Annotated in this window: 55 protein-coding genes and 1 pseudogene (1 of these 56 cut by a window edge); 35 read left to right on the top strand and 21 right to left on the bottom strand. The window is 70.3% G+C overall.

Features of this window, described 5'->3' with window-relative positions:
• The 6 genes from ACFWV8_RS14220 to ACFWV8_RS14195 form a co-directional block, all read left to right on the top strand.
• Positions 1-95, top strand: partial view of a DUF1778 domain-containing protein gene (locus ACFWV8_RS14220; RefSeq protein ID WP_384200859.1) — the 3' end only. Its footprint begins 208 nt before the window's first position; 95 of the gene's 303 nt are visible here — the last part of the coding sequence; its start codon lies off the left edge, out of view; the stop codon is at positions 93-95.
• Positions 92-478 carry a fic family toxin-antitoxin system, toxin component gene (locus ACFWV8_RS14215; RefSeq protein WP_384200857.1) on the top strand — a complete coding sequence of 129 codons (387 nt, stop codon included), beginning with the start codon at positions 92-94 and terminating at the stop codon, positions 476-478. Before ACFWV8_RS14220 ends, ACFWV8_RS14215 begins: the two co-directional genes overlap by 4 nt.
• A gap of 125 nt (positions 479-603) precedes the next feature.
• The gene (locus tag ACFWV8_RS14210) at positions 604-1,080 is read left to right on the top strand and encodes a DUF5709 domain-containing protein (RefSeq protein WP_384200855.1); all 477 of its coding nucleotides are present in this window, start codon (positions 604-606) and stop codon (positions 1,078-1,080) included.
• Positions 1,080-1,778 carry a DNA polymerase ligase N-terminal domain-containing protein gene (locus ACFWV8_RS14205; protein ID WP_384200853.1) on the top strand — a complete coding sequence of 233 codons (699 nt, stop codon included), beginning with the start codon at positions 1,080-1,082 and terminating at the stop codon, positions 1,776-1,778. Before ACFWV8_RS14210 ends, ACFWV8_RS14205 begins: the two co-directional genes overlap by 1 nt.
• Positions 1,771-2,136, top strand: coding sequence for an MmcQ/YjbR family DNA-binding protein (locus ACFWV8_RS14200; RefSeq protein WP_384200851.1), 366 nt, complete (start codon positions 1,771-1,773; stop codon positions 2,134-2,136). Before ACFWV8_RS14205 ends, ACFWV8_RS14200 begins: the two co-directional genes overlap by 8 nt.
• A 98-nt stretch (positions 2,137-2,234) precedes the next feature.
• On the top strand, positions 2,235-3,134 hold the full coding sequence (locus tag ACFWV8_RS14195; RefSeq protein WP_384200849.1) for an alpha/beta fold hydrolase: 900 nt from the start codon (positions 2,235-2,237) through the stop codon (positions 3,132-3,134).
• A 36-nt stretch (positions 3,135-3,170) separates the two neighbouring features.
• Here the strand turns inward: ACFWV8_RS14195 and ACFWV8_RS14190 are convergent, their stop codons facing one another.
• Together ACFWV8_RS14190 and ACFWV8_RS14185 are read right to left on the bottom strand one after the other, a co-directional pair.
• Complete coding sequence (locus ACFWV8_RS14190; RefSeq protein WP_384200847.1) at positions 3,171-3,776, bottom strand: DJ-1/PfpI family protein; 606 nt, start codon at positions 3,774-3,776, stop codon at positions 3,171-3,173.
• Between the two features lie 55 nt (positions 3,777-3,831).
• Positions 3,832-4,809 (bottom strand): GlxA family transcriptional regulator, encoded by a 978-nt coding sequence (locus ACFWV8_RS14185; protein WP_384200845.1) that lies wholly within the window; start codon positions 4,807-4,809, stop codon positions 3,832-3,834.
• Between the two features lie 142 nt (positions 4,810-4,951).
• Between ACFWV8_RS14185 and ACFWV8_RS14180 the strand changes: the two genes are divergently transcribed.
• Together ACFWV8_RS14180 and ACFWV8_RS14175 are read left to right on the top strand one after the other, a co-directional pair.
• Positions 4,952-6,142, top strand: coding sequence for a S8 family peptidase (locus tag ACFWV8_RS14180; RefSeq protein WP_384200843.1), 1,191 nt, complete (start codon positions 4,952-4,954; stop codon positions 6,140-6,142).
• A gap of 196 nt (positions 6,143-6,338) precedes the next feature.
• Complete coding sequence (locus ACFWV8_RS14175; RefSeq protein WP_384200841.1) at positions 6,339-6,683, top strand: hypothetical protein; 345 nt, start codon at positions 6,339-6,341, stop codon at positions 6,681-6,683.
• Between the two features lie 150 nt (positions 6,684-6,833).
• Here the strand turns inward: ACFWV8_RS14175 and ACFWV8_RS14170 are convergent, their stop codons facing one another.
• Complete coding sequence (locus tag ACFWV8_RS14170) at positions 6,834-7,706, bottom strand: FkbM family methyltransferase (RefSeq protein ID WP_384200839.1); 873 nt, start codon at positions 7,704-7,706, stop codon at positions 6,834-6,836.
• A 263-nt stretch (positions 7,707-7,969) separates the two neighbouring features.
• Here ACFWV8_RS14170 and ACFWV8_RS14165 point away from each other — a divergent pair, with 263 nt between their 5' ends.
• Entirely contained in the window at positions 7,970-8,857 is an 888-nt protein-coding gene (locus ACFWV8_RS14165; RefSeq protein ID WP_384200837.1) for an LLM class F420-dependent oxidoreductase, read from the top strand.
• A 109-nt stretch (positions 8,858-8,966) separates the two neighbouring features.
• Here the strand turns inward: ACFWV8_RS14165 and ACFWV8_RS14160 are convergent, their stop codons facing one another.
• Both ACFWV8_RS14160 and ACFWV8_RS14155 read right to left on the bottom strand, forming a co-directional pair.
• Positions 8,967-9,371 carry a nitroreductase family deazaflavin-dependent oxidoreductase gene (locus tag ACFWV8_RS14160; RefSeq protein ID WP_384200835.1) on the bottom strand — a complete coding sequence of 135 codons (405 nt, stop codon included), beginning with the start codon at positions 9,369-9,371 and terminating at the stop codon, positions 8,967-8,969.
• A gap of 402 nt (positions 9,372-9,773) precedes the next feature.
• Positions 9,774-10,169: pseudogene (locus tag ACFWV8_RS14155) on the bottom strand (hypothetical protein); the annotation flags it as partial.
• Positions 10,170-10,519: 350 nt separating this feature from the next.
• On the opposite strand from ACFWV8_RS14155, the gene ACFWV8_RS14150 reads away from it, so the two are divergent.
• From ACFWV8_RS14150 to ACFWV8_RS14135, 4 genes are all read left to right on the top strand, one after another.
• Complete coding sequence (locus ACFWV8_RS14150) at positions 10,520-12,364, top strand: hypothetical protein (protein ID WP_384200833.1); 1,845 nt, start codon at positions 10,520-10,522, stop codon at positions 12,362-12,364.
• 136 nt (positions 12,365-12,500) lie between these two features.
• The gene (locus ACFWV8_RS14145; RefSeq protein WP_384200831.1) at positions 12,501-13,328 is read left to right on the top strand and encodes a nucleotidyltransferase domain-containing protein; all 828 of its coding nucleotides are present in this window, start codon (positions 12,501-12,503) and stop codon (positions 13,326-13,328) included.
• 151 nt (positions 13,329-13,479) lie between these two features.
• Positions 13,480-15,537 carry a bifunctional aldolase/short-chain dehydrogenase gene (locus tag ACFWV8_RS14140; RefSeq protein WP_384200829.1) on the top strand — a complete coding sequence of 686 codons (2,058 nt, stop codon included), beginning with the start codon at positions 13,480-13,482 and terminating at the stop codon, positions 15,535-15,537.
• Between the two features lie 153 nt (positions 15,538-15,690).
• On the top strand, positions 15,691-17,139 hold the full coding sequence (locus ACFWV8_RS14135; RefSeq protein ID WP_384200988.1) for a rhamnulokinase family protein: 1,449 nt from the start codon (positions 15,691-15,693) through the stop codon (positions 17,137-17,139).
• Between the two features lie 50 nt (positions 17,140-17,189).
• Here ACFWV8_RS14135 and ACFWV8_RS14130 read toward each other — a convergent pair whose 3' ends face one another.
• Positions 17,190-17,927: a TetR/AcrR family transcriptional regulator gene (locus ACFWV8_RS14130; protein ID WP_384200827.1), complete on the bottom strand. Its 738-nt coding sequence runs from the start codon at positions 17,925-17,927 to the stop codon at positions 17,190-17,192.
• A 97-nt stretch (positions 17,928-18,024) separates the two neighbouring features.
• Between ACFWV8_RS14130 and ACFWV8_RS14125 the strand changes: the two genes are divergently transcribed.
• Positions 18,025-18,888: an NAD(P)H-binding protein gene (locus ACFWV8_RS14125; protein WP_384200825.1), complete on the top strand. Its 864-nt coding sequence runs from the start codon at positions 18,025-18,027 to the stop codon at positions 18,886-18,888.
• 21 nt (positions 18,889-18,909) lie between these two features.
• On the opposite strand, the gene ACFWV8_RS14120 is transcribed toward ACFWV8_RS14125, so the two are convergent.
• Positions 18,910-19,713: a metallophosphoesterase gene (locus tag ACFWV8_RS14120; protein WP_384200823.1), complete on the bottom strand. Its 804-nt coding sequence runs from the start codon at positions 19,711-19,713 to the stop codon at positions 18,910-18,912.
• Positions 19,714-20,218: 505 nt separating this feature from the next.
• On the opposite strand from ACFWV8_RS14120, the gene ACFWV8_RS14115 reads away from it, so the two are divergent.
• Complete coding sequence (locus ACFWV8_RS14115) at positions 20,219-21,163, top strand: TauD/TfdA dioxygenase family protein (RefSeq protein ID WP_384200986.1); 945 nt, start codon at positions 20,219-20,221, stop codon at positions 21,161-21,163.
• A gap of 73 nt (positions 21,164-21,236) precedes the next feature.
• On the opposite strand, the gene ACFWV8_RS14110 is transcribed toward ACFWV8_RS14115, so the two are convergent.
• Positions 21,237-21,521, bottom strand: a complete 285-nt coding sequence (locus ACFWV8_RS14110) for a hypothetical protein (protein WP_329391761.1) — start codon at positions 21,519-21,521, stop codon at positions 21,237-21,239.
• A 160-nt stretch (positions 21,522-21,681) separates the two neighbouring features.
• Here ACFWV8_RS14110 and ACFWV8_RS14105 point away from each other — a divergent pair, with 160 nt between their 5' ends.
• On the top strand, positions 21,682-22,878 hold the full coding sequence (locus ACFWV8_RS14105; protein WP_384200820.1) for a PP2C family protein-serine/threonine phosphatase: 1,197 nt from the start codon (positions 21,682-21,684) through the stop codon (positions 22,876-22,878).
• Positions 22,879-22,976: 98 nt separating this feature from the next.
• Here ACFWV8_RS14105 and ACFWV8_RS14100 read toward each other — a convergent pair whose 3' ends face one another.
• The 4 genes from ACFWV8_RS14100 to ACFWV8_RS14085 all read right to left on the bottom strand — a co-directional run bounded on the left by ACFWV8_RS14100 (position 22,977) and on the right by ACFWV8_RS14085 (position 27,337).
• Positions 22,977-23,897 (bottom strand): PRC and DUF2382 domain-containing protein, encoded by a 921-nt coding sequence (locus ACFWV8_RS14100; protein ID WP_384200818.1) that lies wholly within the window; start codon positions 23,895-23,897, stop codon positions 22,977-22,979.
• Positions 23,898-24,198: 301 nt separating this feature from the next.
• The gene (locus ACFWV8_RS14095; RefSeq protein WP_384200816.1) at positions 24,199-25,869 is read right to left on the bottom strand and encodes a glycoside hydrolase family 13 protein; all 1,671 of its coding nucleotides are present in this window, start codon (positions 25,867-25,869) and stop codon (positions 24,199-24,201) included.
• 350 nt (positions 25,870-26,219) lie between these two features.
• Entirely contained in the window at positions 26,220-26,864 is a 645-nt protein-coding gene (locus ACFWV8_RS14090) for a GntR family transcriptional regulator (protein ID WP_384200984.1), read from the bottom strand.
• A 149-nt stretch (positions 26,865-27,013) separates the two neighbouring features.
• Positions 27,014-27,337 (bottom strand): L-rhamnose mutarotase, encoded by a 324-nt coding sequence (locus ACFWV8_RS14085; RefSeq protein ID WP_384200815.1) that lies wholly within the window; start codon positions 27,335-27,337, stop codon positions 27,014-27,016.
• A 281-nt stretch (positions 27,338-27,618) separates the two neighbouring features.
• Between ACFWV8_RS14085 and ACFWV8_RS14080 the strand changes: the two genes are divergently transcribed.
• The gene (locus ACFWV8_RS14080; RefSeq protein WP_384200813.1) at positions 27,619-28,707 is read left to right on the top strand and encodes a mandelate racemase/muconate lactonizing enzyme family protein; all 1,089 of its coding nucleotides are present in this window, start codon (positions 27,619-27,621) and stop codon (positions 28,705-28,707) included.
• Here the strand turns inward: ACFWV8_RS14080 and ACFWV8_RS14075 are convergent, their stop codons facing one another.
• Entirely contained in the window at positions 28,708-29,205 is a 498-nt protein-coding gene (locus ACFWV8_RS14075; RefSeq protein ID WP_384200810.1) for a hypothetical protein, read from the bottom strand.
• 210 nt (positions 29,206-29,415) lie between these two features.
• Here ACFWV8_RS14075 and ACFWV8_RS14070 point away from each other — a divergent pair, with 210 nt between their 5' ends.
• Complete coding sequence (locus ACFWV8_RS14070) at positions 29,416-29,760, top strand: PRC-barrel domain containing protein (protein WP_384200808.1); 345 nt, start codon at positions 29,416-29,418, stop codon at positions 29,758-29,760.
• An 82-nt stretch (positions 29,761-29,842) separates the two neighbouring features.
• Here the strand turns inward: ACFWV8_RS14070 and ACFWV8_RS14065 are convergent, their stop codons facing one another.
• On the bottom strand, positions 29,843-30,046 hold the full coding sequence (locus ACFWV8_RS14065; protein ID WP_023543681.1) for a cold-shock protein: 204 nt from the start codon (positions 30,044-30,046) through the stop codon (positions 29,843-29,845).
• A 325-nt stretch (positions 30,047-30,371) separates the two neighbouring features.
• Here ACFWV8_RS14065 and ACFWV8_RS14060 point away from each other — a divergent pair, with 325 nt between their 5' ends.
• Positions 30,372-31,136: a class I SAM-dependent methyltransferase gene (locus ACFWV8_RS14060; RefSeq protein WP_384200806.1), complete on the top strand. Its 765-nt coding sequence runs from the start codon at positions 30,372-30,374 to the stop codon at positions 31,134-31,136.
• 10 nt (positions 31,137-31,146) lie between these two features.
• On the opposite strand, the gene ACFWV8_RS14055 is transcribed toward ACFWV8_RS14060, so the two are convergent.
• On the bottom strand, positions 31,147-31,776 hold the full coding sequence (locus ACFWV8_RS14055) for a DUF6629 family protein (RefSeq protein ID WP_384200804.1): 630 nt from the start codon (positions 31,774-31,776) through the stop codon (positions 31,147-31,149).
• Positions 31,777-31,944: 168 nt separating this feature from the next.
• Positions 31,945-32,391 (bottom strand): hypothetical protein, encoded by a 447-nt coding sequence (locus ACFWV8_RS14050; RefSeq protein WP_384200802.1) that lies wholly within the window; start codon positions 32,389-32,391, stop codon positions 31,945-31,947.
• Between the two features lie 129 nt (positions 32,392-32,520).
• Between ACFWV8_RS14050 and ACFWV8_RS14045 the strand changes: the two genes are divergently transcribed.
• The 4 genes from ACFWV8_RS14045 to ACFWV8_RS14030 all read left to right on the top strand — a co-directional run bounded on the left by ACFWV8_RS14045 (position 32,521) and on the right by ACFWV8_RS14030 (position 34,430).
• The gene (locus ACFWV8_RS14045; protein WP_329391736.1) at positions 32,521-32,712 is read left to right on the top strand and encodes a DUF1059 domain-containing protein; all 192 of its coding nucleotides are present in this window, start codon (positions 32,521-32,523) and stop codon (positions 32,710-32,712) included.
• Between the two features lie 17 nt (positions 32,713-32,729).
• On the top strand, positions 32,730-32,921 hold the full coding sequence (locus ACFWV8_RS14040; protein WP_384200799.1) for a DUF1918 domain-containing protein: 192 nt from the start codon (positions 32,730-32,732) through the stop codon (positions 32,919-32,921).
• A gap of 107 nt (positions 32,922-33,028) precedes the next feature.
• The gene (locus ACFWV8_RS14035) at positions 33,029-33,865 is read left to right on the top strand and encodes an alpha/beta fold hydrolase (protein WP_384200797.1); all 837 of its coding nucleotides are present in this window, start codon (positions 33,029-33,031) and stop codon (positions 33,863-33,865) included.
• Between the two features lie 22 nt (positions 33,866-33,887).
• Positions 33,888-34,430: a TetR/AcrR family transcriptional regulator gene (locus tag ACFWV8_RS14030; RefSeq protein ID WP_384200982.1), complete on the top strand. Its 543-nt coding sequence runs from the start codon at positions 33,888-33,890 to the stop codon at positions 34,428-34,430.
• Between the two features lie 43 nt (positions 34,431-34,473).
• Here ACFWV8_RS14030 and ACFWV8_RS14025 read toward each other — a convergent pair whose 3' ends face one another.
• Positions 34,474-36,612 (bottom strand): alpha-galactosidase, encoded by a 2,139-nt coding sequence (locus ACFWV8_RS14025; protein WP_384200795.1) that lies wholly within the window; start codon positions 36,610-36,612, stop codon positions 34,474-34,476.
• Between the two features lie 181 nt (positions 36,613-36,793).
• Here ACFWV8_RS14025 and ACFWV8_RS14020 point away from each other — a divergent pair, with 181 nt between their 5' ends.
• The 7 genes from ACFWV8_RS14020 (at position 36,794) to ACFWV8_RS13990 (ending at position 46,992) form a co-directional block, all read left to right on the top strand.
• Positions 36,794-37,969 carry an ROK family protein gene (locus ACFWV8_RS14020; RefSeq protein WP_384200793.1) on the top strand — a complete coding sequence of 392 codons (1,176 nt, stop codon included), beginning with the start codon at positions 36,794-36,796 and terminating at the stop codon, positions 37,967-37,969.
• Positions 37,970-37,977: 8 nt separating this feature from the next.
• Positions 37,978-39,291 (top strand): ABC transporter substrate-binding protein, encoded by a 1,314-nt coding sequence (locus ACFWV8_RS14015; RefSeq protein ID WP_384200791.1) that lies wholly within the window; start codon positions 37,978-37,980, stop codon positions 39,289-39,291.
• 57 nt (positions 39,292-39,348) lie between these two features.
• A complete protein-coding gene (locus ACFWV8_RS14010) occupies positions 39,349-40,323 on the top strand; it encodes a carbohydrate ABC transporter permease (protein ID WP_384200789.1) in 975 nt (324 codons plus the stop codon).
• On the top strand, positions 40,320-41,240 hold the full coding sequence (locus tag ACFWV8_RS14005; RefSeq protein ID WP_384200787.1) for a carbohydrate ABC transporter permease: 921 nt from the start codon (positions 40,320-40,322) through the stop codon (positions 41,238-41,240). The genes ACFWV8_RS14010 and ACFWV8_RS14005 overlap by 4 nt, the downstream gene beginning before the upstream one ends.
• 76 nt (positions 41,241-41,316) lie before the next feature.
• Complete coding sequence (locus tag ACFWV8_RS14000; protein WP_384200785.1) at positions 41,317-43,170, top strand: alpha-galactosidase D; 1,854 nt, start codon at positions 41,317-41,319, stop codon at positions 43,168-43,170.
• Positions 43,171-43,351: 181 nt separating this feature from the next.
• Positions 43,352-45,718, top strand: coding sequence for a glycoside hydrolase N-terminal domain-containing protein (locus ACFWV8_RS13995; RefSeq protein WP_384200980.1), 2,367 nt, complete (start codon positions 43,352-43,354; stop codon positions 45,716-45,718).
• The gene (locus tag ACFWV8_RS13990) at positions 45,715-46,992 is read left to right on the top strand and encodes an SGNH/GDSL hydrolase family protein (protein ID WP_384200784.1); all 1,278 of its coding nucleotides are present in this window, start codon (positions 45,715-45,717) and stop codon (positions 46,990-46,992) included. Before ACFWV8_RS13995 ends, ACFWV8_RS13990 begins: the two co-directional genes overlap by 4 nt.
• Here the strand turns inward: ACFWV8_RS13990 and ACFWV8_RS13985 are convergent.
• The 4 genes from ACFWV8_RS13985 to ACFWV8_RS13970 all read right to left on the bottom strand — a co-directional run bounded on the left by ACFWV8_RS13985 (position 46,982) and on the right by ACFWV8_RS13970 (position 49,597).
• Positions 46,982-47,206, bottom strand: coding sequence for a hypothetical protein (locus ACFWV8_RS13985; RefSeq protein ID WP_384200782.1), 225 nt, complete (start codon positions 47,204-47,206; stop codon positions 46,982-46,984). The genes ACFWV8_RS13990 and ACFWV8_RS13985 overlap by 11 nt on opposite strands.
• Before the next feature lie 44 nt (positions 47,207-47,250).
• Positions 47,251-48,234 (bottom strand): aldo/keto reductase, encoded by a 984-nt coding sequence (locus ACFWV8_RS13980; protein WP_384200780.1) that lies wholly within the window; start codon positions 48,232-48,234, stop codon positions 47,251-47,253.
• A gap of 115 nt (positions 48,235-48,349) precedes the next feature.
• The gene (locus ACFWV8_RS13975; RefSeq protein ID WP_384200778.1) at positions 48,350-48,712 is read right to left on the bottom strand and encodes a VOC family protein; all 363 of its coding nucleotides are present in this window, start codon (positions 48,710-48,712) and stop codon (positions 48,350-48,352) included.
• A gap of 129 nt (positions 48,713-48,841) precedes the next feature.
• Positions 48,842-49,597 carry a VOC family protein gene (locus tag ACFWV8_RS13970; RefSeq protein ID WP_384200776.1) on the bottom strand — a complete coding sequence of 252 codons (756 nt, stop codon included), beginning with the start codon at positions 49,595-49,597 and terminating at the stop codon, positions 48,842-48,844.
• A 125-nt stretch (positions 49,598-49,722) separates the two neighbouring features.
• Here ACFWV8_RS13970 and ACFWV8_RS13965 point away from each other — a divergent pair, with 125 nt between their 5' ends.
• The 5 genes from ACFWV8_RS13965 (at position 49,723) to ACFWV8_RS13945 (ending at position 55,055) form a co-directional block, all read left to right on the top strand.
• Positions 49,723-50,352, top strand: a complete 630-nt coding sequence (locus ACFWV8_RS13965) for a hypothetical protein (RefSeq protein ID WP_384200774.1) — start codon at positions 49,723-49,725, stop codon at positions 50,350-50,352.
• Between the two features lie 298 nt (positions 50,353-50,650).
• Complete coding sequence (locus ACFWV8_RS13960) at positions 50,651-51,139, top strand: hypothetical protein (RefSeq protein WP_384200772.1); 489 nt, start codon at positions 50,651-50,653, stop codon at positions 51,137-51,139.
• A gap of 270 nt (positions 51,140-51,409) precedes the next feature.
• The gene (locus ACFWV8_RS13955) at positions 51,410-53,008 is read left to right on the top strand and encodes an aminotransferase class V-fold PLP-dependent enzyme (RefSeq protein ID WP_384200770.1); all 1,599 of its coding nucleotides are present in this window, start codon (positions 51,410-51,412) and stop codon (positions 53,006-53,008) included.
• A gap of 129 nt (positions 53,009-53,137) precedes the next feature.
• Positions 53,138-53,608: a RidA family protein gene (locus tag ACFWV8_RS13950; protein ID WP_329391702.1), complete on the top strand. Its 471-nt coding sequence runs from the start codon at positions 53,138-53,140 to the stop codon at positions 53,606-53,608.
• A 103-nt stretch (positions 53,609-53,711) separates the two neighbouring features.
• The gene (locus ACFWV8_RS13945; RefSeq protein ID WP_384200768.1) at positions 53,712-55,055 is read left to right on the top strand and encodes an amidohydrolase/deacetylase family metallohydrolase; all 1,344 of its coding nucleotides are present in this window, start codon (positions 53,712-53,714) and stop codon (positions 55,053-55,055) included.
• Positions 55,056-55,181 lie beyond the last annotated feature (126 nt).

Genomic DNA, 55,181 nt, shown 5'->3' with positions numbered 1-55,181 from the left:
AGCCGAGCGCGATCGACCCCACGCCCGAGCAGCGCGCCGCCGACCGGCGGGCCCGGCGGGAACTCGGCGAGCGCGACCGGGGCCACGCCGCGTGAGCGCGAGCGAGCCCGAGCCGAAGATCGATGTGTCCTACCTGCTGCACGCGGCCGAACTGCTGCCCCGCGACCCCCAGGTCGACGACTACGGTCCTCTCCACGCGGGCGTGGCCCGCGTCTACGCACGCGCCATGGACCGGGACATCTACGGCTCCCCGCACCTCAAGGCCGCCGCGCTGCTCCAGACCCTGAGCCGGCTGCCCTGTCTGGAGCACTCCAACGAGGCCTTCGCCTGGCACTCCTGCGAGGCGTTTCTCTCACTGCACGGGCACCGGCTGGAGTACCCCGCGAAGTCGGCGGTCGCTCTGGTGCGCGACGCCGCGTCGGGGACGGTCGGCGTCGCCGGAATCGCGCGCCTGCTGCACGGCTGGACAACCGGCTGACCCGACCCAGCGGACATTTCGGGCGTATTCTGAAGACCTCTCGTCATGTTCCTGGTGGCCCCGATTTCTCACCCTCCAGGTTCCCGAGAGCCCGGCCGGGCACCCGCGCTGGAAAGGATCGAGTCATGGCCGACGAGTCACGAGGCGACGATGTCTACCAGCCCGAGAACTCGGACGTGCAGAACGGCCCCTCCGACGATCTCGATCTGGAGAACGTGATAGACGAACGCGGACTGGACGACATGATGACGGAGGGGTACTCCCCGCCCGAGCGTCCTCTCGGCGTCAACAAGTACGGGGTCACCGGCGACGAGCAGCAGGAGGGCGAGACCCTGGAGCAGCGGCTCGCGCAGGAGGTTCCGGACGTACGGCCGGAGGCGGGCGACGGCGTCGGTGACCTGCCCGGCGGTGAGGGCGAGCCCAGGGACACGGAGACCGGCGAGGAGCGGGCGGGGCGGCTGCAGCCGGTGAACGACATCGCTCCGCGCCGGCATTCGGACGTCTCGGCGCGCGATGTCGGTATCGACGGCGGCGCGGCGACGGCCGAGGAGGCCGCGATGCACATCTCTCCGGACGAGGAGGGCGAGGAGGACGAGAGCTAGTGGCCCGGGACCCGCTGGCGCGCTACCACGGGAAGCGCCGGTTCGACACCACCGACGAGCCGCGCGGCGAGAGCGCGGGCCCCTCCGAGGAGTTGTCCTTCGTCGTCCAGATCCATGACGCGCGCCGTATGCACTTCGACTTCCGGCTGGAGGTGGACGGCGTACTGAAGTCCTGGGCCGTGCCGAGGGGTCCGTCCACCGACCCCGGCGACAAGCGTCTGGCGGTGCCCACCGAGGACCACCCGCTGGAGTACCGGGAGTACGAGGGCGTCATCGCCTCCGGTGAGTACGGGGCGGGCCCGGTCATCGTGTGGGACCATGGGACGTACTCGCCGATGGGCGCCGGGGGCCTGACGGCCTTCGCCGCCGCGCTGGACAGGGGCCATGCCTCGTTCCGGCTGAACGGGCGGAAGCTGCGCGGCGCGTACGCGCTGACCCGCTTCCGTGACGGCAGGGACGGCTCGGGCGAGGCGTGGCTGCTGGTGAAGAAGACCGGTTCCGGCAGTACGCACGGCGTCCGCGCCACCCCCGACCCACGGCGGGCCCGGTCCGCCCGCACCGGCCGGACACTGAGCCAGGTCGTCCGGAGCGCGCGGGACGACGGAGGTACGCGGGACGACCGGGGTACGCGAGGCCGGACGATGCCGGATCATGGGACCAGCCGCGTCCATCGATCCGAAGGCAACGACCATGCTTGACGCAGACCTTGACCACACAGGTCTTGACGCCGACGACGTCCGCCGTATCGCGATGTCCCTGCCGCGCACGGTGGAGAAGGAACTCTGGTCCATCCCCACCTTCCATGTCGCGGGCCGGATGTTCGTCACGGTGCCCGACGACGGGACGTCGTTCGCCGTCCGCTGCCCCAAGTTGGAGCGTACGGAGCTGATCGCGGCGGAGCCCGAGAAGTTCTGGGTCCCGCCGCACGAGGCCAACTCCTCTTGGGTACGGGCCCGGTTGGGCGCGCTGGAGGACGAGACCGAGCTGTACGACATCCTGGTCGACTCCTGGAAGCAGGCCGCCCCGACGGATCTCGCGGAGTCCTTCGGGCGCTGACCGCCGATGAGTTCCGGGGCGCCGACCGGTCGTCACACCGACGGAAGCGACAACACGAGAGCGGCCACGGCCGACACCCGAGAACAGTGGAGCCCCGCATGATTCCGAACGACGCCGGGTCCGGCAGCGACCTTCCCCGGGGCACCGAGCGCCTGGTCGTGGCCAACGGCGTACGCCTGTGCGTCCAGACCTTCGGCGATCCCGCCGACCCGACCGTCCTGCTGATCAGCGGCGCCGCGAGCTCGATGGACGGCTGGGACGAAGGGTTCTGCGCCCGGCTCGCGGCCGGCCGCCGCCATGTCGTGCGCTACGACCAGCGCGACACGGGCCGGTCCGTCGCCTCTCCGCCGGGCGCCCCGGACTACGCCTTCTCGGACCTGATCGCGGACGCCGTCGGTCTGCTGGACACACTGGGCGTGGACCGGGCGCATCTGGTGGGCATCTCCATGGGTGGCGGGGTCGCGCAGTGCCTGGCCTTCGCGCATCCGGAGCGGGTCGCGACGCTCACCCTGGTCTCCACCAGCCCGGCGGGCCCTACCGGATCGGAGCTGCCGCCCCCATCGGAGAGCATGCGCGCGGCGTTCGCCGATCCGGCGCCCGAACCGGACTGGTCGGACCGCGCGGCGGTGATCGCGTATCTGGTCGCGGGCGAGCGGCTCTTCACCGGTCCGGCGCCTTTCGACGAGGAAGCGGTACGGGAGTTGTCGGGCCGGATCGTCGACCGCACCACGGACATCGAGGCGGCCATGAAGAACCACTGGGCGCTCAAGGACGACGAGAACCCCATCACCGTCCGGCCGGCGGAGGTGACCGCGCCCACGCTCGTCCTGCACGGCACCGATGACCCGCTCTTCCCGCTCGGCCACGCGCGGGCGCTGGCCGAGGGGATTCCCGACGCCCGTCTGATCACCCTGGACGGGGTCGGTCATCAGGCGCCTCCGGCGCGTGTGTGGGACACGGTGATTCCCGCCGTGCTGCGCCACACGGACCGGGGCTGACGACCGGCGCGGTCAGTGGCGGGCGCGCCGGTGGGTTCAGTACGCCACCGGCTCGTCGGCCAGATAGGGCGGCGCGGGGTCGTACTGGATGTAGCGGCGGACCGCGCGGGCGTGGTCGCGTCCGTTCAGCCGGCCGACCAGCCACAGGGCCATGTCGATCCCGGCCGAGACGCCCTGACTGGTGACCAGGTTCCCGTCCACGACATAGCGGGCGTCCCGGACGACGGTGACATCGCCGCGGGCCTGGAGGTCGTCCTCGAAGCCGTGATGGGTGGCCACGCGTCGCCCACGGGCGGGACCGGCCTCGTGCAGCAGAAGGGCTCCCGTGCACACGCTGGTGACCCAGTCGGCGGCGCCGGCGGTCCTGCCGATCCATTCGATCAGCGCGGGGTTGTCGACCTCGCGCCGGGTTCCCCGGCCTCCGGGGACGAGCAGCACGTCCAGCCGCGGGCTCTCGGCGAGCGTGTGGTCGGGTACGACCCGCATGCCTTTGCCGCACACGACCGGATCGGGCCCCTCGGCCACCAGGACAGCCGTGTCGGCCTGGTCGCGCAGCATGGAGGAGACGGTGAACACCTCCCAGGGGCCGACGAAGTCCAGTTCCTCGGCGCCGTCGAAGATCAGCAGTCCGTACGTGGTCATGGGCGGTCCTTGCTCGTCATAAGTGATCCTTCGTGGTCAACCGCACCGTCGGGCATCAGGTGTCGGTGTCGCCTTCGGTGGTCCGGAAACGGTTCCGGTAGTCGGTCGGTGTCACGCCGCAGTGGCGGTGGAACGCGCGCCGCAGTGATTCCGAGCTGCCGAGCCCGCAGCGGCGCGCGATCGCGGCCACCGGCTCGTCACCACCGGTCAGTTCCCGCTGGGCGGCCTCCACCCGTACGCGCTCGACGTACTCGCCGGGTCCCACCCCAAGCTCGGCGGTGAACCGGCGCTGGAGGTGACGCGGGCTCAGCCCGGCGCGGGCGGCCAGACCGGCGAGGGTGTGCGGCGAGCCGGGATCGGCGTGGACCGCCGATACGGCGGCCCGGACCGGGTCGGTGGCGGGCTGCGCGGACCACAGCGGCACACTGAACTGCGCCTGGCTGCCTGGCCTGCGCAGGAAAAGCACAAGGTGCTGGGCGACGGTGTGGGCGACCTCGCGGCCGAGGTCGTCCTCGACCAGGGCGAGCGCCAGGTCCATGCCCGCGGTCACCCCGGCGGACGTCCAGACCCGTCCGTCACGCACGAAGATCGGCCTGGTGTCCACGGTTAGCCCGGGATGCTCACGCCGCAGCTGACCGTCGCGGCTCCAGTGGGTGGTGACGCGCCGTCCGTCGAGCAGCCCGGCGGCGGCGAGCAGAAACACCCCGCTGCACACCGAGGTGACCCGGCGGGCGGTGGCGCCCGCCCCGGCGATCCACCCGACGAGGTCGGCGTTCCGCGCCGCCTCGTCGACTCCTCCCCCGCCGGCGAGCACCAAGGTGTCGATCCCGGCGGGATCCAGGTCCGCGATCCCGTGGTCGGCGTGCACCCGCAGTCCGCCGGCCGAACGCACCGGGCCCGCGACGGGGGCCACGATCCGGCAGTCGTAGCCGGGCGCTGCCCGGTCCGCCTGCTGGAACACCTCGAAGGGACCCGAGAGGTCGAGCGACTGGAACCCCTCGAAGATCACGAAAACAACTCGTCTGTGCTGCACACCGTCCAGCCTGCGCGTCCGCCGATCGTGTCGTCAACGACGTACCGCCCACACATCACGCCATGGACCGGGCCCATCTGGTCGGGTGAACGGCCCGCCAGCCTGCGGATCAAAGTAATTTGATCATGTTTGAGTACTTTTCATGAGAAATCGCCTGAAACTCAGCATGTTCCTCGTCGCCACAAGCGCGGTGGTGGTGGCCGCCGGTCCGCTCCCCACCACGGTCCAGCCGGCCTCCGCCGAGACCCACTCCGCGCCGCTGCACCGCTCGGCCGCGCCGCTTCTCAACCGTTACATCGTCTCCGTCGACACCGCCTTCGACGCGAGCAAACTGCTCAACAGGGCAGGGGTGAAGCCCCTGTTCACGTACACGAGCGTGCTGCGCGGATTCGCCGCCGAGCTGACGCCCACCCAGCTCAAGACCATCCGGGCGACTCCCGGCGTCACCGCCGTTGAGGAGGACTCCGAGATCGAGGCGCTGGAGACCGCTCCGGCGAAGAGCCTGGTGCCCGCCTCGTCCTGGGGGCTGGACCGGATCGACCAGCAGGAACTGCCGCTGGACGGCCGGTACGACGCGAAGAGCACCGGCAAGGGTGTCACCGCATATGTCATCGACACGGGCATCGACTTCGGCCACGAGGAGTTCGAAGGGCGCGCCAAGCCCGGTTACGACGCCATCGGCGACGGCCGGCAGGGCAAGGACTGCCAGGGCCACGGCACACATGTGGCGGGCACGGTCGCCGGCCGTACGTACGGTGTGGCTCCCGAGGCCGATCTGGTCAGCGTCCGGGTCCTGGACTGCAAGGGCAAGGGCACCTGGTCGGGGATCCTCGCCGGCCTCGACTGGGTCGCCGCCAACGCCAAGCAGCCGGCCGTGCTCAACGGTTCGCTCGGCGGCCCGAAGTCGGTCGCGGTGAACGACGCGGCGACGGCGCTCTCGCGGCAGGGCGTCCTGCCGGTCCTCGCGGCGGGCAACGACGGGGTGGACGCCTGCTCCGTCTCACCGGCCTCCGCGGAGGGTGTCGTGACGGTCGGCTCGACCGACCGGAGCGACAAGCAGTCCAGCTTCTCCAACCACGGGAAGTGCCTGTCGCTGTACGCGCCGGGGGCCGCCATCGTGTCCGCCAAGCTGGGCGGCGGCGACGTCTCGCTGAACGGTACGTCGATGGCCTCGCCGCATGTCGCGGGTGTCGCGGCGCTCTACATGGCGGAGCACCCGGACGCGAGTCCGGAGGACCTGGCGGAGTGGCTGGGCGGTTCGGCCACCGAGAACAGGCTGTCGGCCGTGACCCAGGGCTCGCCGAACCGGCTTCTGTTCACCGACGGGCTCTGACAGAGGGGCTCCGACGGGCAGGAAGTCGGGCCGATGATCGGGTGAGCGACCGGCCCGGGACCCACATGGCTCACGAAGAATCGTTTCTGCACCCCGCCGTTGGGAGGACGAACCGGGATGTTCGGAGAACATCCGCACAGGCCGGGACAGTCTTTCGGCGACCCGTTCCACCCCCACCGCACCAATGGAGTGTCCTGTGCGACTTCGTACCAGTGTGGCTGCCGCCGTCGGCGCCCTCGCCCTTGTCATCGCCCTTCCGGCCTCGGCCGGCGCGGCCCAGGGTGACTTCACCTACCAGCACGGCACCGAGGCCGGCGTCTCCGAGACCTCGGCCCTGACGGACCCGCAGAGCGGCGAGTGCATCACGCTGCCCGAGGTCGAGAACGAGACGTCGGAGCCGGCGCACAGCCCCCGCAACAACACGGACGCCACGGCGATCGTCTTCGAGGGCGCCGAGTGCGAAGGCCCCCAGTTCACCCTTCGGCCGGGCGGCGGCCACGCCTCCGAGCGGCTGCTGGTCCGTTCGGTCGTCTTCAGCTGACCACCGGCCGACCGACCGGACAACTGAACCGGCGGACCCGGCAGGCCGACCGGGCCGACCGGATCCGCCAACCAGCCGCCCCGGCACGAGCGTCACCGCCCGTGCCGGGGCGGCGCCATGTCCGGCGGGTGCGGCGGGCGGAGAGGCGGGTCAGGAGTACTCCCGCTCCCTCGGCGCGAAGATCAGGTTGCGGCTCTTCTCCGGGCGGTCCCCGGTGATGGGGACGAGCCGGCCGTCCGCCTCCGAGATCCAGCGGAAGGTGTAGTCGAGACCTTCGAAGGGCTCGGTGAGCTTGCCGAGCAAAGTCTTGTGCAGGGCTTCGAGAATGATGACCGGGCGGTCGCGCTTGATGACGCCCCGCGCTCCGGCGAGGACGCTCGGCTCATGGCCCTCGACGTCGATCTTGATCAGGTCGACCCGGGTGTCGCCCACGGTCTCGTCCACGGTGAGCAGATGGACGCGAGTGGTGAACGCGCTGGCCGGCGGCTTGGTGAAGTCCTCCAGCGACGAGCCGGTGGAGAGCAGGTTCGACAGCGGGAAGCGGATGTTGATGTCCGCGGTGCCGCCGTGGGCCGAGACGCCGTTCTGGTGCAGCACCAGGTTCTTGAGGTTGTTCGCCCGGTGGTTGACAGCCAGCCTCGCGTGGATCGGCGGCACCGGCTCGAACGCGTGCACCGTGGCCTTGGGGGCGGAGAGCGCCGCGATCATGGCGTAGTAACCGACGTGCGCGCCGACGTCCAGGATCGTACGGCTGGTGGCGGCGAGCCGGCTCCAGTGGCGCAGGCTCGACGACTCGTAACCGAAGCGGCCGTTCCAGACGGTGTCGAGGGCGACGGCCTCGTCGTTCGCGCAGAACATGACGAACGGCGGACAGTGCTCGGAGTCGATCTCGACCCAGCCGTGGTGCGGGAAGCCCTTGCGGTGCTTGGTGAGGATGTCGGAGGTGGTGACGGGCCTCACCCGCGCCGCCTCCTGCGCCGTCCGCCCGTTCGCCTCCTCCAGATCGCGAATCCGAGTGCCCACTCGCGCACCGGCCGGCCGGCCCGGCCGCGGCCTCCCGGTGCTCGCGCCTGATGAGAACTTACGGAGGATCTTCACGGGGCTCCTATATGTCGTTCAGCCGGCCGGGGGGTAGGGCGATGTTGTCGACACCGAGTGAGCGGCGGATGTTGGTTTGATGAACGGGCGGGGAACCATCCCGTCACGACGGAGGGGCCCGCCGGCGGCGGGAGAGCGCGGTGGCGGGGCGGCGGGGCACCCGAGAGCCGCTGAGTTACGTTTTCGGTATGCCCTCTGTGAATCACGCACGTTTCGGCAGGATCGGTATCTGGAGTTCGGCCCTGCACCCCTCCGACCCCGACGGCCTCGCCGCCGTCCCGGCGGCCGTAGCCGAGCTCGACGCGCTCGGCTACGGAACGATCTGGATGGGCGGCAGCCCGTCGCTGGACCAGGTCGCTCCCGTCGTCGAAGCGACCCGGCACATCACCGTCGCGACCGGCATCCTCAGTATCTGGGAACACCGCGCCCAGGCCGTCGCCGAGCAGTCGGCGCGGCTCCAGCAGGACGCCGCGGGCCGCTTCGTCCTCGGTCTCGGCGTCAGCCACAGCAGTCTCACCCCCAACTACGCGCGGCCCTATTCGGCCATGGTCGAGTACCTCGACGCACTCGACGCCGCGGCGGCCCCCGTCCCCGCGTCGGGGCGGGTACTCGCCGCGCTCGGCCCGAAGATGCTGAAGCTCGCCGCCGGGCGGGCGGCGGGCGCGCACCCCTATCTCGTCACCGCGGAGCACACGGCGGAGGCCCGCGCAGCGCTGGGTCCGGACGCTCTGCTCGCGCCGGAACTCACCGTCGTACTCGACACGGACATCGACGCGGCCCGCGGCGTCGCGCGGGGGATGCTGTCGATGTATCTCCAGCTGCCCAACTACACCAACAACCTGCTCCGGCTCGGCTTCACCGAGGGCGACCTCGCGGACGGCGGCAGCGACCGGCTCCTGGCCGCGCTCTTCGCGCTGGGCGATGCCGATACGGTGCGTGCGCGGGTCGAGGAGTACGAGAACGCGGGCGCCGACCATCTGGCGCTTCAGGTGCTGGCCGGCGACCGGAGCAAGCATCTGCCGCTCGCCGAGTGGCGCACGCTGGCCGAGGCGCTTGAGCTGACACCACGGAGCTGACGGGGCGGCCGTCACAGACGAACGCCCGCCCGCGGTGCGGGCGGGCGGCTTCACGGAAGCGAAGAACGCGCCGGCTGCCATCGGCGGCCGGCGCGCACGGCCGGACAGGTCAGACGCGTTCCAGGACGACCACGGGGATCTCCCGGTCCGTCTTGGTCTCGTACTCGTCGTACGCGGGCCAGACCTCGGCCATCCGGCGCCACAGCTCCGGCCGCTCCTCGGCGGTCGCGGTGCGCGCGCGAGCGATGAAGCGGTCGCCCTTCACCTGTACCCGGACCTCGGGGTCGGCCTGGATGTTGCGGTACCACTGCGGATCCAGGTCGGCGCCGCCGTGGGAGGCGACGACCATCACGTCGTCACCGTGGTCACGGTAGATGAGGGGGGTACTGCGCTGCTCGCCGCTCTTGCGGCCGGTGGTGGTGAGGATCAGCGTGGTCGTGCCGTTCTCCCAGATGTGTCCCACCTCGCCGTCCGTCTCCTGGTAGCGCTTCACATGCTCTTTGCCGAACAGCATCTGCCGTCTCCTTCCGAGGATCGCCTCGCCCGTGGCATCCCGCGTGGGGAGGGCCCCGGGCCCGTGCGAATCCGACCGTAGCAACGGCCGCGCGAGAGCGGCCGTTGTGCGGCGCGCGCCGCGCGCCACGTGTTCCGAGACGGGGAACGACGGCGCGGAAGAAGTTATTCCGAGACGCCCGTCCCGCGATTAGCGGGGCAGCCTGCCCAGTCGCAACGTGTCGGCGAAGGAGTCGTCGGACCTGCGCCATTTCCCGGCACCTTCCGATGGCTTTACATATGCGTACGCGTAACGGTACTCACTCTCCTGCGCGCGCCCGTACTCGTACTCCTGCTCACCGGCAACGGAAGTCCGCCGGTACGCGACGTCGTCGGCGTACGCGTCCTGGATTTCCGTCTCGTCGATCAGCGAGGGGCCGGCACGGTCCATCCGAAGCGCGTCAACGGATTCCGCGAGCAGTTCGTATTCCGTGGTTTCGTCGCGTGTGGCCACTCGAATGAGATGTCCCGCCGCCAGATGTTCCGCGACCCGGTCCTGATGGGCCCGATTGTCGCGCCAGGCCCGCAACATCTGTGGTACGTCAGGGACGTTGTCCGCCAGCGGGGCGAGTGCCTCGGCGGGAAAATTGTCGTTGTCGGGGCTCGGATCGAGACGTTCCGCAATCCATGTCGCCCGGTCCCGTAACCACCACAGTGCAAGTGACAGAGTGGGTGCGCGATACGTTCCCAGGGGTACGCCTATACGCTGACCGCCACTGACTCCGTAGGCGGTGACATGGCACAGGAATTCATCATGCACGGCCGCTCTCCTCGCGCCGTTCATTGGTGGCCCGGTGGCCTGGGACATATTGCAGGATACTGACGGTGCACGGCGGCAAGGGCGATTCCCGGAGAGCAGAATAAATTGATCTTTGGGAGCGCCCCAACGTATTATTATGTAGTTCGCAGACTCACTGTCACGGCATCATTCTGGCCAGATTTCATGTGCGCCAATCCCTCTTCATGGCCGAATTTCGGTTCGACCACGGGAGTCGGGCCGCGCGGGGCGGATACCGCGATCGTTCCCAACTGCCTTGCACGGCACCGACCTTGACGTTCACTGTATGAAGTAGCAGTGGGAGACTGCGGCACAACACCACAGGGGGGCACATGGCCACGGGCAGAGACAGTGACGAGAGAGGTACGGGCGGGGGCTCGGGCTCCGAAGCGGGCAACGACCCGGATACCTCGGCCACGGGTGCCGGCGAACCCAGCGACGCCGTACCGCCGTCGGAACCGGCGCAGCCGCTGACACCACCACCGCCGGCCTCACCGCCCCCGACGCGACCCGACCAGCCCCCGGTGACACCGCCGCCACCGGCCCAGCCGCCCACCTTCGGCTTTCCGCCGCCCGCCGCTCCTCCCCAGCCGGTCGGGCCGCCACCCGCTTCCGGTCATGTCGCCGCCGTCGCGCTCCTCAACCTGACCGGCCTCGGGCTCGGTTACGTCCTGATCCGCGACTGGCTCCGGGTCGGACTCAGCCTGGCCGCGACCGCGCTGTTCCTGCTGCTCGTGCTGCCCGCCGACACCAACGGCGCACCCGGACCGCTTGTCGCGCTGTACGCCCTGGTGCTGATCGCCGCGGCCGTCGACGGCGCGCGGCGCGCCCGAGTCCCCGTCGCACGGCCCCCGTTGGTGCTCCCCGCTCTGCGACCCGCCGTGGCCGTCGCCGTGGCCCTGGTCCTGCTCGTCATACCCGTGGGCGGGGCCGTCGCCTACGACGCGGCGCAGGACGAGGCCGTCGAGCGGATGCTGCTCGACCGGCTCGCCGTGGCCGACAAGAAGGTCGAGGCGACGCGCGAGGGCAGCGGCACCAGCAAGGACAAGAGCGTGGGCTTCACCGCCGCCCTCACGGTCTACCGCGAACTCGGCGAGAACGAGGGGGATTCGAGGGCGGGCAAGCTCGTGCCGAAGCGGCTCACCACCTTCTACAACGCCGTGTCCGTCCCCTACACGGAGAAGAACTACTGCGACGCCGTCGACGCCCTCAACTACCTGCGTGAGGTGCCCGATTCGATCGACGCCGACCTGCTCGGCGAGCTGGCCAAATGGCCCGACCAGCCGCTGGCCACCTCGCTCCTGGAGTGCGGGAAGCTGGGACTGGCGTCGAGCAAGCCGGTCTCCGACCGGGGTGACCTGGCCGAACTCATCTCGCTCTTCCCTGAGTCGGAGCAGGCGGCGGCGGTGAAGCCGGCCGTGACCGCCGCGATCAAGGACCGCTCCGGGAAGCTGGGCGGAACCGAACCCTGCTCGACCACCACCGAGTTGGAGAGCATCTCCACGATGGTCGGCACCTTCGAGACGGACACGGCAGCGCTCAAGAAGACCGCGGCGTCGGCCGTGGAGTCGGGGACGTACGCCTGCGGTGTCGACCAGTTCAAGGACAAGGACTTCGAACTCGCCCTGGAGACGCTGACCTCGTTCAGGTCCACCTACAAGGACAGTTCACGCAGGGACAGGGCGCGGGACATCGCCATCGCCGCCGAGATCGCCACGGAACGCGGCGCGGCGGGAGACCGTCTGCCGCCCGCGAACGCGCCGGGCGGTCCCCGGCTCGAAGTGGTGATCAGCAACGACGCGTCGGACGCGGTGGAGATCCTCTACACGGGGCCCGTGACGGGCACGGTCAAGATCAAGGCGTGCGGCGGCTGTGTGAACTACTCCAGCTACGACGCCGTGGACAGCGCCTGCAAGGACTCCGGCAAGAACTACCCGAGGAAGACGCTGCGACTGCCCGTGGGTGACTACCACTTCCTCCTGAAGCACTCCGGGGACGCGGCGGACGACGTCACGAGCACGACGGACGGGATGTCGATCGATCCCGGCTACTCGTACACGTACTGCAGCTATGTCGTCGAGACCGACCCGTTGGGCTCCATCCCGCCGCTCGTCCCCGACCTCCCCGACCTGCCGGACATTCCGCTGCCGCCGCTGGAGCCGCTGCTGTCCAGGTAGGACGTGCTCGCCTAGGATCTCCGGCATGGGTATGACCTGAGCACACGAACGTGGTCCGAGACCACGCCCCGGCCGCCCGGCAGCCGCCGGGCCGCGTTCGTGTGCCGTCACCCGGACCCAGGAGAGACCTTCCCTCATGCGTTACGTATCGCCCTCCCCCGTCCTGAACCACCGCGTAGAGCTGCTGCGTGAACTCGCCGAGGCCGAACCGCGCCTGGAGGGTGTGCTGTTGTACGGGTCGTGGACCCTCGGGGAGTCGGACGCGCACTCCGACATCGACGCGTATCTGTTCGTACGGGACGCGGACGCGGAGACCTTCGACGGACGGGAGTTCGTCGGGCGGCTGGCCCCGCTGAAGCTGGCCCACACCAATATGCACGGCATCCTCGCCGTTGTCTTCAAGGACCTGATGCGCGGGGAGTTCCATGTCGACGCGGCGGGGACCGGCATCGATCTGATCTCCTCCTGGGAGGGGGCGGTGCATCTTCCCGACCCCGAGTCCGCCGTCCTGCTCGACCGCGGCGGGCGGCTGACCGCCGCGGCCCGGCGGCTCGCCGAATTCCGCCCGCCGGAGCCGGTGGCCACGGCGCAGGAGCTCTGCGACGAGCTCGCCAACTGGACGCTGATGCTGGCGCATGTGGCCGCGCGGGGCGAGACCGCCCGCGCGTACAACCTGCTGCATGCCGTCGTCTCACCGCTCCAGCTGAAGCTGTGCCGGCTGCTGCGCGGCTCCACGGCGCACTGGCTGACGCCGAGCCGCGCGCTGGAGCGGGACCTGCCGGAGGCCGACCGCGCACGTCATCTCCGCACGACCGGCGCGGCGCGACCGGCCGAACTGCGGTCGGCGGCGGTGGAGAGCTGGCGGTGGAGCCGAGACCTGGCGTCCGAGGCCTCGGCGCGCTGGGGGACCGTGCTGCCGCTTCAACTGCACGACGAGATCGCGGAGTTGCTGGCCAAGGGCTGACGGAAGCGGGCGGCGTCTGACCTGGAACGGTTCAGTCCGCGCGGCAGGGGTTCTCTGAGGACTCACCCCACCTTGACATGCGTCGGCGGCGCCGCCTACCTTCTCAATGAATCGATTCATTCATCGATCTGGGATCGAAGGAAGCCTCTTGATGACGCCCTCCCCCGAAGCCGGTCAGCCCCTGCCCGCCGCCGAACTCCTGGCGCGTTCCCACCGTCTGGGCGCGGACCCGCGCAACACCAACTACGCGGGCGGCAACACCTCCGCCAAGGGCCTGGCCCCCGATCCGGTGAGCGGCGCCGACACGGAACTGATGTGGGTGAAGGGCTCCGGCGGGGATCTGGGCACCCTCACCGGGCCGGGGCTCGCGGTGCTCCGGCTCGACCGGCTGCGCGCGCTCGCCGAGGTGTATCCGGGCGTGGAGCGCGAGGACGAGATGGTCGCAGCCCTCGACTACTGCCTTCACGGCAAGGGCGGCGCGGCTCCCTCCATCGACACCGCCATGCACGGTCTGGTGGACGCCGCACATGTCGATCATCTGCACCCCGACTCCGGCATCGCGCTCGCCTGCGCGGCCGACGGCGAGGCTCTGACGGCGGAGTGCTTCGGCGACCGGGTGGTGTGGGTGCCCTGGCGCCGTCCCGGCTTCCAACTCGGCCTGGACATAGCCGAGATGAAGCGGGCCAACCCGCGGGCGATCGGCTGTGTGCTCGGCGGCCACGGCATTACCGCGTGGGGCGACACCTCGCGGGAGTGCGAGGAGAACTCGCTGAGCATCATCCGCGAGGCCGAGGAGTTCCTCGTGAAGCGAGCGGGGCCGGAGCCGTTCGGCCCCCTCCTGGAGGGATACGGGGCGTTGCCCGACGACGAACGGCGGGCCCGCGCTGCGGAGTTGGCCCCGCTGCTGCGCGGACTGGCCTCCATGGACCGGGCCCAGGTGGGTCACTTCACCGACAGCGCGCCGGTGCTGGACTTCCTGGCCCGCGCGGAACACCCGCGGCTCGCGGCCCTCGGCACCTCCTGCCCGGACCACTTCCTGCGGACGAAGGTCCGGCCGCTGGTTCTCGATCTGCCGGCTTCCGCGCCGCTCGACGAGGTGACGGCCCGGTTCGCGCGGCTGCACGAGGAGTACCGCGCGGAGTATGCCGCCTACTACGACCGGCACGCCGACGCCGACTCGCCGGCGATGCGGGGCGCCGACCCGGCGATTGTGCTGGTGCCGGGCGTAGGGATGTTCTCGTACGGCAAGGACAAGCAGACGGCGCGGGTGGCCGGCGAGTTCTATCTCAACGCGATCAATGTGATGCGGGGTGCCGAGGGCGTCTCCTCGTACGCGCCGATCGACGAGGCGGAGAAGTTCCGTATCGAGTACTGGGCGCTGGAGGAGGCGAAACTCCGGCGGATGCCGGCTCCGAAGCCGCTGGCGGCCCGGGTCGCGCTGGTGACCGGCGGCGGGTCGGGCATCGGGAAGGCCATCGCGCACCGGCTGGTGGCGGAGGGCGCGTGCGTCGTGGTCGCCGACGTGAACGCGGCGGGCGCGGCGGAGGTCGCAGGCGAACTGGGCGGCCCGGACCGGGCGTTGGCGGTCACCGTCGACGTGACGGACGAGGAGGCCATCGCCGCCGCCTTCCGCGAGGCCGCGCTCGCCTTCGGCGGGGTGGACCTGGTCGTCAACAACGCCGGCATCTCGATCTCGAAGCCGCTTCTGGAGACGACCGCCCGGGACTGGGACCTCCAGCACGACATCATGGCGCGCGGCTCGTTCCTGGTCTCACGGGAGGCGGCGCGCGTGATGACCCGTCAGGGGCTCGGCGGGGACATCGTCTACATCGCCTCGAAGAACGCGGTGTTCGCGGGTCCCAACAACATCGCCTACTCGGCGACGAAGGCCGACCAGGCTCATCAAGTGCGGCTGCTCGCGGCGGAGTTGGGTGAGCACGGGATCCGGGTCAACGGGGTGAACCCGGACGGGGTGGTGCGCGGGTCCGGGATCTTCGCGGCGGGCTGGGGGGCGCGGCGGGCCGCCGTGTACGGGGTGCCGGAGGAGAAGCTGGGCGAGTTCTACGCCGGGCGGACGCTGCTCAAGCGTGAGGTGCTGCCGGAGCATGTGGCGAACGCGGTGTTCGCCCTGACGGGCGGCGACCTGACGCATACGACCGGGCTGCACATTCCCGTCGACGCGGGTGTCGCCGCGGCGTTCCTGCGGTGAGGCGCTGAGAGGGAGTTGGAGGGCACCGCCGTGTCGTACGGCAGCGAAGCACAGGGGCCGGAAGGGCGGGCGGCGGAGGAGCGGGCCGCCGCCCCGGGCGCGGACGACCCGGTCTTCGTCGCCGTCGACCTCGGCGCCACCAGTGGGCGGGTGATGGCGGGGCGCGTGGGTGGGTCCGGCGGGTCCGGCCGGCCTGGCAGGTCCGATCGGGGGGCGGTGGACCTCATCGAGGTCCACCGCTTCCCGAACCGGCCGGTGCGGCTGCCGGGCAGCCTGCGGTGGGACGTGCTCTCGCTCTTCCAGGGAGTGCTCGACGGTCTCGGCCGCGCGGCCCGTACATACGGCGGCATCGCCTCGGTCGGTATCGACAGCTGGGCGGTGGACTACGGACTGCTGGACGCGGACGGCCAGTTGCTCGGCAATCCGTACCACTACCGGGACACCCGTACCGAGGGGGTCGGTGAGCGGGTCTGGGAGACGGTCCCTGCACGGGAGCTGTACCGGATCACCGGGTTGCAGCATCTGCCGTTCAACACGGTGTTCCAGCTCGCCGCGGCCTCCGGGAGCGCTCAACTGGCGGCGGCCAGAAAGCTGTTGATGATTCCCGATCTGCTGACGCACTGGCTCACGGGCAGTGTCGGGTCGGAGGCCACGAACGCGTCCACCACGGGCCTGTTCGACGCGCGCGCGGGTGACTGGTCGCACGAGCTGATGGGCCGGCTGGGCATCGACCGGAGCCTGTTCCCGGCCATCCGGCGGCCGGGGGACGCGGCGGGGACGCTGCTGCCCTATGTGGCGGCCGAGACCGGGCTGCCGGAGTCAACTCCGGTCACGGCCGTGGCCTCGCACGACACGGCTTCGGCCGTGGCCGCCGTCCCCGCGACCGGGCCTGGCTTCGCGTACGTGTCGTGCGGTACGTGGTCACTGGCCGGTCTTGAACTGACCGAGCCGGTGGTCACGGAGGCTTCCAGGGCCGCGAACTTCACCAACGAGCTGGGGCTGGACGGCAGTTACCGATTCCTGCGCAATGTGATGGGGCTGTGGCTGCTGTCGGAGAGCCTGCGTACCTGGGGGGAGCGTGGGCTGCCCGCCGATCTGGCGCCGCTGATGGAGGGGGCGGCCCGGTCGCGGCCGTTCGCCGCGCTGGTCGACCCGGACGATCCGTCGTTCCTCACCCCGGGTGACATGCCGGCGCGTATCGCCGCGTACTGCGCCCGCACGGGCCAGCAGCCGCCCACCGACCGGGCGGCGACGGTCCGTTGTGTCCTGGAGAGTCTCGCGCTGGCGCACCGCGCGACGCTGCGCGCGGCGGCCGATCTCTCGGGCACCGACATCCGCGTGGTGCATCTGGTGGGTGGCGGCAGCCGTAACGAACTGCTCTGCCAACTGACCTCGGACGCGACGGGGTTGCCGGTGGTGGCGGGCCCGGCCGAGGCCACCGCGCTCGGCAACGTCCTCGTCCAGGCACGCGCCCAGGGCCTCGTCGGAGACCGCGCGGACATGCGCCGCCTGGTGGCCCGAACGCAACGGCTGCGCCGGTACGAGCCACGCGGCGACGCGCGGGCGTGGTCGGCGGCTGCGGCGCGGATCGGACTCGACTGAGCGGACCCGGCTGAAAGGGCCCGGTTGAACGGGCCCGGCCGGGTGCGGGATCAGCTTTCGACGGCCCGGTCCAGCCACTCGGACAGCAGCGCGCGCTCGATGTCGGTCAGCTTCGGCAGCCGGGGCACGACGGTCCGGAACGCGACGGCGGCCGCCGTCGTGCTGTCCCCGGTGGACGCGGGAGCAGGCTCGGCGGCCGGCTCGGGCCCGGCGGGCCGGGTGAGGATCGACCGCGTCACCATGTCGTACATCGCGTCGGCGAGGCCGGGGTCCCGCTCCTGCGGCGGCATGGCGAGCAGGGTCAGTACGGCGCCGGTGCCCGCGGCGTGGACGAGTTCCACGGCGCGGTGCTCGGCGACGCGGAGCCGGCCGGTCGCCGCGACTCGGCGTACTCGTGCGCGCAGGACCTCCAGCCCCGCGGACGTCGCCGGTGAGCGGGAGGCGCGGCCGGGAGCGACGAGCAGGCCGAACAGTGCGGCGTTGGCCAGGCCGAAGCCGATGTGCACGTCCCACCCCGCCCGCAGATCCGCGACGGGGTCGTCGCTGTCGTCGGCGAGCGCCTTCCCCGCGACGTAGGCGGCGAAGACATGCTCGGCGACGGCATCGAGCAGGCCGTCCTTGTCGCCGAACAGCCGGTAGATCGTCGGCGCCTGTACGCCGGCGGCCTGGGCGACACCACGGGTGGTGACGGCGGCCGGACCCTGTTCGCGCAGGAGCCGCGCCGCGACCTCCACGAGGTTCGCGCGCGTCTCGCTTCTGCCGGTCCCGCCCTGCTTCGTCTCCACCATGTGTTCAACGATAACGCATACACGTTATCGATGTACTATCGTCGGAATCACCATCCCGATTCCATCGATAACAATGGCGACGACGTAAGGACACATCATGATCATCATCACCGGCGCCACCGGCCGACTCGGCTCCAAGGTCGTCCAGCGGCTGCTCGACCGGATCCCCGGGGAGGAGGTCGGCGTCAGCGTGCGCGAGCCGGACCGCGCCGCCGGCCTCGTCGCACATGGTGTTCGCGTGCGACGCGGCGACTTCACCGACCCCGGCTCTCTCGCCGACGCGTTCGAGGGCGCCACACAGGTGCTCATCGTCTCGGCGGGCGTGACCGGCGACGCGGCCATCGCCCGGCACACCGCGGCGATCGACGCCGCCCGCGCGGCCGGGGCGAAGCGCGTCCTGTACACCAGCCACCAGGGTGCCGCCCCCGATTCGCTGTTCGCGCCGATGCCCGACCACGCCGCGACCGAGCGGTACCTGGCGGCGACGGGCACGCCTTTCACGTCGCTGCGGAACGGGTATTACGCGAGCACCGTCCCGCTCCTCCTGGGCCAGGCACTCGAAACGGGCGAACTCGTCGCACCCGCCGACGGGCCGGTGTCATGGACCACGCACGACGACCTCGCCGAGGCGACGGCGGCCATCCTCACGGACGAAGGCCGGTTCGACGGCGCGACCCCGCCACTGACCGCGCCGGAGGCACTCGACCTCGAAGACATCGCCGGCGTCCTCACCGAACTCACCGGCCGCACCGTCCGCCGTGTCGTCGCTGACGACGAGGAATGGATGGCGGGCCTGATCGGGCACGGCGTACCCGAGGACCGGGCGAACCTGCTGCTGGGCATGTTCCACGCGTCGCGGCGCGGTGAATTCGCCACCACCGGGCCGGTGTTGACGGACCTGCTCGGTCGCGACGCCACGCCGATGCGCTCCTTCCTCGCGGAAACCGTCACCCCGCGCTGAGCGTCGCGGCGGGACACGCTCTCAGTAGCCGGCGAGCGGGGCCGCCGCGTGGCTGACGGGCACGGTGTGGGTGACCCATGACGTGCCCGCGAGCAGGTGAAGGAGGAAGGACGTCGGCTCGGGCAGGTAGCCGGGAACGCCTTCGCGCAGGGCCAGTCCGCTCTGGAGATGGGTGCTCGGGGCGACAGCGAGGGTGCTGTTGGCGTACGCGGTCGTGACCGGGCGGTGGACATGGCCCGCGAGCACGCGAGCCACGTTCGCGTGCCGTACGAGCACCTCGGCGAGCGCGTCGCCGTCGGCCAGCCGCATCGCGTCCAGGAAGGGAATGCCGACCGGCACCGGCGGGTGGTGCAGACACACGAACGCCGGAACGTCCGGCCTGCGGGCCAGGACCTCGTCGAGCCAGGCGAGTTGGCCCGCGCCGAGACGTCCGCCGCCTTCGCCATGCACGGAGGAGTCGAGGGCCGCGACGGTGAGCCGGGGCAACTCGGCCGCGTAGTACGCCTGGTGGGCCCCGCCCATCAGCGCGGTCCCGCCGAACTCGTCGAGCAGTGCGGCGGGTTCGTCGTGATTGCCCGTCACCAGGAAGAGCGGCAGCGGGAAGCGTCCGATCACCTCGCGCAGGACCGCGTACTCGTCCGGCGCTCCGCGCTCCACCAGATCCCCGGTGATCACCACACAGTCCGGCCGTGGGTCGAGTACGAGCACCCGGCCGAGTGCCCGGCTCAGCCCCTCGGCCGGTGCACCACCCCGCGGGCCGGTCCTGAGGTGCGGGTCACTTAGGGTCTGTCGTTCGGATCTTGCCGGGCTCGCGAGCCCTGGCACGCACGCCCGCCGCGTTGTCGTCGGTCGCCAACGCTCCGCGTTGACTCCCTCCTCCGCCTTGCGACCGCACGCACCAGACCCCGCTCCCTCATCCGGCCTGATCCAAACGACAGACCCTGGCTGTGCGACGGAGAGGGCCATACCCACACCCTGCCCGTGCCCGGCGGAGCCCACCGGCCGTTCCGCTTATGTCGCCGGGACAATGGCTGAGGTACGGTGCCTGTCATGGGTCCGTACTCGAACTACCGTGCAGTGGAGCCGCGTCACAGCGGTCCCCGCGGTGAGTGCGCGCCTCGCGGCCTCAGCTTTCTGCTGCGCCGCGGCCGGGTGGGATCCCCGCCCGCCTGTCGCTGTCGCTGTCGCTGACCTTCGGTAGCGCCCGCCCCCGTACCGTCACGGTCCTGACGGCCGCTGCCCGGACGGACCCGCCACCCGCGCCCCCGCGCCGCCGCGGGCCGTCCTCCCTCCCCACCGGTTCGTACTCCCGAGGAGCCTCGTGACCACTATCGCCCCCGTATCCGCGTCCAACGCTTCGGTCGTTCCCGCCCTCCGGCATCCCCATGTCCCCGCCGGCGGACTGTACGAGGGGCACCGGGAGCTGCGCCGTGTTCCCGAGGGCTGGGAGGACCGGCCGTACGGACTCTTCGAGCTCGTCCCGCAGTCCGCGACGATCGGCGCCGAGATCCGGGGCCTTGATCTGTCGGTCCCGCCGTCGCCCGCGCTGCGGGGCGAGCTCAACCGGGCCCTCCTGGAGTGGAAGGTCCTCTTCTTCCGCGGGCAGCGTCTGACCTCCGACGCGCAGCGCGCTTTCGCCCTCGCCTGGGGCGAGTTGGAGACCAATCCGCTGGTGGCGACGGCCGGGGGCGCGAAGGACGTGGCGCGCTTCGACCGTACGGCCGTCCCGAGCTTCGAGAACGTGTGGCACACGGACGTCACGTTCCGGGAGCGGCCCGCGATGGGCGCCGTCCTGCAGCTGCGTGAGGTGCCGCCCGCCGGGGGAGACACCCTGTGGGCCGACATGGCGGTGGCGTACGACAATCTGCCGCGCGACGTGAGGGACCGTATCGACGGCGCCCGTGCCGTTCACGACTTCGTGCCGGGCTTCGCGCGGTACTCCCCCGCCGAGCATCTGGCCCGGTTCCAGGACGTCTTCCCGCCGGTGGAGCACCCGGTGGTGCGTACGCATCCGGAGACGGGCCGGCGGATGCTGTTCGTCAACACGTCGTTCACCACCCGGATCGTGGGGCTCCCGCAGGAGGAGAGCGACCGTCTGCTGCGGCTGCTCTTCCAGCAGGCGCATGTGCCGGAGTACCAGGTCAGGTTCCGCTGGCAGGCGGGCGACATCGCCTTCTGGGACAACCGCGCCACCCAGCACTACGCGGTCGCCGACTACGGCACGCACCGGCGGATCGCCGAACGGGTCGCCATCGCGGGCGACCGCCCGTACTGATCCGCCTCGCGTCCGATCGCTGCCCACCGCCCGCCGCGCGCCGCCCGAGGTGTTCCGCCGGCTACGGCGACCGCTACGGCTTCTCCGTGAGACCGGCGATGCGCTCGCGGTAGGCGGCGATCTCGCGATCGGTGAGGGCGAGGCGGCCGGGCCCGGCTTCGTTGGCGGCCAGGAAGGGCGCCTGCTCCATCGCGCGGTACAGCGGGCCCGGCAGATTGAGCAGGAGCTGGCCCTGCTCGGCCGTCTCGATCACCATCCACGAGTTGCGGTCGGCGGCGCCTTCGCCGACGACGTTCGGCTCGATGGTGCTGGCGGCGATGACGGTCAGGACAGGGGGAATCGGTGTCTCTTCGCTCATGCCCCCTCCCTATCAGGGCGGCTCCGGCGCTGCCCAGCGATCGTGGCGCGTCCCCCCTGACACAGCCCGTCCGGCCGTCCGGCCGTGGGTACGGCCGCATGCACCGACCGGGTCCGATTTGCGATGCTGGTAGGAGCCTGCCGATGAGGAGGCGGTCGCCATGCCGAGTGAGAACACGGGCCGGGACCCCGGTGAGCAGCTCTTCGAAGAGTTTCTCGCCGAGACGCACGCCGCGGCCCCGACGGAACTGCCGGAACTGGTGAACCGCTGTGCCACGGCGCTGGGAATCGACCGGATCGTGGTCTATCTGGTCGACATCCAGCAGCGGCACCTCGTCCCGCTCACCGAGGGGATGCCCAGTCTCGACGTGGACTCCACGCTGGGCGGGCAGACGTATCGCTCCCTCGACCTGCGGATGGAGGAGTCGGACGGCCGGGGTCTCACCGCCTGGCTGCCCCTGATCGACGGGGCGGAACGCCTCGGCGTGCTCGGTGTGAGCGCGCCCGCCATCGACGCGGTACGCCTGCGCCGCTGCCGGATGATCGCGGCCGTGCTGGCCATGGCGATCACGTCGAAGCGGTCGTACAGCGACAGCCTGGTGCGGCGGTCCCGCACCGAGCGGATGGAGCTGCCGGCCGAGATGCTGCGCGCCTTCCTGCCCCCGCGGACCATCGGCAACGCCGACGCGTTGTCGACGGCGGTGCTGGAACCCGCGTACGAGGTCGGCGGCGACGCCTACGACCACTCGCTGACCCGGACGAGCCTGCATGTCGACATCTTCGACTCGATGGGCCACGACCTGGCGGCGGGCCTGACCACGGCCGTCGCGCTGGCGGGCTGCCGGGCCGCCCGGAGGGACGGCGGGGATCTGCTGGAACTAGTGGACACCGTCGATCAGGCGCTCGCGCGCTGGCTGCCCGACCAGTACTGCACCGGGATCGTCACCCAGCTGGATCTCGCGGGCGGTCTGTTCCGGTGGTGCAACTGCGGGCATCCTTCCCCGCTGCTGATCCGGGGACGCCGGGTGCTCCATGGTGAGCTGGACCGTGCCCCCCAGCCGCCGATGGGACTGCGGGTGAGGTTCTGCGAGACCCTCCGGACGATCCACGAAATGCAACTGGAGCCCGGGGACCGGGTGTTGCTCTACACGGACGGCGTCGTGGAGTCGCGGCTGAGCGACCGTACGGAGTTCGGACTCGAGCGTTTCACGGACTCCATCATCCGGGCGACGGCGGCCGGCGAGCTGGCTCCCGAGGCGCTGCGGCGGCTCATCCACTCGATTCTGGACGCGAGTGACAACCGGCTGCGTGACGACGCGACGCTGCTGCTGGTCGAATGGCGCCCGCCGGGCGCCTGAGAGCCCCTTCGCGGGGCAGAACGCGGCGCGGGTCCACCCGGACAACCGGTGGGCCCACGCCGTGCGGTTCTTCCTGTGGCGGTCCTGGGGTCTGCCGCTCAGTGGCTGGGGCCCCGGCCGCCGCCGCGTCCCCGCTCGTCCTGCCCGGGGGCGTCGAACTCGACCTGCTCCTTGCGGACGTCGGCCGACACTTCCTTCTGCTCGGTGACCTTCTCGGTCTCCATCCGCACGCGCTCCACCGGCACGGCCTCCTTGCGGACGATCGCCTCCTCGGCGTGCAGGATCACCTCGGCCTCGGCGTTGCCCATGGGCGAGCGGCCGATGTTGCGGTCGCCCGGGTTGATGGGCTCGCGCACGATACGGACCTCCTCGTGGGTGACCGGCACGGTGGTGGTGACGTTCTCGGTCACCACGACCTTCCGGAGCCGCGCCCGGCCCGACTCGTGCTCCTCGGTACCGACCCGCAGACGCTCCTCCGAACGCACCATTTCGTCTTCGCCGCCACCGGTGGCACCGGCGGTGGCGGCCTCGGAGGTCTCCGTACGACCGGTGGTCCCGGCCTGGGGGGTGGGCTCGGTGCGGCCCTGGTCCGCTTCGCTCCTGGATTCGCCACTCATGGTGTCCTCCCCGCCCCTGCCTTCCGTGGCCGCGGTTCCGGGTGCCTGGGTCATGCCCGGAGTCCCGCTGCGCCCGCTGGGACGGGCGAGGCCGTAGTGGTCGTACAGCTCCTGCTCCTGGGCGACGTCGAGATGCTCGTCGGCGTCCATCCGGGGGGCGTCCTTGACCAGTTCCTTCGCGTGCGGGATCTGGAGACCGCTCTCGTCACGGGTCGCGCCGGCCAGCGGCACGAAGGACTCCTTCATGCCGAACATGCCGGTCTTGACGGTCACCCACTCGGCGCGGCCCGTCTGGTTGTCGAGGTACGCCTGCTCGACACTGCCTATCTTCTCCCCGGTGGCGTCGTAGGCCGTCAGACCCGTGAGTTCACCCACGTGGTGGAAGACATCGTCGGCTGCCATCAGTGATCACTCCTTGGCGGCGAGCCGGCGGGGTCCGGTATCCCCGCGCGTCGGCTGACTCGCGTATTTCCATGCGGCACCTGCTGACGGCGGGCGGCAACCAGGGAAAACGCCCCTCTGACCCGTCCGGGGGACAAAGGGGCGTCGGACGCGCCCTGCTGGGCTCGAAGCAGATCGCCGCGCGGGTTCAGCCATTCGGGTGACACCCGCCGGGGAGCGCCCGGATGTGCTCACGCGTTGTACGGATACGACGACGGAAAGGAGCCGGATGATACCGACGGGGACGATACCGACGAATTGATCAGCCGCCTGTCGCCGCTGTCCACACGGCGGTGTCCGGGGCGATCACGCCCTCCTCCAGGCTGTCGCTGGCGAGCAGCACCTCGCCGTCCGGCAGCGGGAGAGAGCGTGCGGAGAGGTTGATCCGGCATTCGAACCGGCCCTTGCGGAAGGCCAGTTCGCCCTCGCGTGCGGGCAGCCAGCCGAACGACTCGTCGCCACGGAAGCGGGTGCGTATGGACAGTGCCGTGCGGTACAGCTCAAGGAAGGAGTCGGGCCGCCCGGTCTGGGCCTCAACGGCGTGGTCGCCCCAGCCCTCCGGCTGGGGGAGCCAGCTGCCGCCGGGCCCGAAGCCGTGGCTGCTGCCCGTGCGGGTCCACGGGATGGGGATACGGCAGCCGTCGCGGCCCTTGGTGGTGCGTCCGGTCCGCTCCCACATGGGGTCGCGCAGCGCGTCGAGGGGCAGGTCGGAGACCTCGGGGAGGCCGAGTTCCTCGCCCTGGTAGAGGTAGGCGCTGCCCGGGAGGGCGAGGGTCAGGAGCGCGGCGGCCCTGGCCCTGCGGTGGCCGAGCGCGTCGTCCGGGGCGGGGTCGTTGCCGCCGCCGGACAGCCAGGCGCGGTAGTCGATGCCCTGGGGAAGGGAGTAGCGGGTGCGGTGGCGTACGACATCGTGGTTGGAGAGCACCCAGGTGGGCAGGGTGCCGACCGCGCGGGCGCCGGTGAGGGAGGTGTCGATGACCGTCCTGAACTCCTCGGCGTCCCAGGGACAGCGCAGATGGAAGAAGTTGAACGCCTGATGGAGCTCGTCGGGGCGGGTGTAGAGGGGCAGCCGGGACGCGCTGACTCCCGCTTCGGCGACGGTGATACGGGGAGGTGCGTAGGAGTCGATGATCTTGCGCCAGGTCCGGTATATGTCGTGGACCTCGTCACGGTCCCAGAAGGGATGGTTCTCACCTTCGGGCGGGGAGTTCAGGGAGGCCGAGTCGCGTCCGCCGGTGTCCCGCAGGGGTTCCACGAGGTCCTTGCGCAGGCCGTGGGCCACGTCGATACGGAAGCCGTCCGCGCCGAGGTCGAGCCAGAAGCGGAGGATGCCCTCGAAGTCGGCGAGGACGTCGGGGTTCTCCCAGTTCAGGTCGGGCTGCTCGGCGGAGAAGATGTGCATGTACCACTGGCCGTCCGGTACCCGTGTCCAGGCGCCGCCGCCGAACTTCGACTTCCAGTCGGCGGGCGGCAGGCTCCCGTCCGGGCCCCGCCCCTCGCGGAAGATGAAGCGGTCCCTCGCCGGTGAGCCCGGGGGTGACGCGAGCGCCTCCACGAACCAGGGGTGCTGGTCGGAGCAGTGGTTGGGCACGACATCGACGATGACCTTGAGACCGAGGCCGTGGGCGCGCCGCACGAGGCCGCGGAAGTCGTCGAGGGTGCCGTGGCGCGGGTCGACGCCCCGGTAGTCGGAGACGTCGTAGCCCGCGTCGGTCCAGGGCGAGGGGTAGAACGGGGTGAGCCAGAGGGCGTCGACGCCGAGACCGGCGAGGTGGTCGAGCCGGTCCGTGATCCCGCGGAGGTCGCCGATCCCGTCGCCGTCCGCGTCGGCGAAGCTCGGGACGTACACCTGGTAGACGACGGCTTCGCGCCACCAGTCGGGGGCGGGCCGGGACAGATGGCCGCCAGGGGTGTCGAGGGTGTTCGGGATCACGGGTGCCTCTCGTGCATGTCTTCGGGCCGGTGGTGCCAGTGGCGCGGGCGGTGCCGGTGGTGCCTGGTGCGTAAGTGATGCGTGCGACGGGTGGTGTCTCGTACGGGGACAGCCTGTCACCGGCGGGCGTCAGGCTGAAGGGCGGACTTTCGATGGTTACGGAAGGGACGTCCGGCGGAGCTCACGGACGTCGTCCCGGGGATCCGGGCCCGCCACCGGGCCGGCCGCGACCTCGGGGAGTTCCGGCGGATGGCCGAGCGTGCGGGCGACGCTGCCCCGGCTCCGCCGTACAGAGCGAGCGTACACACCGGCTTCCGCCAGTCCCTCTCGGTGCGGTCCGGGGCGGGCCGTCAGGCGTCCGGGCCCCGGCGGGTGCGCTGACGCTCCAGGCTGCGGCGCAGGTGATCCGTCATGGCCTCCGCCGCCCGGTCCGGGTTGCGGCGCAGGATCGCGCGCAGGATGCGGTCGTGCTCCGCGAGGGTCAGCGGGCCGGCGCCCGGGATGCCGCTGAGGCGGAAGATGTGCAGATGCGAGTGGAGCCGTTCCACCGCGTCGGCCAGCAGTGAGCGGCCCGCCGCGCGCGCGATCGTGTCGTGGAAGCGCTGGTCGGCGGCGGCGAACTCGCGGTAGACGACATACCGATCGCCGGATCCCGGCCGGCCCCGCATCTCCTCCACCAGATTCTCGATGGCGTCGAGCTGCTCCTCGTCCGCGTTCACGGCGGCCAGGGCGGTCGCTCTCGGCTCCAGCAGCAGACGCATCTCGAACAGTTCCTCAAGGCCCTGCGGGGTGAGGAGCTCGGTCGCCCGGTAGCCGGCGAGCGAGCGCTTCGTGACGAGCCCGTCGGACTCCAGTCGCGCCAGCGCCTCGCGTACGGGTGTGGGTGACACCTCCAGCGTCCGGGCCAGGGATTCGATGCCGACACGGGCACCCGGCTCGATCTCGTGGTCCATGACCATCGCCTTGATGGCCTCGTACACGCTGTCGGCCAGCACCTGGCGCGGCGGTCGCGGGGCACCGGTGTCCTCCGTGCCCTCTGTCCGGCCGGAAATCGTGTCCGACAAGGTCAGGTCTCCTCATGCCGCGCGAGCTGTCCCCCATATCCTATAGGGCTGGCCTCCACCGGGTCCGGAGTTCGACAGGGCTACTCCATGAGGAAGACCTGCTCCATGCGGGTCCACCAGTCGTCCGGCCCCGCCTCGGGGACCGGCTCCTGGCAGGGATCGGTCAGCTTCCACCACTCCTGTGTCGCCTCGTCGGCGGCCATCGCCGCGAGATCGGCCGCCAGATCGTCACCGTGGTACTCGAAGTAGGCGAAGAGCCGGTCGCCCAGCAGGTGGATCGAGTAGTTGGCGATCCGGCAGGCCCGCAGCCTGGCGAGTACGGGCTCCGGCACCGCCAGGTGAAGCTCCCGGTACTCCTCCAGCTTCTCCGGCCGCACCCTGATCACCTGTGCGATGCGCTGCATCAGCCCTCCACCACCGTCCGCCGCGGGAATCTCTGCCAGCGAGAACCTATAGGAACACCCTCACGCAGAGAAGCCCAGGAACCCGGGAAATTCCCGCTGCACAACGGTTGACGTGCGGCCGCGGCACATGACTAACCTCCAGATGCTTCAGATTTCCTATAGGAAAATTCGGCTGCCTCTGGAGGCGTCATGGCCGCTCCCCCGCCCGTCGCGACCGCTTCCTGAAGACCAGACGCGGCCACGCGCGACCACGCGCGACCGATGACGAAAGAAGCATCTCCATGAGCAGGATCAAGAGCGTCGACTGCGCGCTCGTCTTCATCGAGCCCGAGACGCTGCGTACGGACGCCAGCCAGACGTTCGTACGCCAGGAGACCGTCCTCGTCACGATCGAGACGGACGACGGTCTGCGCGGCACCGGCTACTCCTACACGATCGGCACCGGCGGCAGCTCCGTCCTCGCCCTGCTGCGCGACCACCTCGCCGGCACGTTGCCGGGCACCGACGCCCGTAACGTCGAGGCGGTCTGGGCGCGCATGCTCGCCTCGACCCGCGCGACCGCGTTCGGCGCGCTGACCTCACTGGCGCTGGCCGCAGTCGACACGGCCCTGTGGGATCTGCGGTGTCTGCGCGCGGGTGAACCGCTGTGGCGCCTGGCCGGTGGCGCGCACGAGCGGCTGCCCGTGTACGACACCGAGGGCGGCTGGCTCCATCTGCCCGCCGGGGAACTGGTCGAGAACGCCAAGGCCGCCCAGGCCGCCGGGCTGCGCGGTGTGAAGCTCAAGGTCGGCAGGCCGAGCGCCGTCGAGGACGCCGAACGGCTCGCCGCCGTACGGGAGGCGACCGGGCCCGCCTTCGAGATCATGGTCGACGCCAACCGCTCACTGACCGGGGCCGACGCGATCCGCCGGGCGCGTACCTTCGAACCGCTGGACATCGTCTGGTTCGAGGAGCCGCTGCCCGCAGAGGACGTCGCCGGCCATGTACGGCTCGCCCGCTCGACCACCGTCCCCGTCGCCGTGGGCGAATCGATCTACAGCGTGGGCCACTTCGCCGAGTACCTGTCGGCCGGGGCGGCGGGCATCGTGCAGGTCGATGTCGCCAGGGTCGGCGGCATCACGCCCTGGCTGAAGGTCGCGCACGCCGCCGAGGCATTCAACATCCCGGTCGCCCCGCACTTTCTGATGGAGCTTCACACGAGCCTGGCGTGTGCCGTTCCCGCCGGGATGTATGTGGAGCACATACCGCAGCTCGGCGCCATCACCCGTAGCGCGATGGTGATCGAGGACGGCTGCGTCGTGCCGCCCGAGACCCCCGGTCTCGGCATCGAGTGGGACGAGGACGCGATCGAGGATCTGCGCGTCGCCTGATCAGTCCGCCGCCGGGGCCGGGGCATCGGCGGCGTCCGGTCCCGCGTGGGAGTAGAAGACGGACTTCTTCTGCTTGGTGCGGTGGGCCCCTGACTTGGCGACGAGCTGTTCCAGCGCGTTCCGTACGACATTGATGTCGGAGTTGCGCGCCGGGTGGTCCGCGGCCAGTTCGGCGGCGACCTCCGCGGCCGAGCGCGGCTCACCGTGCGCGGCCAGCAGTGTGCCCACCAACTGGGCGAGACTGGGCTGCTTCGCCGTACGCGGCCCCGGCACTCTCACGCTCGGCGCGGCGTCGGGGCTTGCGCCGTCGGTGAACACCCGGCGCACGCCGAGCAGCAGGACGCGGTCCCGCTCCAGTGTCTCCAACTGGCCCTGAAGCGACTCGATCTCACCACGGAGGCGTTCCCGCTCCGCCACATTGCTTTCCAGGTCGGCGGCGACCTGGGCCTCGTACCGCGACTGGACGCTCGTGAACTCGGTGACGGCAGTGCCGGACATGAATGGCTCACTTCCTCTGTATGACGTCTGGGTGGCGCCCCCGGTTGCCCGTGATGGTACTTCTGCCGGCGTGTCCGCGCCGGAGCCGACCGTCAGGTAACACCTTGCTGAACCATGCGTGGTTGCTGGGTGGGCACGAGGGGCAAGTGCACTTTGAGCGGTGATCCCGCCGCGACAGTCGAAACGAGAGTGAGGGCCGGGATGGGTGACATGTGGGTATTCGCTGTCGAGTCGGGCCATGTGCCGGGTATGGACCTCACCGGTTACAGCGTCCATGCGACCGACGGAACGGTGGGCAGTGTGGACAGACAGTCCGAGGGCTCACCGTTCGAGCACCTGGTGGTGGACACCGGGATGTGGGTCTTCGGAAAGAGTCTGGTCATTCCCGCGGGGCTGGTGACCTCGATCGATCCGGCCGCGCGGGTGGTTCGCGTCGGCTGTACGAAGGCGACCGTCAAGGGGGCTCCGGTGTTCGAGCGCGATCACGACACCAGAGACCCGGCGTATCTCGGTGGCCTGAGCACCTATTACACCTCGCTGGTCACCACTTCCTGACACCTCGTCACGCACCGGTGCCCCGGCAGGACGCTGCCGGGGCACCGGCGGACACGGAGGTGTGTCCTTGGGCGAGGTGTCCTCAGGCGGGGACGATGTTCTCCGCCTGGGGGCCCTTCTGACCCTGCGTGACCTCGAAGGTCACCTTCTGGCCCTCCTGGAGCTCACGGAAGCCCTGGGTGGCGATGTTGGAGTAGTGGGCGAAGACGTCGGGGCCTCCACCGTCCTGCTCGATGAATCCGAAGCCTTTTTCCGAGTTGAACCACTTGACGGTACCGCTGGCCATGTGTCCTCCAAAGGACTCATAACGGTCCCCGCACCGTGCGGGAACCGGAGGTGATCGCCCTGGTCCTCAGAGACGTTGAACAGCCGAATCGCCCGCGACTGTGATCACGGGCGACAAAGTACTTCGGAACCACGACAGCTAAAACTGACGCTACACGTCTCCTCGCTTCCAGACCACAGAAACGATCAAGCGTGACGTCCGACAACACCCGCACAGGGCAGTGACGGCACGCCGCGAGCCGCATTATGTCCTCCGGGAGAGGGAAGCGTCCGTGAATGTCCCCTCCCCGCGGGGCGTGTCGAAACTGTCGGTAGGGTGAGAGGTGATGTTCACCCCACAGGGCCCGACCCTTCGCGAACTGACCGTGCAGGCGCTCTCGTCGACCGAGCGTGGCTACGACCTGCTCGCGCCGAAGTTCGACCTGACCCCGTTCCGTACCCCGGACGGCGTGCTGGACGCCGTGGCCGACGCCCTCGGGCCCCTCGGCCCCTTCCGCGCCGGGCTGGACATCTGCTGCGGCACCGGAGCCGGTGTGGACGTCCTGCGGGAGGTGTGCGTCGAGCGGGTCACCGGTGTCGACTTCAGCGCCGGCATGCTGGCCACCGCCAGGTCCGCCGTACTGCCCAACGGCGGGGCGGGCGGAGGCGGTTCGAGCGGGGGCGGTACCGGCGGGCCGGTCGTCGACTTCGTACGGGCCGACGCCCGCGCGCTCCCCTTCCGCGCCGCCTTCGACGTGGCGGTGAGTTTCGGCGCGTTCGGCCACTTCCTGCCGTCGGAGCGCCCCGCGCTCTTCACGCGGGTGCGTGAAGTCCTGCGGCCCGGGGGCGTCTTCGTCTTTCCGGTGCCCGCGCCGCCGCGCGTCGGTTCGCGGCTGTACTGGACGCTCTGGGGCTTCGACGCGGCGATGCGGGCGCGCAACGCGATGTGGCATCCGCCGTTCGTCATGTACTACCGCACCTTCCGGCTCGCCGACGTGGTGGACGAGTTGACCCGTACGGGCTTCGAGGTGGATCTCGTCGCGCTCGACCGCCTGGGGCGGCGGCCTGACGGCGGCCCGCGCTGTCGCATGGTGGTCGCGCACCGGCCGTGAGCCCCCGGCGTCACACCGCCGGGCCCGGGGCTGCCGGGCGCCGCCAGGCCCAGCGGAGCATGACGAGGGAGGCGAGCGCGGCGAAGGCGCACCAGGTCGAGACGAACTCCATCCGCCAGATCACCGCGCAGATCACCGCTCCGGCGGCGACGAGGACGCCGAGCAGCCGCACCGTCCGGTCGGCCGCCAGCAGCAGCGCTCCGATGGTCGCGAGAAGGTAGCCGGCCACGGCGATCTCCGGCTGCGGCAGATGGACGGCGTATCCGATGGTGTGGCCGCGGATGTCGGCCGTCACCTCCCGGGTGGCCAGGTAGTAGGAGAGCGCGCCCGAGGTGGCGACCCCGGAGGCGACGGGCACGGCCAGCCTGCGGCGGGAGCCCCGCGGCGAGGCGACCAGTACGGCCAGGGGGATCCAGATGGCCAGCAGGGGCATCGCGATGACGGCCCAGGCGGTGGTGGCGGGCCCCGCGCCGCCGCCGGAGTCCCATACGACGGACTCGACGATCTGGTGAGCGCCCAGGAGCAGGGGCAGCGCGGCGAGCGGCAGATCGCGGACCCGGCGTACGCGGGCGACGCAGACCGCTCCGATCGCGCTGATGAAGACACCCGCGGTGAGGTCGGCGGTCGCGCTCCAGCACATCGTGGCATCCAGGGACCGAAAGGGGCGGCGATGGTGTGATCACCGCATAACGGGTCCGATCGTACGGTTCCGGGGAGCGCCCGAGCGGGTGACACGGCTGTCAGGACCGGGCACGGAGGACCGGCGGCGGTCCGTCGGTTCTCCGTGGTGAAGCGGTGCCGCTGTGGGTCAGATCCGGCCTCCGGTGAGTTTGGAGAGGGGGCCTCGCGGTTTGGCGGTCCGCCGCCCGAGGGCGAACGCTCCGCCGGCCAGGCCGGCGACACCGGCGGCGGCTCCCGCCGCGATCGCCTTGCGGTGCTTGACGGCCGTCCACGCGGTGGTGGCTGTGGAGACCGCCTTGCCCGCCGTCGACACGACGGCCCGACGGCTGCTTTCCCAGCCGGCGGTGGCCGCGCGTTTCGTCGCATCGCCCGCCGACCGCACACCCGCTTCGGCGGACTTCTCGGCTGCCCGCACGGATGACTTGGCCTTCGAGGCCGCGAGCGCCGATTCGGTCCTGGCACGGCCGGCGGCGTCGCTGGTGGCCCGCCGCGCCTTGGCGGTGGCGGTCCTGCCCGCGCCGAGCTTCGCCGCCGTATCGTTCGCGTTCCTTTTCGCTTCGCTGTCCTCAGTCATGAGGTTCGTGTTGCCGCTCGACGCGGCCCGAAACACCGGGCCCGACCACGCGGTCCGTCCGCGCAGGCGCCGCCGCGACAGTCGCGTATGTCCGGCGAGAGGCGGACACTAGAAGGGAGGAGGCGTGTCATGCGCAAAGTAGCCGACTGCAGGGATTTCCCGAGCGAGACCAACTGCACGCTCACGATCTCCGGCGAGGAAGAGGAAGTGGTCCGCGCCGCGGGCGATCACGCGGTGAGCGTGCACGGACATGAGGACAGGCCCGAACTGCGGGAGCAGATCCGGTCCACGCTGAAGGACGAGGTCCCTCAGCACGCCTGAAGCCGAAGGGCGGATTCATGGAAGCGGACAAGGGTGACCGGCTCGTGGTGCACGGGCGGGTCGTCGGCGAGCACGACCGCGTGATGGAGGTCGTCGAGGTACTGGGACCTCCTCATTCACCGCCGTTCCGGGTGCGTGACGAGCGCGGTCATGAACTGATCATGGTGCCGGGTCCTGATTCCCAGGTGGAGCATCCTGACGAACGGTAGCTACGCCGTCGCGACCTGGCGCCGTGGCCCGGGTTCCGGGCTCGTATTGACAGCTTCGGCTAATGCGATTAGCTTTTAGCTAACCGCATTAGCCATTTGGAGATGTCATGACCGAGTACCTCGCCGTCGACGGCGGCACCCTCGCTTACGAGGTGGCCGGCTCCGGCCCACTGATCGTTCTCGCGCACGGCATGGGTGACAGCCGTGCCGCCTACCGCACCGTGATCCCGCGCCTGGTGGCGGCCGGCCACCGGGTCGCCGCCGTCGATCTGCGCGGCTGCGGCGAGTCCAGCGCCGGCTGGCCGGCCTGGAGCCGCACCGCCATCGCCGGTGATCTGCTTGCCCTGGTCCGCCACCTGGGCGGCCCGGCCGTGCTCGTCGGCCACTCGATCTCCGGCGGCGCCGCCACCGTCGCGGCGGCACAGGGGCCCTCGCTGATCACCGCGGTCGTCGAGCTGGCGCCGTTCACCCGCAAGCAGTCGATCCGCGTCGGCGACCTGCGGGTGAGGCGTTTCCGGCAGGGCATGCTTCGGCTGCTCGGCACCGGGGCGTTCGGCAGCGTGCCGCTCTGGCGCTCGTACCTCGACGTGGCCTACCCCGGTACGAAGCCGGCCGACTGGCCCGAGCGGCTCGGCCGCATCGAGTCCCTGCTGCGCGAACCGGGCAGGATGAAGGCCCTCCAGGGCATGGGCCGCAGCGCCCCGACCGACGCGGGCGCACAGCTCGGCAATGTCCGCTGTCCCGTTCTGGTCGTGATGGGCACGCTCGATCCCGACTGGGCCGACCCGCACGCCGAGGGTTCGGCGATCGTCGACGCCCTGCCGTCCGGCCTCGGCCGCCTGGAGATGATCGAGGGCGCCGGGCACTACCCGCACGATCAGTTCCCCGACCAGGTCGTCTCGCTCACGCTCGACTTCCTCCGCTCGGACGCCGCGCGTGCCTAGGGCGGGTCTTGACCCGGCGGCCGTGGTCGCGGCCGGCGCCGCCCTCGCCGACGAGGTGGGCCTCGCCCACCTGACGATGGGGCTGCTGGCCGAGCGGCTGGGCGTACGTACCCCGTCCCTCTACAAGCACGTGGGCGGCCAGGAGGACCTCAACCGGCGCATCGCGGTACTGGCGTCGAGCGAGGCCGCCGACGCCGTGGGCATCGCGGTCCAGGGGTACGCCGGCCGCGACGCCCTCGCCGCCGCGGCGCGCGCCTTCCGCGCCTTCGTACTGGAACACCACGGCCGGTACGCGGCGACGGTCGGCGTGGAACCGACCGGCCCCGACGATCCGATGGCCGCCGCGAGTGAACGGCTGCTCGGCTCGTTCATGGCGGTCCTGCGCGGCTACGACATAGCGGAGTCGGACGTGAACCACGCGCTGCGTATGCTCCGCAGCCTCTGCCACGGCTTCGCCACCCTCCAGGCGGCCAACGGCTTCCAGTGGAGCACCGACATCGACGAGAGCTTCGACTGGCTGATCTCCTTCGCCGACCGGGGCCTGCGCGCCATGTCGAAGTCCTGATACGCGACGGCGAGGCGCGGTGCGTATCAGGACCCCGACGGCGTCAGGACGACACGCGCATCAGATGGATCGCGGTGCTGGCCCAGTCACCGGCCGGCAGCTCCAGCGGCAGTCCGTGCTCGATGAGCACCGTCGCGTGGTGGCGCACCCCCGTCGCCACGTCCCGGTAGACCGCGCCCGGTTCGAGCCCGGCGAGATGGACGGGCAGCTCGGGGCGCCCCCGGCGCGGCGCCCGCTGCCAGGCGAGCACCAGGGCCTCGGCCCGGTCGGGCGACGTGTACTGCACGACTGCCGGGCCGTCGTCGACCGGTCCCCGCAGCCGGTGCTGGACACCGTGCTGGACCAGATGGCGGACCTGTTTGTACGCGCCCACGAACCCGGCCGCCTCCGCGATCTCCTCGTCCGGCCAGCGGGTCAGATCCCCGCCGACGGCCAGCACCCCGGCCATCGCGACATGGAAGCGGAAGGCCAACGGCACGGTCCGCGCGGTGAGTTCGTTGGGTACGTCGGTGACCCAGGCGGCCATGGTCGACGCCGGGTAGAGCTGGCTGTAGCCGTGCTGGATGCCGACGCGGTCGGCCGCGTCGGTGTTGTCGGACGGCCATGCCTGGTCGGTACGGGACAGAATGCCGAGGTCCACGCGCCCGCCGCCGCCGCTGCACGCCTCGATGCGCAGCGCGGGATGGTCGGCGCGCAGCCGGTCGATGACGCGGTAGAGGTTGTGCACGTACGCGCTCCACAGACGGTCGTCGCCGTCCGGGCCGACGCCGCCGGGTCCCGCCTCGCTGAAGGGGCGGTTCATGTCCCATTTCAGGAAGTCGATGCCGTTGTCCGCGACGAGTGCGGTGAGCCACTCGTACGCCCAGTCGGCGACGTCGTCCCTGGCGAAGTTGAGCACGAGCTGGTTGCGTAGTTCGGTGCGCGTACGGTGCGGGAAGTGCAGGATCCAGTCGGGGTGCGCGCGGTAGAGGTCGCTGTCGGCGTTGACCATCTCCGGCTCCACCCAGAGACCGAAGAGCATGCCGAGGCGGTGCACCTCGTCGGCGAGTGGCCCAAGTCCCTTGGGGAACCGGTCGGGTGACGGCGTCCAGTCGCCGAGTCCGGCCCGGTCGCCGCGCCGCGCGCCGAACCAGCCGTCGTCCATCACGTAGAGCTCGGCGCCCAGTTGGGCGGCCCGCGCCGCCAGGGCCATCTGGCGCTTCTCGTCGATGTCGAAGCCGGTGGCCTCCCAGGAGTTGTAGAGCACGGGGCGCAGCTCGCCGGGGTGTGGCAGGACATGCGCGCGGGTGTACGCGTGCCAGGCCCGGCTCGCCGCGCCGAAGCCGCCCTCGGTGTGGAGCCCGGCGAAGCGCGGTGTGATGTGCGTCTGTCCGGCGCCCAGGCGCAGGGTGGTGGAGTCGTGTCCGGCGCCGCCGGTGAAGCCGGCCCGGCCGTCGGAGGTGCGTTGGGCGGTGATGCGCCAACTGCCGCTCCAGGCGAGGGCGGCGCTCCAGATCTGGCCGTGGTCCTCGGTCGCGCCGCCGTCGTCCAGCATGACCCACGGGTTGAGGTGGTGGCTGGTGATGCCGCGCCGGCTGGTCAGCACGGTCTCGCCGAACGGCAGTCTCTCGCGGCGCAGTTGGGTCTCGGCGGCCCACTGGCCCGTGACATGGCTGAGCCGGTAGTCCGTGCGCGGCGGCAGGGTCCAGGCCGCCGAGTCGGCGCGCAGCACGACGATGTCGTCGGTGCCGGTGTTGCGCAGGGTCGTCCAGCGCTCGATCACGTCGCTGTCGTGGTGCACGCGGTAGTGCAGGGTGATGTCGAGCGGATAGTGCCTGTCGCGGAAGAGCAGGTCCAACTCGGCAGCCCCGCCTGGGGTTTCGCGGATGTCGTGGCCGAGCGCCGCCCATTCGACGGCGCGGGTACCGTCGGCGAACCGGACCTGGAGCGAGGGCACGCCGTAGCGGGCGCCGCCGTCGACGGGCAGTTCCTCGCCGACCGGCGGGCGGCCCTCGAAGCTGTTGGCCTCGCGGTCCACCGGGTGGGGCCGCGCCGCGATCTCCCGTGCCTCGTCCAGGGTCAGCCTGCCGCCCCAGGCCACATGACGTGGCGCGCCGCTGCTGTCGGTCCGCACCGCGTAGGAGGTGCGCGGAGTGCTGAGCAACCACAGGGCGGCGTCCGGGGCGTAGGAGATCTGGGGCATGGAGATCCTTACGTTCGGGGGCAGCACTGTGACGGCTGGTAGCCAATCCCGCCCTTTGATCCGCTGTCAAGTGCCCTGCTCCGGCGAACTTTTCTCCGGAGAGAGGTTGATCAACTTCTACTTCACAGGGTTCCTGCTTTTTTTATTGACAGAGGAAATTAACTCACCTACGTTTCCGGCCATGTCAACGACCGACCAGGTGGAGGCCTTTCCGGCGGCCACACCCGCCGCCTCCTTGGTCTTCACCACCGTGCTCTCCCAGGGCCCGCTCTCGCGGGTGGAGCTCTCCCGGCGCACCGGGCTCTCGTCGGCCGCGGTCACCAAGGCCGTACGCCCGCTCATGGCGGCCGGATACTTCGTCGAGGCCGCGGACGAGAGCGCTCCGCCCGCTGTCGGCCGGCCGGCCAACCCGGTGCGGGTGGACGGCGGCAGGGCTCTGTTCATCGGCGTGAAAGTGACGGCCGACGAGGTGATCGCGGTCCTGGCGGACCTCTGCTGCCGGATCCGGCTGGCCCGGCACGTACCACTCACCAGCCGTGAGCCCGCCGCCGTGATCGCCGTGATCGCCGAGCTGACGGCCGAGTTGAGGACGGAGGCCGAGGGGTTCGGCGTCCCGGTGCAGGGTCTCGCGGTCGCCGTGTCCGGAGATGTGGACCGGGCGGCGGGAGTTGTCCGCTACTCCCCCTTCCTCGACTGGCGTGACATCGCCCTCGCCGAGCTCACGACCGCGCTGACCGGGCTGCCCGTCACGGTGGACAACGACGTACGGGCGCTGACTGTCGCCGAGCAGTGGTTCGGCGCCGGGGTGGGACTCTCCAACTTCGCGCTGGTCACCGTCGGCGCCGGGATCGGCTGCGGGCTCGTGGTCAACGGGCGAGTGGTCGCCGGGGCGCACGGCGTGGCCGGTGAGATCGGACATCTGTCGATCGACCCGCGAGGGCCGCTCTGCCACTGCGGCAACCACGGCTGCGTGGAGGCGATCGCATCGGACTCGGCCATCGTGCGCCGTATCCGGCGTGACACGGGCGAGCCGCTGGCCGGCCCCGCCCAAGCACTCGAACTGGCGCACGGCGGCAGCCCGGTGGCCCGCGAGGCGTACGCGGACGCGGGCGCCGCGATCGGCCGGGCGATCGGCAGCGTGGTGAATCTGCTCGGCCCCGAGCGCGTGATCATCTCGGGCGAAGGGCTCGCGGCGTACGACCTGTTCGCCGCCCAGATCAAGGAAGCGTTCTCCGCGACCGCTTTCAGTACCGCCGATCAGTGCGACGTGATCACACGTCCGCTGGCTTTCGAAGAGTGGGCGCGCGGGGCCGCGGCCACCGCGATACAGACCTTCATCGGGTCCGACACCTTCTAGGAGAAGCGATGACGCAGCAGAGCCGCATACCCGGAGCCGGTGGTCCCAGACGACGCAGCGTCGTCAACGGACTGATGGGGGTCGGAGCGGCCGCACTCGCCGGGCCCACCCTGGCGGCGTGCGGCGGCGGCCCGCCGGCCGCCGACCCGAAGACCGTGACGTTCGGCTCCAACGGCGCCGACGCCACGCCCAAGAAGGCGTACGCGGCGGTGATCGAGGCCTTCACCAAGGACAGTGACCTGAAGGTCAAGACCAACACGGTCGACCACGACACCTTCCAGAAGAGCATCTCCAGCTATCTCCAGGGCACTCCGGACGACACCTTCACCTGGTTCGCCGGCTACCGCATGCAGTACTTCGCGGAGAAGAAGCTCGCCAGTCCCGTCGACGACGTGTGGGAGACCATCGGCTCCGGGTTCAGCGAGGCCGCGAAGCAGCTCTCCAGGGGCAGCGACGGCAAGTACTACTTCGTACCCCTCTACAACTACCCGTGGGCCGTCTTCTACCGTAAGAGCGTCTTCAAGGAGCGCGGTTACACGCCGCCCGCCACGTGGGCGCAGTTCGTCGCGCTGGCCAAGAGGATGAAGAAGGACGGGCTCTCGCCGATCGCCTCCGGGTACGGCGGCGGCGACAGCTGGTCCATCCTCGGCGCCTTCGACTATCTGAACCTCCGTGCGAACGGCTACGACTTCCACATGGAGCTGATGCGCGGCGACGTCGCGTGGAGCGACCGGCGCATGAGCACCGTGCTCGACCTGTGGCGGGAACTCGCCCCGTACTACCAGCCGGGCGCCGGCGGGCGTTCATGGCAGGACGCGGCCCAGTCGCTGCTCGACAAGAAGTCCGGCATGGCCGTCATCGGGCTCTTCCTCGGCCAGCAGATCACCGATCAGACGCTGCGCGAGGACATCGACTTCTTCCCGTTCCCGGAGATCGACCCGGCGCACGGCATGGACACCGTCGAGGCGCCGACGGACGGGTTCATGCTCAGCCGCAAGCCCAAGAACGCCGAAGGCGCGCGCAAGTTCCTGGAGTTCCTGGGCAGCCCGGAGGCCGAGGGCATCTACATGGGCGTCGACCCGAGCAATGTCGCCGTCCACAGCAAGGCCGACACCAGCACATACAACGCGCTGCAGAAGAAGTCGGCCGAGCTGATCGGCGCGGCCGAGCACATCACACAGTTCGGCGACCGGGACAGCGACCCCGGGTTCATCTCGACCGTTGTCCTGCCCGGTCTGACGCAGTGGCTCGGCCACCCGGACGACGGTGCGGCCACGCTGAAGAAGATCGAGTCGCAGCGCGCGCGCTTCTTCTCCGGCTGATCCCGTCCCCACACCCGAGCCGCCACCCGCCGACCCGCCCGAGGGACGCCCACCCCTATGACTTCCACACTCAAAGCACCGGAGGAACCGGTCGCGCCGGCCGTGCCCGCCCAGCCGGCCCGCCGGCGCAGGCCGCGCCGGCTCGGCCTGCGCGACCGGCTGTTCCTCGGCGTCATCGTCGGCGTACCGCTGCTGGCCCTGCTGATCTTCGTCTGGCTGCCCGCGCTCGCCTCGCTCGCGCTCTCCTTCACCAGTTGGGACGGCCTGTCGCTGTCCGGCATCGACTGGATCGGCTGGGCCAACTACCGTGAGATCTTCACGAATTACCCGCCGTTCTGGCCGGCCGTCCAGCACAACGTCATCTGGCTGCTGTTCACCGCGCTGCTGCCGACGCCGTTCGGCATCTTCCTCGCGTACCAGCTGGACCGGAAGATCCGCTTCACCCGGATCTACCAGACCGCGATCTTCCTGCCCATGGTGCTGTCCCTCGCGGTCGTGGGACTGATCTGGGAGATCATCTACAACCCGGACAACGGTCTGCTCAACGGCATCATCGGCAGTGTCTCGCCCGGCACCCACATCGACTGGCTCGGCGATCCCGATCTCAATCTGTGGGCCGTGCTCGTGGCGTCCGCGTGGCGGCACACCGGCTACATCATGATCCTCTATCTGGCCGGGCTCAAAGGCTTCGACCCCGCCCTCAAGGAGGCCGCCGCGCTCGACGGCGCCAACGGGCGGCAGACCTTCCTGCGCGTGGTCTTCCCCGCGCTGAAGCCGGTCAACATCGTCATCCTCGTCGTCACGGCGATGGAGTCACTGCGCGCCTTCGACATCGTGTACGTCCTCGGCGGCGGCATCGGCAGCAAGCCCGGTATGGAGCTTCTCTCCCTGCTGATCACCGACAACATCGTCGGCGAGACCAGCCATATCGGCTACGGCTCGGCCATCGCGGTGATCATGCTGCTGGTCTCGCTGACCGCCATCTGCACCTTCCTCGTACAGAACTTCCGCAAGGACAAGGAGGAGGAGTGACCGCGACCGCCACACCTCCGGCCGCCCGGCCACGGGCACCGCACGGCACACCTCCCGGGAAGCGCTCACGCCCGCGCCGTCAGACCGGCCGTCATCTCTTCCTCGCCGGTATCTCCCTGCTGTGGCTGGTCCCGCTGCTGTGGGCGGTCTACACCTCGCTGCGGCCGTACGAGGACACCGCGAAGAACGGTTATCTCTCCTGGCCCAGCGGGCTGAGCCTGGAGAACTTCACCGACGCCTGGGCGCAGTCGGGTCTCGCGCACTTCTTCTGGAACTCGGTGCTCGTCACCGTGCCGGCCGTGCTCGGCACCCTGTTCTTCTCCGCGGCGGTCGCCTTCTACGTGTCGCGCTTCGACTTCCGCTGGAACATCGCGCTGCTGATGCTGTTCACCGCGGGCAATCTGCTCCCCGCCCAGGTGCTCATCACCCCGCTGTACCGGCTCTATCTCCAGTGGAACCTGCCCGGCTGGATGAGCGACTCGTATCTGCTCTACAACTCCTACTGGGGCGTCATCGTCATCCATATCGCCTACCAGTGCGGCTTCTGCACCTTCGTGCTGAGCAACTACATGAAGACGATCCCGAAGGAGATCACCGAAGCCGCGCTCGTGGACGGCGCGCCCGTGTGGCGGCAGTTCTTCCAGATCGTGCTGCCGCTGTGCCGCCCGGCGTTCGCCGCGCTCGCGACGCTGGAGTCGATCTGGATCTACAACGACTTCTTCTGGCCGCTCGTGCTCATCGAGACCGGTGACAAGCGTCCCGTCACCTCCGCGCTCGCAAGCCTGGAGGGGCAGTACTTCACGAATCCCAACCTCATCGCGGCCGGCGCGCTGATGACCGCGATTCCCACGCTGATCGTGTACTTCGCGCTCCAGCGCCAGTTCATCAGCGGTCTGACGATCGGCGCCGGCAAATAGCCGCGCCCCCTCTGCCATCCCCCACCCCGCCCACCCCCGCTCCTCCCCATCACGAGAAAGCAGGAGGCTCCCTCCCATGCGCCCACCCGCTCGCACCGTCGCGAGAACCATGCGCGCCGCGCTCGTCCTGGCCGTCACGGCCGGCCTGGCGGTCGCCGTGCCGGCCACGGCCCAGGCCCAACTCCCCGACCGGGCACCGGCGTCGGCCGGCCCGGCGAACGCCACGGCCACGGCCGCGACCACCACCGGCGAGAACGCCGTCGCCGAGAAGCCCTACATGGGCTGGAGCAGCTGGAGCCTCCAGACCACCTCGTATCCGGGGGTGAACCCCAACGGCAACTACAGCTATCTCACCGAAGCCAATGTGAACAAGCAGACGGACGCACTGGCCTCGAAGCTCAAGAAGTACGGATACGAGTACATCAACATCGACGCCGGCTGGTGGCGTGGCTGGGACTGGACACCGGAGTTCGACGAGTACGGGCGCCAGAAGACCAACACCGAGCGCTTCCCGAGCGGGATGAAGGCGGTCGCGGACCGTATCCACAGCAAGGGTCTCAAGGCCGGCATCTACCTTCCCGTGGGGCTGGAGAAGGAGGGGTACGGCGAGGGCAAGCTGAAGATCTGGAACACCGACGACTGCACCACCGGGGACATCGTCCACAGCGATCTGCGGACGACCAACGGCTGGGACAGCTCCTACAAGATCGACTTCAGCAAGCCGTGCGCGCAGAAGTACATCGACTCGCAGGCGCGGCTCATCGCCGACTGGGGTTACGACTTCCTGAAGCTCGACGGTGTGGGCCCGGGATCCTTCAAGAGCGGTGACAACTACGACAACCGCTCGGACGTCGCCGCCTGGCAGAAGGCCATCAAGTCCACCGGGCGGCCGATCCACCTGGAGATCTCCTGGTCGCTCGACATCAACTACGCCAAGGACTGGAAGGCCACGTCCAACGGCTGGCGCGTCGACACCGACGTCGAGTGCTACTGCAACACCCTTGTGTCGTGGGAGAACTCGGTCGAGGACCGCTGGCGTGACACGCCCGGCTGGACGCGGTACGCCGGGCCCGGCGGCTGGAACGACCTCGACGCGGTCAACGTCGGCAACGCCGACATGAGCGGTCTGACCAAGGCCGAGCGGCAGAGCTACATGACGCTGTGGGCCGTCGCCAAGTCGCCGCTCTACAGCGGCGACGACCTCACCAAGCTCGACGACTACGGTCTGTCGCTGCTGACCAACCGCGATGTGCTGAAGATCAACCAGCAGCCGGGGAAGCCCGCCAAGCCCATCACCTCGGTCGGTGACGAGCAGGTCTGGGCGTCCGAGAACCCCGACGGCAGCTACACCGTCGCCCTGTTCAACCAGGGTGACTCCCCCTCGCCGGTGACCGCCGACTGGCAGGCTCTGGGCTTCACCGGCCAGGCGTCCGTACGTGACGTGTGGAACCGCGAGAGCCTCGGCCGGCACAAGGACGGCATCACCCAGGCCGTACCGGCGCACGGCTCGCGGCTGTTCACCGTCACCCCGCAGGGTGCCGAGCTCAAGACCGACGCGTACGAGGCGGAGTCCCCGGACAACGTGCTCACCGGCCCGGCCTCCGTCGCGGACTGCGAGGAGTGCTCGGGCACGAAGAAGGTCGGCAACCTCTACGTCGGCGGCAAGGTCCAGTTCACGGACGTCGTGGTCAAGAAGGCCGGCCGCTATCTGGTCAAGGTCGCCTACACCTCGGGCGACCCGCGGTCGATCGGCGTCTCGGCCAACGGCAAGGCCCCGGTCACGACGGCCTTCCCGGCCACCGGCGGCTGGTCGCTCGCGGACTCGATCAGCGTGCCGGTCACGCTGAAGGCGGGCAGCAACACCCTCACCTTCGACAGCGGCGACGGCTACTCGCCGGACATCGACAAGATCGACGTGCCGCGCCTCTGATCCCGGCCCGGTACGAGCGACAGGGGGGCGCGTCCTCACGGGCGCGCCCCCGGCACGTGACCCGCGTACTTCCCTTCCGCAGGAATGGAGTTGTCCCGTGAACGATCGGCATCCGCACTCCTCCGCACGGTCCGGCGCCGACCCGAGCCCCGGCGACGGTCCGAGCCCCACCCGCCGTCGTGTGCTCTCCCTCGCCGCCGGCGCCGGAGCCCTCACCGCGCTCGGCGGTCTGCCCGCCTTCGCCGCCTCCGCGCCCCCGAAGCGCCCGGCGGCCAACCCGATGCTCGCCGATGGCGAGGGGTCGACGACCCGTATGTGGTACCGCGCGCCGGCCGGGAAGTCCACGATGCTCGAACGGGCCCTGCCGGTCGGCAACGGGCGCCTCGGCGCGCTCGTCGGCAACGACCCGGGGAATGAACTGCTCTTTGTCTCCGACGCCACGATGTGGACCGGCGGGATCAACGACGTACTGGACCAGGACGGCCAATTCCCCTACGGCCGGGCCGACTTCGGCAGCTTCACCCAACTGGCCCACGTGACCGTCGACATCCCGGACCACGATCTGGGCACGGTCAACGACTTCCGCCGTGAACTCGACATCGACCAGGGCCTGGTCACCTCCGGCTACGTCCGCTCGGGCGTCACGTACGAGCGCCGCGTCTTCGCCAGCCACCCGGACGACGCGATCGTCGTCCATTTCTCGCAGCGTGGCGGCGGCCACTACACCGGCACGATCTCGCTCGACGGCACCCACGGGGAGACGACGTCGGCGGACGGCCGGACGAGAAGTCTGTTCCTCGGGGCGGAGTTCGCCAACGGCCTGCGGTACGGCGCCGCCGTCACCGCGCGCAGCGGGAGCGGCTCGGTCACCACGAGCGGCTCGCGGATCGTCTTCACGCGGTGCGCCGATCTGACCGTGGTCATCAGCGGTGGATCGAACTACGCCCCCGACTCCACCACCGGCTTCCGCGACCCGGATCTCGATCCGGCCTCGCTCGCCAGGACCAAGGTGCGGGACGCCGTACAGCACTCGGCCACCACGCTGCTGCACACCCATGTCGCCGACTACCGCGACCAGTTCGAGGGGATGAGCATCTCGCTCGGACCCTCCACGGGTGAGCAGCGGGCGCTCGACACCTGGGAGCGGCTCAAGCACCGTACACAGCAGGATGTGCCCGATCCCGAACTTGAGGCGCTGTACCTCCAGTTCGGCCGCTATCTGATGATCAGCAGCTCGCGGGACGGTCTGCCCGTCGCGCTCCAGGGTCCCTGGCTGGACGGCAACGACCCGGACTGGATGGGCGACTACCACACCGACATCAACATCCAGATGAACTACTGGATGGCCGACCGCACCGCGCTCTCACGCAACTTCGACGCGTTCACCGACTACTGTCTCGCGCAGCTGCCGGTCTGGTCGGAGCTGACGCGGGCTCACTTCAACGACCCGCGCAACCGGTTCCGCAACTCCTCGGGGAAGGTCGCCGGGTGGACCGTGGCGTACTCGACGAACATCTACGGCGGACTCGGCTGGTGGTGGCACCCGCCGGGCAACGCCTGGCTGTGCAACACGCTGTGGGAGCACTACCAGTACACGCGGGACCTCGGGCATGTGAAGAAGATCTACGCGATGCTCAAGGGTGCCTGCGAGTTCTGGGAGACCCGGCTGGTGACCATGACGGTCAAGGACCCGGAGACGGGCGAGGACCGAGAGGTCCTCGTCGCCGACAACGACTGGTCCCCGGAGCACGGCCCGCAGGACGCGAAGGGCATCACCTACGCGCAGGAGGTGGTCCGCGACCTGTTCATCAACTACCGCGAGGCCAGTGAACTCCTCGGCAGGGACGCCGCGTTCGCAAAGACCGTGGCCGGGCTCCAGGAGCGCCTCTACCTCCCGGAGGTCAGCCCGAAGACCGGCTGGCTCCAGGAGTGGATGTCCCCCGACAACCTGGGCGAGACGACACACCGTCATCTCTCGCCGCTGATCAGCCTGTTCCCCGGTGACCGGATCCGTCCCGACGCCTCGCCGGCGGCGCTGGTGAAGGGCGCCACCGAACTCCTCACCGCCCGTGGGATGGAGAGCTTCGGCTGGGCGAACGCCTGGCGCGCCCTGTGCTGGGCGCGGCTGAAGGACGCCGACAAGGCGTACGAACTGGTCGTCAACAATCTGCGGCCGTCCGTCGACGGCACCAACGGCACCGCGATGAACCTCTTCGACATCTACGAGGTAGAGAAGGGCCGCGGGATCTTCCAGATCGAGTCCAACTTCGGCACCCCCGCCGCGATGATCGAGATGCTGCTCTACTCGCGGCCCGGCCATATCGAACTGCTTCCGGCGCTGCCGGGGGCCTGGGCGCGGTCCGGTTCGGTCACGGGCATCGGCGCGCGCGGCGGTTTCGTCGTCGATCTGACCTGGCGGGACGGGAAGGTCCGGGAAGCGAGGATCCGCAGTGTCGGCGGACGCAGGACGAAGGTCACGGCCGGCGGCGTCTCGCACGACGTGGACCTGCGTTCGGGCAGAAGCGTCACGTTGCGGCACTTCGGATGAGCGGGGCCGTACGCCGTGCCGTACGCCATGGTCTCGTCGGAGTCCTGACGCTCGCCGCGATCGTGCTCGTACCCGCGCAGGTCCCGTCCGCCACGGCGGCCACCGGCTCCACCGGCTCCATCGCCGCCGTCCCGCCCCCGCCCCCGCCCGCGAAGTCCACCGTCACCTGGGCGGCGAGCGCGGACCGGATGGGTGAGGCGGCCGGCGACCGGAGTTACCGGCTGATCGTGCGAACGAGCGTGGGCGGCAAGGGACTTCGTGTCCGGGTCTCCAACGCGTTCGGGGACCGGCCCCTGGTCGTCGGCAGCGCTTACGCCGGGCTCCGCGAGAGCGGCGCCCGGCTGCGTCCGGGCAGCAACAGGAAACTCCGCTTCGACGGGTCGGCGTCCGTGACGCTGGCGCCGGGCGAGATCCGCTACAGCGATCCGCTGCCCGGCAGGGTGGCGGCGATGAGCGATCTGGCCGTCAGTCTGTACGTGCGCGACGCGGGCGGGCCCGCCACCGGGCACGGGATGGCGCTCGCGACGTCGTACGCCACAAGTGGCGACCACGCGGCCCAGGAACAGGACGAGGCGTACACGGAGCGGCTGGGGTCGTGGTTCTACCTCGACGCGGTCACCGTGGACGCGGACCGCGGGGCGGGCGCCGTCGTGACGCTCGGGGACTCCATCACGGACGGCTGGCAGTCCACCACCGACAAGAACCTGCGCTGGCCCGACTTCCTGGCCCGGCGGCTGGCCGCCTCCGCCGGCAGCACCGTGAAGGGGGTGGCGAACGCGGGGATCTCGGGCAACCAGGTCCTGGCGGACGGGGCGGCGCAGAGCGCGCTCAAACGGCTCGACCGTGATGTGCTGTCGCTGCCCGGGGTACGGACGGTGTTCCTGTTCGAGGGCGTCAACGACATCAAGTCGCACAGCGGGGTCACCGCGGCTTCCCTGACGGCGGGTTACCGCGAGATCATCGACCGGTCGCACGCGGCGGGTCTGTGTGTCGTCGGCGCCACCGTCATGCCGTTCAAGGGCTGGTCGGAGTGGGACCCGGCAGAGGAAGCGGTACGTGCCGAGGTGAACGAGTGGATCCGCACCAGCGGGGAGGTCGACGCTGTCGTGGACTTCGACAAGGTGGTGCGCAGCCCGTACGACGCGGAGCGGATCCTGCCCACGTTCGACAACGGCGACCATCTGCATCCCAACGACAAGGGGATGCAGGCGATGGCCGACTCGGTCGCGCTGAAGTCCCTGGAGTGCGACCGCGACGCCGCGCTCAGCCGATGACGCCGGTGGGATCGGCTTCGAAGGGACCGGCTTCCGTGAGATCGGTGGCGAGGAGGTCCATCAGAAGTCCGTCGTGCCAGGTCCCGTCGGGACCGCGCTCGTAGTCCCGCATGATGACGAGCGGCGCCCGGCCCTGCTCGCCGGGGTCGACGGCGAGGGACGCGATGTGCGGTTCGACGAGGGACTGTTCGTGTTCTTCTCTCCTCAGGGCCACGGGATGTCTCCTTCGTACGAAGTACGGGGGCTGTCCCGTGGCACTTACCAGCGGTGGTGGATCTCCGCACGGATTCGGCGGTCGTACAGCTCACTCACCGCGTCGAGCGTCGTGTCCGACAGCGGCGCAAGAGAGGCCGCGGCGGCGTTGGCCCGCGCCTGCCCGACGGAGCGGGCACCGGGGATGACGCTGCTGACGCCGGGCTGCTGGACGATCCAGCGCAGCGCGGTCTGCGCCGGGGTGGCGCCCTCGGGGGCCAGGCCCGCGAACTCGGCGGCGGCGGCGAGGCCCGTGCCGTACTCGATGCCGGAGAAGGTCTCGCCCTGGTCGAACGCCTCGCCGTGCCGGTTGTAGCTGCGGTGGTCGTCGGCGGCGAAGACCGTGTCCTTCGTGTACTTGCCGGACAGCAGACCCGAGGCGAGCGGGACGCGCGCGATGATGCCGACGCCGGCCTCCCGGGCGGCGGGCAGCACCTCTTCGAGCGGCTTGAGCCGGAAGGGGTTGAGGATGATCTGTACGGAGGCGACGCCCGGCCTGGCTATCGCCGTCAGCGCCTCGGCGCAGGTCTCGACGCTCACGGCGTAGGCCGCTGTCCGCTTCTCGGCGACCAGGGTGTCGAGCGCGTCGAAGACGGCGTCGGTGGAGTAGACGGCCATGGGCGGGCAGTGCAGCTGGACCAGGTCCAGGGTGTCCACGCCGAGGTTGGCCCGTGAACGGTCGTTCCACGTACGGAAGTTGTCCAGGCTGTAGTTCTCGGGACGCTGCTCGGCCCGACGGCCCATCTTCGTCGCGACGAACACGTCGGCGTCGGGGCGGTCCTTCAGGAACCGGCCGATGAGCTGTTCGCTGCGGCCGTCGCCGTACACGTCGGCCGTGTCGAAGAAGGTCACGCCCGATTCGAGCGCCGCGTCCAGGACGGCGAAGGCGTCGGCCTCATCGACGTCACCCCAGTCGGCTCCCAGCTGCCATGTGCCCAGTCCGACGACGGAGACCTCACGGCCCGTCCTGCCCAGTACGCGCTTGTCCATATGGACGATGCTACGACGGTGTCCGCGCGGCTCGGCACGGCGGGGCAGGCGGGTGACGGGAGGCGGGCGGTGGGCGGTGGGTCGCGTAGAGGCGGCCGGTGGGCGGTGGGCGGTCTCAGATCTGCTGCGTGAGATTGACGGTGTTGCCGTCCGGGTCCTTGATGTGGGCGACCCGCTGGCCCCACGGCATGTCGTTGGCGGCCCCGAGCACCTGCCCGCCGAGTTCCTCGACGCGGGGCAGCAGCGCGTCCACGTCGGAGACGGCGACGCTCAGGAGCATCCGCTGCGCCGCGCCGAGGTCGACGTCCGCGTCCGAGACCAGCCCGAGGTCGGAGTCGCCGACCCGCAGATTGATGAAGAACGGCGCTCCTTCGTCAGGGGTGCGCGACGTCTCCACGGCGCCGAGCAGTCCTTGGTAGAAGGCCAGCAGCCGGCCGATCGCGGGCGAGATGACCATCGGCTGAATCGTGCCGGACATAGATGTTTCCTCCTGCTGACGGCCGCTCGGCTCCCTCGGGGGCCTCCGGCACACGAATGATTTCCCGTTGCTGACCGGCGGCGGGCCCGCGACTCATCGGTCGTCCGCGGACCGTGGCCACCGTGATCCCTACGGTGCCTTGCCCACCGAGAACACCGCGCCCGCCGGATCGGTGACGGTCGCCATGCGGGCGTACGGGGTGTCCTCGGGTTCGGTGGACGATCCGCCGGACGCGGTGGCGCGCTCCGCCACGGCGTCGGCGTCGGACACGGCGAACAGCGTCCCCCAGGCGGACGTGGGGACGTTGGGGCTGCCGATGATCCCGCCGATCTCGTGTCCGTCGGGGCGGCGCAGGAAGGTGAAGTCCAGCTCCGGCACCTCGTCGTTGCCGTCGAGCATGAAGCCGAACAGCGCGGTGTAGAAGGCACGGGCTGGCCCCGGGTCGGGGGTGATCAGGTCGTTGCGGACCAGGGAGTCGGGCTCGTTCACGATCTCGCTGCCGAGCCGGGAGCGGCCCTGCCACAGCCCGAACCGGGCGCCGACCGCGTCCACCGCGACCGCCGTACGGGCGTGGTCGGCCAGATCGGCCGGTGCCTCGATCAGCCGGCCGCCCGTCTCGGTGACCCGGCGTGCGGTGTCGTCGCAGTCGTCGGTGGCGAAGTACATGGTCCACACGGCGGTGGTCCGGTCCGTGTCCGGGACGATCCCGGCGACCGGCCGGCCGTGCAGCAGACAGACGGTGCCTCCGGCGTCGCCGGTCGGGTACGGCTCGTACTCCCAGCCGAAGAGTGCCTGGTAGAAGGCGAGCGCGCCCTTGCGGTCGGGGGTCCTGAGCTCCATCCAGGTGGGGGTGCCCTCAGGTTGGTTGGTGCTGAGAACGCTCATGCTGTACTCCTTCGTGAGACGCCGGGGCGATGGCTCCAACGTAGGCACCAATCAGGACAGTAAATGTCCTGGAAACACCTGCGGATGAGCGCCGTGCACACAAGCGGGCGCTCCATCATTCGGTCATGACAGGCTCATCGAGGCGGGGCCCCCTCGGTCGCACGGTTCTCGCCGTCGCCGTCGGTGCCGCGTGCACCCTCGTCCTCACCGGTTGCGTAGCCGCGCCGAACGACAAGAAGTCCGACGACGGGCGGACCACCGCCCGGACCGTACGGCCCGCCAGGACCGCCGTACTGCTGGGCGACACCGTGCTCGTGAACCATCCCGACGGTCGCGACGAGCCGATACTGGCGCTGGCGGTGACGGCCGTCGTGGACGAGGCGTCCCGGGGCGCGGGCGCCACGGACGCCGGGGGCTCGGAGAACGGGGCGGGCATGGCGAGGAAAGCGGGCGCCCCTGACGGCAGGAAGTGGGTCGCCGTCCTCGCCGAGGTGAGCAACGCGGGGGCGCGGCCGTACGGGTACGACGTCGGGCACAGCTTCACGGCCGTGGACACCGGCGGCCACCGTCATGTGCCGCTGCCCGCGTCGGCCGATCTGACGGTGGGCCCGATGATGACCTGGTCCGTGCCGCTCGCCGCCGGCCGGGCGGCGCGTGGGTGGCTCGTCTTCGACCTGCCGTCGGACGCGGTCCTGACCACGCTGGAGTTCGGCCGTACGCGGACGTCGGCGGCCCTGGCGGACTGGGCCCTGTGACCGGGCCGGGCAGAGCCGGGTCCGGCTGCTCGGCGGCCGGCTCCCGCGGGCCCGACGGGACGACCGGAACATTGCGGGAACATTCGCCGACCGGTCGCCGTTGAGAGCAGTGTGGGTGTGGACGGAACAGTGTCCCCGGGCCCCATCAAGAAATGCCCACAGGGAAGATCGTTCGGCTGAAGCCCTGTGGAGCCTATCGCCGCGAGGCGACCGCCGTCCGCACCCCGCCTGAACGGCCCCGACCGGTCTCCCCCGTCCGGTCGGGGCCTCTTTCCGTGTTCGGGTCTACTGTTCAGGCATGACGGCTGGGGCGGACGGGGCGGACGCGGAACGGCCGGGCGGTTTCGCAGCCGCGACCGGCGACGGCCCGCCGCCCTCCGTACCGCCCGAGGTCCGCGCGGCCCAGATCCGGGTCGCCTTCGGCGGCCTGTCGCAGATCCGCCGGCTGACCAACACCACGGCTTCCGATCCCGGCGCCGTTCCGGCCGCGTGGGAGCGTAATCAGCCGGTCCGCGCCATCGCCCTGGCCCTGGAAGCGGCCGGGATCGCGCCCTCCGCGGTCGACGGCGAAGGACGGCGAACGGCCACGGGATTCCGGGTGGCCCCGGGAGAGCGGCCGGGGACGGTACGGGTGGAGTGGCTCGGCCCCCACGGGAGCGGCGCGGCCCAGGACGAGGAGAGCCGACTGACCGCGTGCGCCGCCGTGCTGGGCCCGCTGGGCTGGGAGGCGCTGCTCTACCGCGGCCCGCGCCGCCGGCGCTTCCTGGAAGTGGAACCGGCGCCCTGAGCCGGGCCCGCGGGACGGAGTTCTTCGCCTCGCGCATAGCGGGTTCACACGGTTACAGGCAGTTCCCGGAAGCAGAATCCGGGATACTCCCCATTCCCTACGTAACCCGCCGGTAAATTGTTCAACGCACGGCCCTGATTTATTCTGAACCGCAGGTCAGACACCGATCCGGAAATCGAATACTGTCATCTGGAAGACGCTCTTAACAGTTGCCTCCCGGCTCCTTACCGTGGTCCGCACATTGACTCACAAGGCGACACGGGAGCCGGAATGTCAAAGAATGCTCTTTCCCGTCGTGCAATTCTGCAACGCAGTGCGGTGGCGGGCGGTGTCCTCTCCCTGGGGCCATTGCTCGGCGGCGCGACCGAGGCTCTGGCGCAGTCCACCGGGGGGACGGCGACAGCGGCCGGCCAGACCACGAAGGACGTCTACGGGCGGATCGGCGTACGGCCGCTGATCAACGCACGCGGCACGTACACGATCATCAGCGGTTCGCTGATGCTGCCCGAGGTGCGGGACGCGATAGACGCGGCGGCAAGACAGTACGTGCATCTGGACGAACTGGCCGACGCGGTGGGCAAGCGGCTGGCGGAGATCACCCGGGCCGAGCACGGCCTGGTGGCGTCCGGTTGTCATGCTGCGCTCACGCACGCCACCACGGCGTGTGTCGCGGGCGGAAACCCTGATCTGCATGTGCGGCTGCCCGACCTGACGGGCTTCCAGAAGACCGAAGTGATCATCCCCGCGCACTCGCGCAACGTCTACGAGAACGCGGTCAGCGCGGTCGGCGTGAAGGTCGTCGAGGTGTCGACGCCCGACGAGCTGGAGCAGGCCATCGGCCCGCGGACCGCGCTGGTCTACATCATGGCGGGGCCGAGGGTCGACGAGAGCGAACTCCCCACGGACGTCGTCGTCGGCATCGCCGCGCCCAGGGGCGTGCCGGTGCTGGTCGACGCCGCCGCCGAGATCCTGACCATCCCCAACGTGCATCTGGAGCGCGGCGCCGATCTGGTCGCCTACAGCGGTGGCAAGGCCATCCGCGGCCCGCAGTCCGCCGGTCTGCTGCTCGGCCGGGAGGATCTCGTACGCGCCGCGTGGGTCAGCAGCGCGCCCCACCACGGCATCGGCCGCGGCTACAAGGTCGGCAAGGAAGAGGCCATGGGGATGCTGGCCGCCGTCGAGATGTGGGTGCGGCGCGACCATGACGCCGAGTACGAGCGGTGGGAGTCCTGGCTGAAGTCCATCGCGCGCCGGGTCTCCGCGATCGGCAGTGTGAAGACGGAGGTCAGCCAGCCGGACGGCCTGTCGAACCGCACGCCGTCGCTCAAGATCACCTGGAACGAGAAGAAGCTCGGCGTGTCGGGCCAGACCGTGACGGACACGCTGTACGAGGCCGAGCCCCGTATCGCGCTCAACGCGTCCGGCGGCGAGGACCCCTCGCGGACGGGTGTGTCGATCACGCCGTACATGCTCCAGCCCGGCGAGGAGAAGATCATCGCGGGCGCGCTGGTCCGGATTCTCACCGACCCGCCCGAGCCGCCCCCCGCGCCGCGTCCGCCGTCGGTCGACGCGAGCGGCACCTGGACGCTCGACATCGAGTACCTGGCGGGCAGTTCGAGCGCGCACCGGCTGGAACTCACGCAGGACGGCGCCGGGATCACCGGCACCCACACCGGTGAGTACGTGTCCAGGAAGGCGACCGGATCGGTCAGCGGCAAGACGGTGACCGTGCGCAGCACGCTCAGCGAATCGTCGGGTGACGCGCTCGACTTCACGTTCACGGGGACGCTCAAGGGCGACTCGATGAGCGGTGATCTCAACATGGGCGAGTACCTGAAGGCCACATGGAAGGCCGAGCGCGGCGGCTGAGCCCCGCGTTCTCGTCTCGGCCCGGCCGGGATCTCTCCCCCGCTCTCCCAGCTCAACTCTCCCCAGCAGCAGGTCCATTGACGTTCCGTGCCCACGCCTGCGCGCGCGGACCCGGACGAAGGAGGAAGCGTGACGAACCGCAGGGACTTCATCCGCAAGGCTCCGGTGGTGGCCGCCGTGGCCGCGACCCCGGCACTGGCCGTCAAGGCCACCGAGGACCGCAAGCGCCACAAGCCCGAGAAGGAGATCCACTACCCGGGTGGCGGCGAGCCGCCGGAGAACCCGCTGTTCAGCCCGGTCGTCAGCTACGGCGACCTGGTCTTCATCTCGGGCATCGGCGCGCACTTCGAGGGCGACATCACCGCCCACACCGAGCATGTGCTCAACGAGGTGGAGAAGTACCTCGAAGCCGCCGGGTCGTCCATGGACCGGGTGCTCAAGGTCAACGTCTACCTCAACTCCCTCGACGACTACGACGGGATGAACGCGGTCTTCCTCGGCCGCTTCGGTCCCGAGCCCGGCGTCCGCACGACGATCGCCGCGCAGGCCGGTATCCCCGGGGACTCCCTCGTCGAGATCGACTGCATCGCCGTGCGATGAGCCCCACCACCGCACGTACCACCGCCGCACACCTCACCACCGCTCGCACCGCTCGAACCACCACCGCTCGTACTTCGCGTCACCGGACGAAATTGGGGTTGGCATGACACTGAGATCACGGGCCCCCTGGGCCGTACTCCCCGCGGTTCTCACCCTCGTGGCGGGCGCGTCGGCCGCCAGCAGCGCCACCGGCCGGTCATCGGACGACCCGGCACCGGGCCCGGACTCCTCGGCGTCCGCGGTCACCTACGACCTCCTGCTGCGGAGGGGTCATGTCATCGACCCCAAGAACGACCGCGACAGGGTCATGGACATCGCCGTCAAGGACGGCAAGATCGCCGCCGTCGGATCGAAGATCGACCCGTCCCGCGCCAAGAAGACGGTCGACATCAAGGGCAAGTACCTGGCCCCCGGCTTCATCGACATGCACACCCACCTGTTCCGGGGTGACCAGGAGGCCTACGCGAACGGTGTGCTCGGTCTGCCGCCGGACGGATTCACCTTCCGGGCCGGGGTGACCACGGCACTCGACACCGGTTCGTCCGGCGCCGAGAACTTCGAACTGTTCAAGAAGAACATCATCGACACCTCCAAGACCCGGGTGCTGGCGATGCTGAACATCGTCGGCAAGGGCATGGCCGGCGGTGACAAGGAGCAGGACCTCAGCGACATGAGCGCGGAGAAGGCCGCCGAGGTCGCCAAGAAGTACCCCGAGATCATCAGGGGTATCAAGACGGCCCACTACAACGGTCCTTCCTGGGAGCCCGTCGAGCGCTCGATGAAGGCCGGCGAGATGGCCGGTGTGCCCGCGATGATCGACTTCGGGTCGGACAGCCCGGAGCGGAGCATCGAGGAACTGCTCACCAAGAGGCTCCGCCCGGGTGACATCTACTCCCACGTCTACTCCGGGCTGCGCCACGAACTCGGTGACGACGGCAAGCTCAACCCGGCGCTCCAGGCGGGCCGCGACCGCGGCGTCCTCTTCGACGTCGGCCACGGCGGCGGAAGCTTCGACTGGAACGTCGCCATGGAGGGCAAGAAGGAAGGTTTCTGGCCCGACAGCATCTCCACGGACCTGCACACGGACAGCATGAACGCGGGCATGAAGGACATGTCGAACGTCATGTCCAAGTTCCTCACGATGGGCCAGCCGCTCAAGGACGTCATCGAGGAGTCCACCTGGAAGCCCGCGCAGGCGCTGGGCCGCAAGGACCTCGGCAATCTGTCCGTCGGCTCACCGGCCGACATCGCGGTCTTCGGCCTGGAGAAGGGCAGGTTCGGGTACGCGGACAGCTTCGGCCTGCGGGTCGACGGCAAGGAGAAGCTGGTCACCGAGCTGACGGTACGCGCGGGTGAGGTCGTGTGGGACCTCAACGGCCGGACGGCGAAGCCGTGGACGCCGGGCGCCGTGGGTGACAAGAGCAACGAGGAGCACGCGGCCCCGTAACCGGACCGCCTGACGGAACGACGGAGCCGCGGCCGGCCCCGATGGGCGGGGGGGGCGGTTTTAGGTCCCCGGCTTCCCGGGTGTGGGGCCTCGTCAGGGTCGGTGGTGTACCGCGTGGGGGTGGAA

This window comes from Streptomyces sp. NPDC058665, assembly GCF_042714995.1.
Taxonomy (GTDB): Bacteria; Actinomycetota; Actinomycetes; order Streptomycetales; family Streptomycetaceae; genus Streptomyces.
The sequence above is the reverse complement of the archived record's forward strand: the minus strand, read 5'-3'. Positions and strand labels throughout refer to the sequence as shown.

Bases quoted from the DNA above. Each gene is read 5' to 3' on its own strand.
- ACFWV8_RS14190 (WP_384200847.1), bottom strand. From the start codon at position 3,776: ATGACCACGTACGGACTGCTGATCTTCGACGGCGCCGAGGAACTGGAC.
- ACFWV8_RS14160 (WP_384200835.1), bottom strand. From the start codon at position 9,371: ATGCTGTTCGGCAAAGAGCATGTGAAGCGCTACCAGGAGACGGACGGC.
- ACFWV8_RS14050 (WP_384200802.1), bottom strand. From the start codon at position 32,391: ATGACTGAGGACAGCGAAGCGAAAAGGAACGCGAACGATACGGCGGCG.
- ACFWV8_RS14020 (WP_384200793.1), top strand. From the start codon at position 36,794: ATGTCAACGACCGACCAGGTGGAGGCCTTTCCGGCGGCCACACCCGCC.
- ACFWV8_RS14210 (WP_384200855.1), top strand. From the start codon at position 604: ATGGCCGACGAGTCACGAGGCGACGATGTCTACCAGCCCGAGAACTCG.
- ACFWV8_RS14125 (WP_384200825.1), top strand. From the start codon at position 18,025: ATGATCATCATCACCGGCGCCACCGGCCGACTCGGCTCCAAGGTCGTC.
- ACFWV8_RS13965 (WP_384200774.1), top strand. From the start codon at position 49,723: ATGACAGGCTCATCGAGGCGGGGCCCCCTCGGTCGCACGGTTCTCGCC.
- ACFWV8_RS13975 (WP_384200778.1), bottom strand. From the start codon at position 48,712: ATGTCCGGCACGATTCAGCCGATGGTCATCTCGCCCGCGATCGGCCGG.
- ACFWV8_RS14000 (WP_384200785.1), top strand. From the start codon at position 41,317: ATGCGCCCACCCGCTCGCACCGTCGCGAGAACCATGCGCGCCGCGCTC.
- ACFWV8_RS14035 (WP_384200797.1), top strand. From the start codon at position 33,029: ATGACCGAGTACCTCGCCGTCGACGGCGGCACCCTCGCTTACGAGGTG.
- ACFWV8_RS14070 (WP_384200808.1), top strand. From the start codon at position 29,416: ATGTGGGTATTCGCTGTCGAGTCGGGCCATGTGCCGGGTATGGACCTC.
- ACFWV8_RS14100 (WP_384200818.1), bottom strand. From the start codon at position 23,897: ATGGCAGCCGACGATGTCTTCCACCACGTGGGTGAACTCACGGGTCTG.
- ACFWV8_RS13990 (WP_384200784.1), top strand. From the start codon at position 45,715: ATGAGCGGGGCCGTACGCCGTGCCGTACGCCATGGTCTCGTCGGAGTC.
- ACFWV8_RS14150 (WP_384200833.1), top strand. From the start codon at position 10,520: ATGGCCACGGGCAGAGACAGTGACGAGAGAGGTACGGGCGGGGGCTCG.
- ACFWV8_RS14080 (WP_384200813.1), top strand. From the start codon at position 27,619: ATGAGCAGGATCAAGAGCGTCGACTGCGCGCTCGTCTTCATCGAGCCC.
- ACFWV8_RS14010 (WP_384200789.1), top strand. From the start codon at position 39,349: ATGACTTCCACACTCAAAGCACCGGAGGAACCGGTCGCGCCGGCCGTG.
- ACFWV8_RS14075 (WP_384200810.1), bottom strand. From the start codon at position 29,205: ATGTCCGGCACTGCCGTCACCGAGTTCACGAGCGTCCAGTCGCGGTAC.
- ACFWV8_RS14110 (WP_329391761.1), bottom strand. From the start codon at position 21,521: ATGAGCGAAGAGACACCGATTCCCCCTGTCCTGACCGTCATCGCCGCC.
- ACFWV8_RS14085 (WP_384200815.1), bottom strand. From the start codon at position 27,337: ATGCAGCGCATCGCACAGGTGATCAGGGTGCGGCCGGAGAAGCTGGAG.
- ACFWV8_RS14145 (WP_384200831.1), top strand. From the start codon at position 12,501: ATGCGTTACGTATCGCCCTCCCCCGTCCTGAACCACCGCGTAGAGCTG.
- ACFWV8_RS13960 (WP_384200772.1), top strand. From the start codon at position 50,651: ATGACGGCTGGGGCGGACGGGGCGGACGCGGAACGGCCGGGCGGTTTC.
- ACFWV8_RS13945 (WP_384200768.1), top strand. From the start codon at position 53,712: ATGACACTGAGATCACGGGCCCCCTGGGCCGTACTCCCCGCGGTTCTC.
- ACFWV8_RS14130 (WP_384200827.1), bottom strand. From the start codon at position 17,927: ATGGTGGAGACGAAGCAGGGCGGGACCGGCAGAAGCGAGACGCGCGCG.
- ACFWV8_RS14165 (WP_384200837.1), top strand. From the start codon at position 7,970: ATGCCCTCTGTGAATCACGCACGTTTCGGCAGGATCGGTATCTGGAGT.
- ACFWV8_RS14055 (WP_384200804.1), bottom strand. From the start codon at position 31,776: ATGTGCTGGAGCGCGACCGCCGACCTCACCGCGGGTGTCTTCATCAGC.
- ACFWV8_RS14025 (WP_384200795.1), bottom strand. From the start codon at position 36,612: ATGCCCCAGATCTCCTACGCCCCGGACGCCGCCCTGTGGTTGCTCAGC.
- ACFWV8_RS13955 (WP_384200770.1), top strand. From the start codon at position 51,410: ATGTCAAAGAATGCTCTTTCCCGTCGTGCAATTCTGCAACGCAGTGCG.
- ACFWV8_RS14060 (WP_384200806.1), top strand. From the start codon at position 30,372: ATGTTCACCCCACAGGGCCCGACCCTTCGCGAACTGACCGTGCAGGCG.
- ACFWV8_RS13970 (WP_384200776.1), bottom strand. From the start codon at position 49,597: ATGAGCGTTCTCAGCACCAACCAACCTGAGGGCACCCCCACCTGGATG.
- ACFWV8_RS14105 (WP_384200820.1), top strand. From the start codon at position 21,682: ATGCCGAGTGAGAACACGGGCCGGGACCCCGGTGAGCAGCTCTTCGAA.
- ACFWV8_RS14015 (WP_384200791.1), top strand. From the start codon at position 37,978: ATGACGCAGCAGAGCCGCATACCCGGAGCCGGTGGTCCCAGACGACGC.
- ACFWV8_RS14140 (WP_384200829.1), top strand. From the start codon at position 13,480: ATGACGCCCTCCCCCGAAGCCGGTCAGCCCCTGCCCGCCGCCGAACTC.
- ACFWV8_RS14195 (WP_384200849.1), top strand. From the start codon at position 2,235: ATGATTCCGAACGACGCCGGGTCCGGCAGCGACCTTCCCCGGGGCACC.
- ACFWV8_RS14180 (WP_384200843.1), top strand. From the start codon at position 4,952: ATGAGAAATCGCCTGAAACTCAGCATGTTCCTCGTCGCCACAAGCGCG.
- ACFWV8_RS14065 (WP_023543681.1), bottom strand. From the start codon at position 30,046: ATGGCCAGCGGTACCGTCAAGTGGTTCAACTCGGAAAAAGGCTTCGGA.
- ACFWV8_RS14200 (WP_384200851.1), top strand. From the start codon at position 1,771: ATGCTTGACGCAGACCTTGACCACACAGGTCTTGACGCCGACGACGTC.
- ACFWV8_RS14135 (WP_384200988.1), top strand. From the start codon at position 15,691: ATGGCGGGGCGCGTGGGTGGGTCCGGCGGGTCCGGCCGGCCTGGCAGG.
- ACFWV8_RS14040 (WP_384200799.1), top strand. From the start codon at position 32,730: ATGGAAGCGGACAAGGGTGACCGGCTCGTGGTGCACGGGCGGGTCGTC.
- ACFWV8_RS14045 (WP_329391736.1), top strand. From the start codon at position 32,521: ATGCGCAAAGTAGCCGACTGCAGGGATTTCCCGAGCGAGACCAACTGC.
- ACFWV8_RS13980 (WP_384200780.1), bottom strand. From the start codon at position 48,234: ATGGACAAGCGCGTACTGGGCAGGACGGGCCGTGAGGTCTCCGTCGTC.